This is a genomic window from Agrobacterium sp. SOY23, from assembly GCF_027212525.1.
Lineage (GTDB): Bacteria > Pseudomonadota > Alphaproteobacteria > Rhizobiales > Rhizobiaceae > Agrobacterium > Agrobacterium tumefaciens_I.
Genome location: NZ_JAPWDT010000015.1, coordinates 1 through 46,895 on the forward strand (window position 1 = coordinate 1; position 46,895 = coordinate 46,895).

The 46,895-nt window shown below is 59.6% G+C and carries 50 protein-coding genes, 2 pseudogenes and 1 riboswitch; of the genes and pseudogenes, 26 read left to right on the forward strand and 26 right to left on the reverse strand.

Annotated features, from left to right (window positions below):
• The 9 genes from O3S81_RS25660 to O3S81_RS25700 all read left to right on the forward strand — a co-directional run.
• A partial coding sequence (locus tag O3S81_RS25660; protein ID WP_269347645.1) for an IS30 family transposase occupies positions 1 to 469 on the forward strand: 469 nt, incomplete at its 5' end.
• A 317-nt stretch (positions 470 to 786) separates the two neighbouring features.
• Positions 787 to 1,323, forward strand: a complete 537-nt coding sequence (locus O3S81_RS25665; RefSeq protein ID WP_442864996.1) for a YceI family protein — start codon at positions 787 to 789, stop codon at positions 1,321 to 1,323.
• 113 nt (positions 1,324 to 1,436) lie between these two features.
• Complete coding sequence (locus O3S81_RS25670; protein WP_269347647.1) at positions 1,437 to 1,826, forward strand: COG4315 family predicted lipoprotein; 390 nt, start codon at positions 1,437 to 1,439, stop codon at positions 1,824 to 1,826.
• Between the two features lie 5 nt (positions 1,827 to 1,831).
• On the forward strand, positions 1,832 to 2,338 hold the full coding sequence (locus tag O3S81_RS25675) for a sigma-70 family RNA polymerase sigma factor (protein WP_269347648.1): 507 nt from the start codon (positions 1,832 to 1,834) through the stop codon (positions 2,336 to 2,338).
• The gene (locus tag O3S81_RS25680; RefSeq protein ID WP_269347649.1) at positions 2,335 to 3,111 is read left to right on the forward strand and encodes an anti-sigma factor family protein; all 777 of its coding nucleotides are present in this window, start codon (positions 2,335 to 2,337) and stop codon (positions 3,109 to 3,111) included. Before O3S81_RS25675 ends, O3S81_RS25680 begins: the two co-directional genes overlap by 4 nt.
• Before the next feature lie 3 nt (positions 3,112 to 3,114).
• A complete protein-coding gene (locus tag O3S81_RS25685; protein WP_269347650.1) occupies positions 3,115 to 3,759 on the forward strand; it encodes a cytochrome b in 645 nt (214 codons plus the stop codon).
• 370 nt (positions 3,760 to 4,129) lie between these two features.
• A complete protein-coding gene (locus tag O3S81_RS25690; protein WP_269347651.1) occupies positions 4,130 to 4,750 on the forward strand; it encodes a DUF1062 domain-containing protein in 621 nt (206 codons plus the stop codon).
• 112 nt (positions 4,751 to 4,862) lie between these two features.
• Entirely contained in the window at positions 4,863 to 5,399 is a 537-nt protein-coding gene (locus tag O3S81_RS25695) for a hypothetical protein (RefSeq protein ID WP_442864993.1), read from the forward strand.
• Between the two features lie 141 nt (positions 5,400 to 5,540).
• A complete protein-coding gene (locus O3S81_RS25700) occupies positions 5,541 to 6,197 on the forward strand; it encodes a peroxiredoxin (protein WP_269347652.1) in 657 nt (218 codons plus the stop codon).
• Positions 6,198 to 6,251: 54 nt separating this feature from the next.
• On the opposite strand, the gene O3S81_RS25705 is transcribed toward O3S81_RS25700, so the two are convergent.
• A complete protein-coding gene (locus tag O3S81_RS25705; protein WP_269347654.1) occupies positions 6,252 to 6,704 on the reverse strand; it encodes a DUF5680 domain-containing protein in 453 nt (150 codons plus the stop codon).
• Between the two features lie 165 nt (positions 6,705 to 6,869).
• Between O3S81_RS25705 and O3S81_RS25710 the strand changes: the two genes are divergently transcribed.
• From O3S81_RS25710 to fghA, 3 genes are read left to right on the forward strand one after another with little or no spacing between them, the layout of a single operon-like run.
• Positions 6,870 to 7,325: a YaiI/YqxD family protein gene (locus tag O3S81_RS25710; RefSeq protein ID WP_003502698.1), complete on the forward strand. Its 456-nt coding sequence runs from the start codon at positions 6,870 to 6,872 to the stop codon at positions 7,323 to 7,325.
• 25 nt (positions 7,326 to 7,350) lie between these two features.
• Entirely contained in the window at positions 7,351 to 8,046 is a 696-nt protein-coding gene (locus O3S81_RS25715) for a DUF1345 domain-containing protein (protein ID WP_269347656.1), read from the forward strand.
• A gap of 29 nt (positions 8,047 to 8,075) precedes the next feature.
• Complete coding sequence (gene fghA, locus O3S81_RS25720; protein WP_269347657.1) at positions 8,076 to 8,909, forward strand: S-formylglutathione hydrolase; 834 nt, start codon at positions 8,076 to 8,078, stop codon at positions 8,907 to 8,909.
• A gap of 60 nt (positions 8,910 to 8,969) precedes the next feature.
• Here the strand turns inward: fghA and O3S81_RS25725 are convergent, their stop codons facing one another.
• The 6 genes from O3S81_RS25725 to crcB all read right to left on the reverse strand — a co-directional run bounded on the left by O3S81_RS25725 (position 8,970) and on the right by crcB (position 13,073).
• Positions 8,970 to 9,359 carry a RidA family protein gene (locus O3S81_RS25725; protein WP_006315324.1) on the reverse strand — a complete coding sequence of 130 codons (390 nt, stop codon included), beginning with the start codon at positions 9,357 to 9,359 and terminating at the stop codon, positions 8,970 to 8,972.
• Between the two features lie 230 nt (positions 9,360 to 9,589).
• On the reverse strand, positions 9,590 to 10,078 hold the full coding sequence (locus O3S81_RS25730; RefSeq protein WP_269347658.1) for a hypothetical protein: 489 nt from the start codon (positions 10,076 to 10,078) through the stop codon (positions 9,590 to 9,592).
• Positions 10,079 to 10,138: 60 nt separating this feature from the next.
• On the reverse strand, positions 10,139 to 10,933 hold the full coding sequence (locus tag O3S81_RS25735) for an ATP12 family chaperone protein (protein ID WP_269347659.1): 795 nt from the start codon (positions 10,931 to 10,933) through the stop codon (positions 10,139 to 10,141).
• A 30-nt stretch (positions 10,934 to 10,963) separates the two neighbouring features.
• Positions 10,964 to 11,632, reverse strand: coding sequence for an HAD family hydrolase (locus tag O3S81_RS25740; protein ID WP_269347660.1), 669 nt, complete (start codon positions 11,630 to 11,632; stop codon positions 10,964 to 10,966).
• A gap of 6 nt (positions 11,633 to 11,638) precedes the next feature.
• Positions 11,639 to 12,628 (reverse strand): RluA family pseudouridine synthase, encoded by a 990-nt coding sequence (locus tag O3S81_RS25745; protein WP_269347661.1) that lies wholly within the window; start codon positions 12,626 to 12,628, stop codon positions 11,639 to 11,641.
• A gap of 67 nt (positions 12,629 to 12,695) precedes the next feature.
• The gene (crcB, locus tag O3S81_RS25750; RefSeq protein ID WP_269347662.1) at positions 12,696 to 13,073 is read right to left on the reverse strand and encodes a fluoride efflux transporter CrcB; all 378 of its coding nucleotides are present in this window, start codon (positions 13,071 to 13,073) and stop codon (positions 12,696 to 12,698) included.
• A 200-nt stretch (positions 13,074 to 13,273) separates the two neighbouring features.
• Here crcB and O3S81_RS25755 point away from each other — a divergent pair, with 200 nt between their 5' ends.
• Positions 13,274 to 13,594: a hypothetical protein gene (locus O3S81_RS25755; RefSeq protein ID WP_269347663.1), complete on the forward strand. Its 321-nt coding sequence runs from the start codon at positions 13,274 to 13,276 to the stop codon at positions 13,592 to 13,594.
• Positions 13,595 to 13,817: 223 nt separating this feature from the next.
• Here the strand turns inward: O3S81_RS25755 and O3S81_RS25760 are convergent, their stop codons facing one another.
• Together O3S81_RS25760 and O3S81_RS25765 are read right to left on the reverse strand one after the other, a co-directional pair.
• Entirely contained in the window at positions 13,818 to 14,792 is a 975-nt protein-coding gene (locus tag O3S81_RS25760) for a copper chaperone PCu(A)C (RefSeq protein ID WP_269347664.1), read from the reverse strand.
• Between the two features lie 84 nt (positions 14,793 to 14,876).
• The gene (locus O3S81_RS25765; protein ID WP_269347665.1) at positions 14,877 to 15,299 is read right to left on the reverse strand and encodes a hypothetical protein; all 423 of its coding nucleotides are present in this window, start codon (positions 15,297 to 15,299) and stop codon (positions 14,877 to 14,879) included.
• 132 nt (positions 15,300 to 15,431) lie between these two features.
• Between O3S81_RS25765 and O3S81_RS25770 the strand changes: the two genes are divergently transcribed.
• The 5 genes from O3S81_RS25770 (at position 15,432) to O3S81_RS25790 (ending at position 21,370) form a co-directional block, all read left to right on the forward strand.
• The gene (locus O3S81_RS25770) at positions 15,432 to 15,617 is read left to right on the forward strand and encodes a DUF3008 family protein (protein ID WP_269347666.1); all 186 of its coding nucleotides are present in this window, start codon (positions 15,432 to 15,434) and stop codon (positions 15,615 to 15,617) included.
• 160 nt (positions 15,618 to 15,777) lie between these two features.
• A riboswitch (glycine riboswitch) is annotated at positions 15,778 to 15,865 on the forward strand.
• 150 nt (positions 15,866 to 16,015) lie between these two features.
• On the forward strand, positions 16,016 to 17,155 hold the full coding sequence (gene gcvT / locus O3S81_RS25775; protein ID WP_269347667.1) for a glycine cleavage system aminomethyltransferase GcvT: 1,140 nt from the start codon (positions 16,016 to 16,018) through the stop codon (positions 17,153 to 17,155).
• Positions 17,156 to 17,183: 28 nt separating this feature from the next.
• Positions 17,184 to 17,546: a glycine cleavage system protein GcvH gene (gene gcvH / locus O3S81_RS25780; protein WP_269347668.1), complete on the forward strand. Its 363-nt coding sequence runs from the start codon at positions 17,184 to 17,186 to the stop codon at positions 17,544 to 17,546.
• Positions 17,546 to 20,410 carry an aminomethyl-transferring glycine dehydrogenase gene (gcvP, locus tag O3S81_RS25785; RefSeq protein ID WP_269347669.1) on the forward strand — a complete coding sequence of 955 codons (2,865 nt, stop codon included), beginning with the start codon at positions 17,546 to 17,548 and terminating at the stop codon, positions 20,408 to 20,410. Before gcvH ends, gcvP begins: the two co-directional genes overlap by 1 nt.
• A 156-nt stretch (positions 20,411 to 20,566) precedes the next feature.
• A complete protein-coding gene (locus O3S81_RS25790) occupies positions 20,567 to 21,370 on the forward strand; it encodes an endonuclease/exonuclease/phosphatase family protein (RefSeq protein WP_269347670.1) in 804 nt (267 codons plus the stop codon).
• 34 nt (positions 21,371 to 21,404) lie between these two features.
• Here the strand turns inward: O3S81_RS25790 and O3S81_RS25795 are convergent, their stop codons facing one another.
• Entirely contained in the window at positions 21,405 to 21,908 is a 504-nt protein-coding gene (locus O3S81_RS25795) for a hypothetical protein (RefSeq protein ID WP_269347671.1), read from the reverse strand.
• 209 nt (positions 21,909 to 22,117) lie between these two features.
• Here O3S81_RS25795 and O3S81_RS25800 point away from each other — a divergent pair, with 209 nt between their 5' ends.
• The gene (locus O3S81_RS25800) at positions 22,118 to 23,404 is read left to right on the forward strand and encodes an MFS transporter (RefSeq protein WP_269347672.1); all 1,287 of its coding nucleotides are present in this window, start codon (positions 22,118 to 22,120) and stop codon (positions 23,402 to 23,404) included.
• Between the two features lie 48 nt (positions 23,405 to 23,452).
• On the opposite strand, the gene O3S81_RS25805 is transcribed toward O3S81_RS25800, so the two are convergent.
• From O3S81_RS25805 to cysG, 5 genes are all read right to left on the reverse strand, one after another.
• Positions 23,453 to 24,265 (reverse strand): ferredoxin--NADP reductase, encoded by an 813-nt coding sequence (locus tag O3S81_RS25805; RefSeq protein ID WP_269347673.1) that lies wholly within the window; start codon positions 24,263 to 24,265, stop codon positions 23,453 to 23,455.
• A gap of 147 nt (positions 24,266 to 24,412) precedes the next feature.
• The gene (locus O3S81_RS25810; protein ID WP_269347674.1) at positions 24,413 to 24,919 is read right to left on the reverse strand and encodes a DUF934 domain-containing protein; all 507 of its coding nucleotides are present in this window, start codon (positions 24,917 to 24,919) and stop codon (positions 24,413 to 24,415) included.
• 10 nt (positions 24,920 to 24,929) lie between these two features.
• The gene (locus tag O3S81_RS25815; protein ID WP_269347676.1) at positions 24,930 to 26,600 is read right to left on the reverse strand and encodes a nitrite/sulfite reductase; all 1,671 of its coding nucleotides are present in this window, start codon (positions 26,598 to 26,600) and stop codon (positions 24,930 to 24,932) included.
• Between the two features lie 8 nt (positions 26,601 to 26,608).
• Positions 26,609 to 26,923: a DUF2849 domain-containing protein gene (locus O3S81_RS25820; protein ID WP_269347677.1), complete on the reverse strand. Its 315-nt coding sequence runs from the start codon at positions 26,921 to 26,923 to the stop codon at positions 26,609 to 26,611.
• Positions 26,916 to 28,379: a siroheme synthase CysG gene (gene cysG, locus O3S81_RS25825; RefSeq protein WP_269347678.1), complete on the reverse strand. Its 1,464-nt coding sequence runs from the start codon at positions 28,377 to 28,379 to the stop codon at positions 26,916 to 26,918. The genes O3S81_RS25820 and cysG overlap by 8 nt, the downstream gene beginning before the upstream one ends.
• A gap of 218 nt (positions 28,380 to 28,597) precedes the next feature.
• Here cysG and O3S81_RS25830 point away from each other — a divergent pair, with 218 nt between their 5' ends.
• Both O3S81_RS25830 and mazG read left to right on the forward strand, forming a co-directional pair.
• Positions 28,598 to 29,230: a deaminase gene (locus tag O3S81_RS25830; protein WP_442864995.1), complete on the forward strand. Its 633-nt coding sequence runs from the start codon at positions 28,598 to 28,600 to the stop codon at positions 29,228 to 29,230.
• 74 nt (positions 29,231 to 29,304) lie between these two features.
• On the forward strand, positions 29,305 to 30,150 hold the full coding sequence (gene mazG, locus O3S81_RS25835; RefSeq protein WP_269347680.1) for a nucleoside triphosphate pyrophosphohydrolase: 846 nt from the start codon (positions 29,305 to 29,307) through the stop codon (positions 30,148 to 30,150).
• A 200-nt stretch (positions 30,151 to 30,350) separates the two neighbouring features.
• Here mazG and hflX read toward each other — a convergent pair whose 3' ends face one another.
• The 8 genes and pseudogenes from hflX to dusB form a co-directional block, all read right to left on the reverse strand.
• On the reverse strand, positions 30,351 to 31,685 hold the full coding sequence (gene hflX, locus O3S81_RS25840) for a GTPase HflX (protein WP_269347681.1): 1,335 nt from the start codon (positions 31,683 to 31,685) through the stop codon (positions 30,351 to 30,353).
• Between the two features lie 196 nt (positions 31,686 to 31,881).
• Positions 31,882 to 32,124: an RNA chaperone Hfq gene (gene hfq / locus O3S81_RS25845; RefSeq protein WP_003496145.1), complete on the reverse strand. Its 243-nt coding sequence runs from the start codon at positions 32,122 to 32,124 to the stop codon at positions 31,882 to 31,884.
• Between the two features lie 184 nt (positions 32,125 to 32,308).
• A pseudogene (gene trkA, locus O3S81_RS25850) lies at positions 32,309 to 33,694 on the reverse strand (Trk system potassium transporter TrkA); the annotation flags it as partial.
• 40 nt (positions 33,695 to 33,734) lie between these two features.
• Positions 33,735 to 35,099 (reverse strand): nitrogen assimilation response regulator NtrX, encoded by a 1,365-nt coding sequence (gene ntrX / locus O3S81_RS25855; protein ID WP_003521348.1) that lies wholly within the window; start codon positions 35,097 to 35,099, stop codon positions 33,735 to 33,737.
• A complete protein-coding gene (locus O3S81_RS25860) occupies positions 35,089 to 37,350 on the reverse strand; it encodes a sensor histidine kinase NtrY-like (protein ID WP_269347685.1) in 2,262 nt (753 codons plus the stop codon). The genes ntrX and O3S81_RS25860 overlap by 11 nt, the downstream gene beginning before the upstream one ends.
• A 147-nt stretch (positions 37,351 to 37,497) precedes the next feature.
• Positions 37,498 to 38,949 carry a nitrogen regulation protein NR(I) gene (gene ntrC / locus O3S81_RS25865; protein WP_035217434.1) on the reverse strand — a complete coding sequence of 484 codons (1,452 nt, stop codon included), beginning with the start codon at positions 38,947 to 38,949 and terminating at the stop codon, positions 37,498 to 37,500.
• A complete protein-coding gene (locus O3S81_RS25870; protein ID WP_269347687.1) occupies positions 38,946 to 40,094 on the reverse strand; it encodes a two-component system sensor histidine kinase NtrB in 1,149 nt (382 codons plus the stop codon). Before O3S81_RS25870 ends, ntrC begins: the two co-directional genes overlap by 4 nt.
• Positions 40,091 to 41,107: a tRNA dihydrouridine synthase DusB gene (gene dusB, locus O3S81_RS25875; RefSeq protein WP_269347688.1), complete on the reverse strand. Its 1,017-nt coding sequence runs from the start codon at positions 41,105 to 41,107 to the stop codon at positions 40,091 to 40,093. Before dusB ends, O3S81_RS25870 begins: the two co-directional genes overlap by 4 nt.
• A 276-nt stretch (positions 41,108 to 41,383) precedes the next feature.
• On the opposite strand from dusB, the gene O3S81_RS25880 reads away from it, so the two are divergent.
• Both O3S81_RS25880 and O3S81_RS25885 read left to right on the forward strand, forming a co-directional pair.
• On the forward strand, positions 41,384 to 42,571 hold the full coding sequence (locus tag O3S81_RS25880) for a bifunctional 2-C-methyl-D-erythritol 4-phosphate cytidylyltransferase/2-C-methyl-D-erythritol 2,4-cyclodiphosphate synthase (RefSeq protein WP_269347690.1): 1,188 nt from the start codon (positions 41,384 to 41,386) through the stop codon (positions 42,569 to 42,571).
• Positions 42,568 to 43,077, forward strand: coding sequence for a CinA family protein (locus tag O3S81_RS25885; protein ID WP_269347691.1), 510 nt, complete (start codon positions 42,568 to 42,570; stop codon positions 43,075 to 43,077). Before O3S81_RS25880 ends, O3S81_RS25885 begins: the two co-directional genes overlap by 4 nt.
• Here O3S81_RS25885 and O3S81_RS25890 read toward each other — a convergent pair.
• Together O3S81_RS25890 and O3S81_RS25895 are read right to left on the reverse strand one after the other, a co-directional pair.
• Positions 43,059 to 43,514, reverse strand: a complete 456-nt coding sequence (locus tag O3S81_RS25890; protein ID WP_269347693.1) for a type II toxin-antitoxin system RatA family toxin — start codon at positions 43,512 to 43,514, stop codon at positions 43,059 to 43,061. The two genes, O3S81_RS25885 and O3S81_RS25890, sit on opposite strands and share 19 nt — an antisense overlap.
• Before the next feature lie 9 nt (positions 43,515 to 43,523).
• Positions 43,524 to 44,093, reverse strand: a complete 570-nt coding sequence (locus O3S81_RS25895; protein WP_269347695.1) for an AAA family ATPase — start codon at positions 44,091 to 44,093, stop codon at positions 43,524 to 43,526.
• A 248-nt stretch (positions 44,094 to 44,341) separates the two neighbouring features.
• Here O3S81_RS25895 and O3S81_RS25900 point away from each other — a divergent pair, with 248 nt between their 5' ends.
• The 3 genes from O3S81_RS25900 to O3S81_RS25910 all read left to right on the forward strand — a co-directional run bounded on the left by O3S81_RS25900 (position 44,342) and on the right by O3S81_RS25910 (position 46,401).
• On the forward strand, positions 44,342 to 44,518 hold the full coding sequence (locus O3S81_RS25900) for a hypothetical protein (RefSeq protein ID WP_003496171.1): 177 nt from the start codon (positions 44,342 to 44,344) through the stop codon (positions 44,516 to 44,518).
• Positions 44,519 to 44,645: 127 nt separating this feature from the next.
• Positions 44,646 to 45,380 carry a helix-turn-helix transcriptional regulator gene (locus tag O3S81_RS25905; protein ID WP_269347696.1) on the forward strand — a complete coding sequence of 245 codons (735 nt, stop codon included), beginning with the start codon at positions 44,646 to 44,648 and terminating at the stop codon, positions 45,378 to 45,380.
• A gap of 91 nt (positions 45,381 to 45,471) precedes the next feature.
• On the forward strand, positions 45,472 to 46,401 hold the full coding sequence (locus O3S81_RS25910; protein ID WP_269347698.1) for a DMT family transporter: 930 nt from the start codon (positions 45,472 to 45,474) through the stop codon (positions 46,399 to 46,401).
• Between the two features lie 205 nt (positions 46,402 to 46,606).
• Here O3S81_RS25910 and O3S81_RS25915 read toward each other — a convergent pair.
• A pseudogene (locus O3S81_RS25915) lies at positions 46,607 to 46,895 on the reverse strand (lipoyl synthase); the annotation flags it as partial.

Consider the following 46,895-nt stretch of genomic DNA (forward strand, 5'->3'; position numbering starts at 1 on the left):
CGGGCATTGGGAGGGCGACCTCATCATATTCGAGCGCCCGTTTGGCCATGCCAACGTCACATCACTCGTTGAGCGCAAAAGCCGCTACACCGTTCTGATCAAAAATCCGAACCGACATTCGCGTCCGATCATGGACAAGATCGTTCTTGCGTTCTCCTCCCTGCCCGCCTTCGCGCGCCAGAGTTTTACCTTTGATCGCGGTACGGAGTTTGCTGCTTTCCGGGCTTTGGAAGATGGAATTGGTGCGCGCAGCTGGTTCTGCGATCCGAGTGCACCCTGGCAAAAAGGGGCGGTCGAGAACGCGAACAAGCGCATTCGCCGCTTCTTGCCGTCGAACACGGACCTCAGCCAGATGTCACAAGCGATGCTGAACCAGCTCACACACATTCTCAACAACCAGCCGAGAAAGTGCCTGAACTATAGAACCCCGGCCGAAGCATTCATGGCACATTTGCAGGAGGAGGCCTGATCCCCTACCCTGCAAAACAGGCATGATGCACTTGGGGAAGATTCTCCACGAAAGGCGGCTTTCGGTTCGCCCCTTTTGGCGGGCCGGTATCACAGCCGTAATTGGAGTTCCCGTGCGCCATCTTCATTTAAGGACCGCACGCGACAGCGACGCTGGCAAGCGTACCGGCATGTGCGTGGCTGATCGGGTCTCGGCGATTTAACGTTCGGTCGCCAGTCACATGGATTAAATAGCTCCACGCGGTGTTCTCTTGGTTACGACCAAGTACTCACAAGGGAGCCTGCACCGTGAAATATTCCTGTTCCATTCCTTTCCTGATGGCGGCATTGGCCTGCACTCCGGTGTCCGCCAGTCCATTCTCGTCTGCCGCCGGGCGCTATCGCATCGATCCCGCATCCCATATCGGATTTTCAATTGCCCAGGTTGCCGGTCCGGGAATAAAGGGTGCCATTCTCGATATATCCGGCCGCTTCGACATCGATCCGGACCAGCCGTCCAAGTCTTACGTGGAAATCAGCTTGAAGCCGTCCAGCGTCAAGACCGGGCAAGAGCGGGTGGAAAACTTCCTGAAATCCAGCGCGGTTTTTAATATTGCCGCTTATCCGCAGATCGTGTTTCGCTCCAGCCGGGTCACTCAGGATGGACCACGCAGCGCGGTGGTCGAAGGCATATTGACGGCCAAAGGCATATCTCGACCCGAGACCTTTCACGCGACATTCGTTGAACAGCAAAAGGGATCGGTCACCTTCCATGTCACCGGCAATGTTCCCCGCCTGCCCTATGGCATGGGCGTCGGGGTGCCGCTCTATTCGAATACGGTGGCGTTCGACATCGATCTGAAGGGTGTCAGATAATAAAAAGCCGCAGGCGCATCAAAAAATCAGCGAGGCGGGAATAAATTCCGCTGACCGGTGTTCTATCCAATATCGGGCGCGTTGTCCGATCGGTTATTTCAAAGGACTATAACATGCGTGCACATCATTTCGTTCTGGTCGGCGCCCTGGCGTTCGCCTCCACTGCCGCCCTTGCCGACCCCTATGCCGGTGGCGCGGTGGTTGAAAAGGCGACGGCCAAGGGCACTATCCTGACCGACGCCAAGGGCATGACGCTTTATACATTCGACAATAACGGCGATTCCTCGTCGGCCTGTTACGATGGCTGCGCGAAAAAGTGGCCGCCCCTCGCCGCCTTGAAAACCGATAAGCCGGACGGTGACTACAAACCGATTGCCCGCAAAGACGGCACGATGCAGTGGTCGCATGACGGAAAGCCGCTTTATCGCTGGCAGATGGACAAGAAACCCGGCGACATCACAGGCGATGGCGTCGGCGGCGTTTGGCACGTTGCCAAGGAGTAACTCCAATGCCGGACTTTCTGGACGAGATGACAAGTTGCATACCGGCGCTCCGACGTTATGCGAATGCGCTGACGCATGATCGCGACACGGCTGACGATCTTGTCCAGGACTGTCTGGAAAGAGCGATCCGCAAAAAGGCACTATGGCGACCGCAGGGGCCGTTGCGGCCCTGGTTGTATCGGGTGCTTGTCAATGTCTACCGCAACAATCTGCGCGGCAGCAAACGCCGACCCCAGCAAATTCCGATTGACGACGCTGCGGAACAACTGGTGGTTCCGGCGGCGCAGACGGGTCGGGTCGCCCTTGCGGAAATGGCCCGCGCCATTGAAAAACTGTCCGGCGAACACCGGGAGGCGCTGCTTCTCGTCGTTGTCGAAGGCTTCAGTTATGCGGAAGCCGCAAATATTCTTGAAATTCCCCTTGGCACACTGATGTCCCGTCTGGGGCGAGCCCGAACGGCGCTTGCCCGCATGACCCAGGAAGACCAGCCAAATCTCAAGGTGATAAAATGACCGGTAGCGAGCCACAGATAACCGAAACCGATCTGCTCTCTTATGTCGATGGCCAGCTTGAAGACCAGAGGCTTGATGCCGTTCGCGCCCACCTCGCCTCCAATCCGGCCGACGCACGCAAGGTCAAGATGTGGCAGCAGCAGAATGCGACGCTGACGGCGCTTTATGGTCCTCTCGACGCCAATGTTTTGCCCGATCGTCTCGATGTATATCGCATTGAGCGACGCGTGCGATCACAGCGCGCAGATTGGCGCAACATGGCAGCGGCGGCCGTCCTTGTTCTTGCCGTCGGCCTGACAGGCGGCTGGTTCGGACGTGGATTTGTATCCGGCGTTATCGAACCTGCTTCCATCGTGGCGGATGCAGCGCAGGCACATAAGCTGTTTGCGAGCGATGTTCTGCATCCGGTGGAGGTCCGCGCCGATAGCGAAGATGCTCAGAACCTGCCGAAATGGCTCTCGAAGCGGCTGGACCGTAAGATCAACATCCCGGATCTCACCCGTCACGGCCTGTCCCTCGTTGGGGGGCGTATGCTCCCCGGTTCCGAAGGCCCCGCCGCCCAGCTTATGTATGAGGACAAAGGCGGGCAGCGTGTCACCCTTTACATCGTTGCTGCGGCCGACTCGAACGACAGTGCCATGCGGCGCTCCAGTGTCGGTTCGCTGGAGACAGTGTCCTGGGACGACGAAATGATCCGTTGCGCCCTGGTCGGCAACCTGCCGTCCGATCGAATGGACGCCATCGCCAAAGACACCTATCAACAGCTGAGTTGAACGATGCAATATTCTGGCGACAATTCCGATGGGGTCCCTGCGGGTGGACGCGGCTGGCGCAACACGCCCTCCTCTTTTGGACTGGTGGCGATCGCCTTCCATTGGACGATTGCTGTCCTTTTCGTGGCGCAGCTCGCGCTGGGATATCTGATGAGCCGTGACAGCATCGATCCGGTTCTTCAGTTCAATCTTTTTCAGTACCACAAGTCGATTGGATTTCTGGTGCTGGCTCTTGCTGTGCCACGTTGCATCTGGTCGGTTTTCAGCAGGAGGCCGCGGGCTATCGAGGGTGAAGGTCCGGTTTCGAGGTTCGCCGCGCGGGCCGCTCATGCGGCGTTGCTGTTCCTGACCCTGGCCGTTCCCCTCGCCGGGTGGGCGGTGGCGTCGACCTCTCCCTTGCAGATCCCCAGTTACGTCTTTGATCTAGTCGTCATTCCGGGATTGCCCATGGCGATCTCCGATCAGGCCGAGGCCTTCTGGAGTGACGTTCATGCCACCCTCGCCTATCTCGCCGCCCTTATCGTATTCCTGCATGTGATGGCGGCGCTATGGCACCATTTCATCCGCAGAGATCCGACCCTTCGTCGCATGTTTCCTCTTCAGGAAGCTAAGGATAACAGCCGCCGGGAAACCTCCTCCGGACAATAGGGAGACGGTCGAAGAGTTGCGTAAAAGCTGCAGGCGCAACCTGTTTCAGCCACAGCCTACGGGATGACTCCCTTTTGGGAGCATCATTTGTTATCGTCGCCCGCGAAGAGCATTGGCGCATCGAGGTAGACTTTGCCTAAGTAATCACCGGTCTCAATCCAGTTTCACCCGTATTGCCCGATAGCCACAGGCTGTCGGCGTATGATCATGTTCATCGGGTGGTGGCAAGAGACCGGTTTGGCATCGTCAAATGTGCCCTGTGCAGCGCCGCTGTCTCAGCTCTTCACCACCCAGAACATCGCCATGCCGTTCCCGCAAGGGTTTCTCCTGCACCATCTTGGTGGACTTCCAGACGGAAGACCAAGACGCTATGTGCAATTTACTTCGGGTCCAATGGACCATCACGCCACGAGTGGCGCCCCAACCCTGGCTTGCCTGTAACGGATGCGGTGAGCTGAGGGCATTTCAGGCCAGCGGCAAGATCCGGCTCAATGCCAATGGCCGCAAACTCGATGCCTGGCTCATCTACAGATGCCTGACCTGTGACAAAAGCTGGAACCGGCCAATCTTCGAGCGGCAGAATGTTCGCGACATAAGCCCTGCCGTTCTGGAGGCGCTGCAGTCCAACGATCCGCAATGGATAAGAGCCGAGACCTTCAACCTCGAGGCGTTGAGACGCAAGTCGCAGCGTATCGATGAGTTTCCGGAGTTCGATATCGAGAAAAAGATACGGGTCGAACCTCCCGACTGGGCCGCGGCCGAGATCGATCTGACGGTTCCGTTTTCGGCCGGCATACGCCTCGATCGCTTGCTGGCTTCCGAACTGGGGCTTTCACGCTCGCTGCTGCAGAAGCTTCATGATGGCGGCCAGATACGGGCGCAATCCGACCTTTTGCGGCGGCGTCTCAGGAACGGCACACGGATCGTGATCGAGTGCCGCGACGGGCTTGATCGGGAGCGGTTCTGGAAACCCGCGACGACCGGCCTCTAAGGGTAGCGCGGGGGTCTGCATGTTCAGGCCCTCGCCTTGCCGCATCGATGCGGTTCAGCCAGTCAATGGAATAGACCTTTTTCCATTCATCAGGCTTGCGGAACGAAGAGGAATGGTAAAAAAATCGCGCCGTCTAACGAGGGTATTCAGCGGAATGAAAAGCGCTTCTTACATCGCATGGGTGGTCATCGCGGCGATGTCCGCCTCAACGGAAGCAGCTAGCGCCGGGTCGAAGGATCACCATTGGTTGAAGGATCCGGCGAGCCAATGTGCATTCGTCCTGCCGGCCTCGATGACCGAGGGACCGGCCTTCTGGACAGGTGCCTGTATCGACGGAAAGGCGTCCGGCATCGGCATGCTCCGTCGCCGGGATGGCGGTCGCGCCGGGGCAGCTTTCCTCGGTAAAATGAAAAACGGCCTTCCTGATATCGGTGTCGTCGATCTTGGTGACGGATATCGGGCGGGTAGGTTCAGCAACGGCGATATTGGTGGCGAGGCTGAGCTTGAGCCCCAGGTGCGGATCGATGCGTTTCGTATCGCAGCTGACGCTGCAAGGCAGGTCAGCGCCAAATACGCTGCGGAGAAGAATGAAGCCTCCGCTCAGCTCTATGGTACCATGGCGGAAACCCTTGAAACTCAGATCGAATAGACAGCCCCTGCCCGGCGACGTCATCGACAGGTGGTGAAAAGCTCTGGCCATTTCAGGCAAAAACTTTAAGCTCATCCGCCGGACACAGATTGCCGAGAACCATCAGATTTTCAGTTCAAATCATCAGGGAGAAAGCACACTATGAGCCTGCGTATCAACGATATTGCCCCCGACTTCACCGCAGAGACCACCCATGGCCCGGTGCATTTTCACGACTGGATCGGCGACGGCTGGGCGGTGCTGTTTTCGCATCCGAAAAATTTCACGCCGGTCTGCACGACGGAACTGGGTGCCATGGGCGGCCTGCAGCCGGAATTCGAAAAGCGTGGCGTCAAGATCATCGGCATTTCGGTCGATCCGGTCGAAAGCCATGAAAAATGGAAGAACGATATCCGCACCGCGACCGGCTTCAATGTCGACTACCCGCTGATCGGCGACAAGGACCTGAAAGTTGCCAAGCTCTATGACATGCTGCCGGCGGGTGCGGGCGAGAGTTCCGAAGGCCGCACGCCTGCCGATAACGCCACCGTGCGCTCGGTCTTCGTCATCGGTCCGGACAAGAAAATCAAGCTGGTCCTCACCTACCCGATGACCACCGGCCGCAATTTCGAGGAAATTCTTCGCGCCATCGATTCCATCCAGCTCACCTCCAAACATCAGGTGGCGACGCCCGCCAACTGGAAACAGGGCGAGGATGTCATCATCACCGCCGCCGTCTCCAACGAAGACGCGATTGCCCGTTTTGGTTCCTACGACACGGTTCTTCCCTATCTGCGCAAGACGAAGCAGCCCGGCTGATCCGAAACCTGTGATGGGGCGGTGAAAACATCATCGCCCCAGTCACCGCACGTCTCATGGCTTTATGATCCCGCCATGATAGTCAAGTCGGTACGTTTCGACATGTCCCCGGTAGATGCGCTCGACACCGGTGAAGGACTCGAATTCACCAGCATTCGTATCGACATAGATCAGATTCTCCACCGGGTGGGTAAAGCCGCCGAGAAAGCGGCCTTCCCGATAAAGCGTGGAAAGCGACCGCTGAATGACCATGCCGGCCGTCGTGCCGTCGATCATATCAGGCCTGAGAATACGGCCGTAATAACTCATCGCCCACACCGCGGTTCCCTGGTGCCAGACGACCTCCTGGCCGATGAAATCGGTTCCCCCGAAATAGCTGTCGATATAATGCCAGTCTCCGTCGCGATAACCGAGATCGTGCGATCCCTGACGCGTGGGGGTCGCAGATTTATCGCCGCCGCCGACATATGTTGCAGACTTGGCTTGCACGATAAACTCCTCCAACATTGACCCTCTCCACGATCAAGAACATAAAGTGAACATAGACGGTTTTCGCGATCGTCGCAAGCATCCTCCTGCGCGACGTCGAGCCGCTATTTCAGCGCTGACGGGCTTGGTAATTGCGGCGTTTGCGCTTAGAAGCTTGGCAGGAATTATCCCAAAAGAGTGCTCATGCCGCAAAACCCACAAATCTATGTCGATGCCGATGCCTGCCCCGTGAAGCCGGAAATTCTCAAGGTGGCGGAGCGGCATGGGCTGGAAGTGACCTTCGTTGCCAATTCTGGTCTGCGCCCGTCGCGCGATCCTATGGTGAAAAACGTCATAGTATCCGCCGGTTTCGATGCGGCGGATGACTGGATTGCCGATCATGCCGGTGAGAACGATATCGTCATCACCGCCGATGTGCCGCTCGCCGGCCGCTGTGTCGCCAAGGGTGCGCTGGTCACGGGACCGACGGGTCGCGTCTTTGATCAGTCGAATATCGGGATGGCGACGGCGATGCGTGATCTTGGCGCCCATCTGCGCGAAACCGGTGAAAGCAAGGGATATAACGCTGCATTTTCACCGCGCGACCGCTCTGCCTTTCTGGAGACGCTTGACCGTTTTTGTCGCCGTGTCAAAAAGTGATACCGCAAGCAGAAAGGCGCAGCCCATGACCCCGGCCAATCCGAAAAGCCCAACCAGTCCCAGGAAGCCGGCCAGCCGCAGGGGCAATGCCTATCGCCGCCATCGGCCTTTCGTCCTCGCATTTCTCGCCGGTGCCCTTGGTCTTGCGCTGGCGCTTGCCTTTGCGCCCTCCCTGGCAATCGAGATCGCGGCCGTTTTGTTTTTCCTGACGTATCTGACGCTGGTTGCGTTTCGCCTGCCACAGCTGACGGCACAGCATCTGAAGGCCTATGCCGATAGCGACGATCTGCCGGCAATCGCCATCATCGCCGTAACGTTGCTTGCGGTCGGTGTTGCCGTGGTGTCGCTGTTTCAGGCGCTCAACCACACGGGCGAGACGATCTGGACGCTGCTCATCGCCTTCGCCTCGGTGATCTTCGGCTGGCTGACGATCCACACCATGACTGCCCTGCATTATGCCCATCTTTACTGGCGGCCGGCCATGGTGGACGGCAAGCCCTTGCATCGCGGCGGCATGGAGTTTCCCGCGACGAAGGAGCCCTGCGGTTACGACTTCCTCTATTTCGCTGTGGTGATCGGCATGACGGCGCAGACATCGGATGTGGGGATAACCACCACCGCCATGCGCAAGGTCACATTGCTTCACTCCATCGTTTCTTTTTTCTTCAACACGGTTCTGGTGGCAGCGGCGGTCAATGCCGCAGTCTCGCTCGCCGGCTGAACCGGAATTTTTCTTAAGGGAATGGCTTCATGAACATCATTTCGCAGAATACGGCCTTTGGCGGCATGCAGGGCGTATTTTCGCACCAATCCGAAACGCTCAAAAGCGAGATGACCTTTGCGGTCTATGTGCCGCCGAAGGCGATCCATGAGCCCTGCCCGGTTGTCTGGTATCTCTCTGGCCTCACCTGCACCCATGCCAATGTCATGGAAAAGGGCGAATATCGCCGCATGGCATCAGAATTGGGCTTGATCGTCGTCTGCCCGGACACCAGCCCGCGCGGCAACGACGTGCCGGATGAGCTGACCAACTGGCAGATGGGCAAGGGCGCCGGTTTTTATCTCGACGCTACCGAGGAGCCGTGGTCGGAGCACTACCGGATGTACAGCTATGTGACGGAAGAGCTGCCTGCCCTCGTCGGCCAGCATTTCCGCGCGGATATGAGCCGTCAGGCCATTTTCGGCCATTCGATGGGTGGCCATGGTGCGATGACGATCGCGCTGAAGAACCCCGAGCGCTTCAAGAGCTGCTCCGCCTTCGCGCCGATCGTCGCCCCCTCTTCCGCTGACTGGTCGGAACCGGCGCTGGAGAAATATCTTGGTGCGGATCGGGCCGCATGGCGCCAATACGACGCCTGCTCGCTGGTCGAGGATGGCGCACGGTTCCCCGAATTCCTGATCGATCAGGGCAAGGCCGATAGTTTCCTTGAAAAAGGCCTGCGCCCATGGCTGTTCGAAGAGGCGATCAAGGGCACGGATATCGGCCTGACGCTGCGCATGCACGATCGCTACGACCACTCCTATTATTTCATCTCCACCTTCATGGATGACCATCTGAAGTGGCACGCCGAGCGGCTTGGCTGAGGATGGAGAAACAGGCCGGCGGCGCCTTGTCAGCGCCGCCGTTTCCGTCTTGATCCAGCATCACGGGATGCGGGCGATGACCTTGATCTCGAAATCGAAACCGGCGAGCCAGTTGACGCCGATGGCGGTCCAGTTCGGATAAGGCGATTTGCTGAAAATCTCCTGCTTGACGGTCATGATCGTTCCGAACTGGTTTTCCGGGTCCGTATGGAACGTCGTTACATCAACGATGTCGTCGAAGGTGCACCCTGCGGCTGCAAGTGTCGCCTTGAGATTTTCAAAGGCCAGCCGGACCTGCTGTTCAAAATCGGGTTCCGGCGTTCCATCGGCACGGCTGCCGACCTGGCCGGAGACGAAAAGAAGGTCACCGGATCGAATGGCGGCCGAATAGCCGTGTTCTTCGTAAAGCGCGTGCCTGTTGGCCGGGAAAATTGCTTCGCGTTCAGTCATTTCGCATCTCTCTTTATGGCTGAGTGGCAGTGGACGGGCGAAGCATGCTTGCTAGCTTCGGACGTCATTTGACATACGTTACGTATGCGAGATAGTGACGTACGTAGCGTATGTCAATTCAGATACGCAATGTATGTGAATTCCACTGCATCGAGATGCAATTTTCAGAGCGTGCGATTTACAAGATAAATAGGGATGGATGGATGTCGCGCTCCCGCATTCCCTGTTGCTTACGGAAACAATGCCGTCGCAAGCGTGGTCGGGCCGGGCCGGCTGAGCCTGAACTCGCGGATCACCCGTTCGGCGACGCCATAGGCGAGTTCCTGTTCGATCGATTGATTGTCGAAGCTGACGACGGTCGCGGTGAATTTGGCTTCGGCGATCACCTCGCCTGTCGCCACGGCGGCGGCACGAACGATGACCTTTGCGGATGCCCTCTCCCCGAACAGGAAGGGACCACGTGTGACAGATGCGAGACGGATGGTCAGCACCACGCGCGGTCTGGTCTCGCCACGCGCGGTCGTCTTGATCGCATTCTGCACCTGCGCATGGATGGACTGCATCAGTGCCGGCGCGACATCCGGGCGTGCGGCGACAAATGCGCCGCGCACATCGTAAAGCAGCCGGTCGGCGTTCGTCGCTTCCGGTTCCAGCCTGAAAGACATGAGCGTGAAACACGCCAGCACAAGAATGCCAAGGCGTTTCAGCATGGTGGTCATGATCAGCGGCTCCCCTAACGTGAGGTAGCCGCATATTCGACGATCAGGGTTAGAAAAGCGTTAAGAGGCGCTCTTCAGTGACTCCAGAACATGGAGTGCTGCACGCATGTCGATGAGCCTGACAGCGCGGCGTTCCAGCGCTTCTTCGTCCTCACCCCATTGCTCGGCGGTCCAGTCCTCGTCCAGGTGGGCGAGCGCCCAGGCCTCTTCCAGCGTCAGCTCGCCTTCCGCCAATGCCAGCGCCAGAATGGCGGAGCCGGTCAGAGACGTCATGGTGTGAAGCGCGGCGAGCGCAATCGGCGTATCGTATTTCTTCAGCGTAACCGCGAAGGCGGCAATCGCCTCACGCGGCTGGTCGCGATGCATGACACCTTCGACGAGGATGAAGCGGGCGCCGAGCACATTGGCGGTCCAGTCCAGCACCGGATCCCAATGGTCCGTCTGCCGCGCAACCAGCGCCTCCGGATCGCCAGCGCGGTAGCACAGGAGATCGGAGGAGGAAAAACGGAGAATATCCTCGAAAACCGCCTGCGTGTCATTGGCAACGCCGTCGATGGCGGTGTTCACGTGCCGAGATACGGGCATGACCACCGGGTTCACCACTTCCTTCTGTGCATCCCACTCATCGCGAAGCAGGTTGGCAAGCGCCTGTGTCGGCACGACCAGCGGCTTCTTGGCGGGGGTGCGCAGCGGCTTGCCGTCGAGCAGGATGGTAAAACCGCCCTCCTCCGCCTCGGCGACGGTCACATCCTTGTAGAACCGTTTCGGCAAGGGCTTCTGCATCTGGATTTGCGCGCGCAGGATCGGATCGGGATGGCTGAGGCCTTCCGAAAGGTCGTTCAGGAGATCACGCATGGCACATCCTCATCAGTCGGATAGAAAGGGTCATTCGGAAGTATCGGCCGGAACATAGGCCGGGATTTCCCGCGGATGGCTGACAACCGCGTCGGCGCCTGCCTTCCAGAGTTCATCGACCGAGGCGTAACCCCAGGCGACGCCGATGGCTTTTGCGCCGGCAGCCTTGGCCATCTGCATGTCATAGATCGCGTCACCGATGACGATAGTATCGGCCGGAACCATGCCGGTTTCATGGCAGCATTCCATCACCATGGCCGGGTGCGGCTTGGAGGGGCAATCATCCGCCGTGCGCGAAACGATGAAGTGCTCGGCAAAGCCGTGGCTTTCGAGAATTTGGGTAAGCCCGCGCCGACCCTTGCCGGTGACAGCGCCGATAAGCACGTCATCCCGTTTCGACAGCGTATCGATCAGCGCGGCGATGCCGTCGAAGAGCGGCGTCGTCATCTCGGGACGCTCGCGTATGGGGTGGTAAACCTCCCGGTAACGCTGCGTCATCGCCTGCGCCTCGTCATCCACATGTGTCTTGCCGAGCATGCGGGCGATGGCGATATCGAGCGTCAGTCCGATGATCGCCTTGGTCTGCGCAATATCAGGTCGTGGCTTTCCGAAATAGGCGAAGGTATCGGACATGACGGCATGGATCAGGCCGGCGCTATCGACCAGAGTGCCGTCGCAATCGAAAAGGACGAGTTTCATCGGTTGTCAGTCTTCCCTATCGCCATCGGCCACGTCGAGACCGAGCAGGTTCCAAGTCTGCACCATGTGCGGCGGCAAGGGCGCGCTGACACGAAGCCGTCCGCCGTTGGGATGCGGTATGTCGATATGGCGCGCATGCAGGTGCAGGCGCTTCTGGATACCACCCGGGAAATCCCAGTTCGGGTCGTCGATATAATATTTCGGATCGCCGATGATCGGATGGCCCATATGCAGCGCATGCACGCGAAGCTGGTGGGTGCGGCCGGTATAGGGTTCCATTTCCAGCCAGGCGAGGTTCTGCGCGGCGGTATCGATCACGCGATAATAGGAAACGGCGTGATCGGCCCCCTCCTCGCCGTGCTTGGCGATGCGCATGCGGTCGCCATCCATCGTCTGTTCCTTGACCAGCCAGGTGGAAATCTTGTCCTGATGTTTGCGTGGCACGCCCTTGACCAGAGCCCAATAGGTCTTCTTGGTATCGCGTTCGCGGAAGGCCGCCGTCAATTTCTGCGCGGCACCCCGGGTGCGGGCAACCACCAGCACGCCCGACGTATCCCGGTCGAGGCGATGCACCAGACGCGGCTTTTCGCCCTTCTGGTTGGTCCAGGCCTCCAGCAGCCCGTCAATGTGACGGTTGACGCCGGAACCGCCCTGCACGGCAATGCCGGCCGGCTTGTTGAACACGAAGACCTTGTCGTCCTCATGCAGCAGCATGCGCGCCAGAAGCTCGCCGTCTTCGGAATGTTTGAGATCCTTCGAGCCGATCGGACCGGTTTTGGTCTTCATATCGGAATCGACCGGCGGTACGCGCACCATCTGTCCCGGCTGCACCCGTGCATCCGTCTTCACCCGGCCGCCATCCACACGCACCTGGCCGGAGCGCAGCAGCTTCTGCAACTGCCCGAAACCAAGTCCCGGATAGTGAATCTTGAACCAGCGATCGAGGCGCATACCGGCCTCGTCGGCCTCGACCTTGATATGCTCGATACCTGCCATGAAATTTCCAGTCTCTCTGTATTTGATCGCGCGCTCTGTTCTTCGGCGCGCCGTTTGGATCAAGCCTTTAGAACAAGTTGCGGCCCAAGGCCAGCCCGACAAAAACCGCGGCGATGGAAACCACAAGACTTGCAAGAACGTAAAAGGCCGAAAGGCCAAGCGCACCGCGCTCGAAAAGCGCCACTGCATCGAGCGAGAAGGATGAAAAGGTGGTGAAACCACCGAGCACGCCGGTGACGAGAAACAGGCGCATCTCCATTGACGCGTTCAACCGCCTTGCGACAAGCTCGACCAGCAGGCCGATCAGGAAAGACCCCACCACATTCACCGCGAGCGTTCCCCAGGGAAAATTCGGCCCAGCCAATCGCATGCTCCAGACGCCGACCAGATAGCGGAACACGGAACCGATTGCGCCGCCTGTGGCGACAAGAGCGATATTGATCATGGGGATGTGTCTCCGGGGAAATTGCCGGACCGGGCAGTCCGAGGCATTTCTAGACCATGGGAACCGCTGGCGAAACCCCTTTGGCCGGCCGTTTTGGTCGTTAAAATATGATTAAATTGCATGCCCGCGATTTAGCCTTCCAACAAGGCCTGAATGCTAATCTGTCGTTTTAAGGGTCGGCGAAGATTGCCGGGGGTTGAATGACACAGGTTCTTTCCGTTTCTGCGAATACGGCAGCCTATGCGCTGGAAGCCGTGAAGCCGTCGCAGCGCGTTCCGCGCAAGAGCGAGGTCGAAGATGCCATTCACGAATTGGCGCGCAACGCCGAACGTGGGGATGACTTCCAGCTTCGCGGCATGATGACCGTGATCAAGCCACCGGCCCTGACGCTCTATTTCCTCACCGTTGCCAGCCAGCGCAACGAACCGCAGGCGACACTGGAGCAGGCCGTGGAGGCCTACGAGGAAAACAACTCGACATCGAAATCTAAAAATAATCTTACAGATCAAATTGATATGTAGATATTTTAATTTCGTTTCTCGTTTCTTCACCCTGTCGTTCGGGCGTTCGCGTTCAGCTTGGTGTCAGCTTGGTTTTCTAGATATTTTTGACCGAGTTCCGGAAAATCACGATGGTGGCGCCATCGTCCCCTTTTCCATCACGGCGCTGAAAAACAAATACAATATATCGAAAATCTTGCGGCTACCGGATTTGTGATGCGTTCCGGTAGCCGCTTTTCGTCGATCAATTATGCTGATGGTCGCTGCCGCCCTTGGCTGCGCCCGCAGAGAGCACGATCTCGACCTTGCCGGCCTTTTCGAAGATCAGCGTCACCGGCACCTTGTCGCCCTCGGCAAAGGGCTTCTTTACTTCGAAGAACATCATGTGCAGGCCGCCGGGCTTCAGCTCCACCGTCTGGCCGGCGGGAATGACGATACCCTCATCCAGTTTGCGCATCTTCATGACGTCGTTGACCATGGCCATCTCATGGATTTCGGCACGGCCAGCGGCGGAGGATTCGACGCCAATCAGCTTGTCGTCGCTGGAACCGGTATTCTTGATCGTCACATAACCGCCGCCCACGGGCTGGCCCGGCAGCATGGCCTTGGTCGCGCCGCCCGAAACTTCGAGGCTGCCGGCCTTCACGACATCCATATCCATGCTCATGCTTGAATGATCATGCCCGCCCGCATGTGCCTTGGCAGCGACCTTGATCGTTGGCGCCGGGCTTTTCAGCGAATGCGGATCAACGCCGGCGGCGGCGACCTCATCCCAGGATACCTTGCCCTTGTCGCCGCACAGCTGTGTAACCTTGAAAGGCAGCTCCTGCCCTGCTTCGATGCCGGAAATTTTGCCCTGCACGGCGAAGGTGTCGTAAAATTCGTCCGGCAGGTTGCCGCCCTTCCAGCGGATTTCGACCGGCCCGCTTTTGACGTCTTTGCCGTGGTTCTTATACGCCTTCTGGTAGTCGCCCTTGATGACTTCCAGCTCCCAGCCGGCCTTGGGCTGCGGCTTGGCGGAAATGAAGCCTTCCGGCAGCTTGATCTGCACTTCCGTGGTGGCGAGCCCGCCATCGCAGCCATGCGGCACCTGAAGTGCGGCGACCACCGTGCTGTCCTGTTCGGCCGTGCCGTCAACGAAGGTGGCATGGGCGAAGACCTGTGCGGTCGAAACCGAGGCGACGAAGAGAGTGCAGGTGATGATCTTGGTGGTTTTCATTTGCTTGTCCCCGCGACTGCGGCCCCTGGGCCCGTGCAGCCGCTCCGTGCCGCCCGCAGGCGGCGTTGATACCGTAAACGAAAGTCAGACGGACAGGGATGGCGGGCCGCGCGCGGCGGGTTTCTGGATCGTCAGGACCGAGCGGAAGCTCCATTCAGCGGGCAGGCGATTGTCGAGCCAGGCGAATTCGGTCTTCAGCCAGCTTTTCGTATCGGGCATCGGCAGAAGAATGGACGAGGCCAGCAGGCACGCCTCGCAAAAGAGGATGGCATCGCTCGAATGGGCCGGGCCGTCCTTGGTGTGGGCGGTACCCTCCCCATTGGCGTGGCCGAGGCAGATCTCGGCAAAAGTGCCATCCGGCAGCCGGTAGCTCTCATCAAGGGCAACGTCCGGGGTGGTGGCGAGCGCCGGCTTGTGGGCAAAACCGAGCGACAACATCAGGGTCGCGCAGAAAATGCGAAGCATCTTCTCCAGTCCCGTCACCCGTCTGTTTCGATTTGCGTCCATGGCCTCATGCGATATCCCGCTTTCCTGCCGATTTCAAAGGGGAATTTTGCCGCAGGCTTGATAGTTGCAAGGGAACAATCGGCGCAAGGCGGCATTGTCCCGCTGGAACCACCGTTTCAAGGGAGATTCGACATGCCAGCCAAATCGAAAGCCCAGCAGAAAGCCGCCGGTGCTGCACTGGCGGCCAAACGTGGTGAGATCAAGAAATCCAGTTTAAAAGGTGCTTCAAAAAACATGGAGAAGTCCATGACAGAAAAGGAACTTGATGATTTCGCTTCGACGAAACACAAGGGTCTTCCAGAGAAAAAATCCGACTGACGATACCTCTCGATCCTCATTTCCCCGGAACAAGCCCGAGGGTGTATGGAAGCAACCTCGCTAGCGCTCGGGATTCACCATGGCGCAGATGGAGCAAAAATCTGCTCATATGCGTCATTTGGTCCTTGCCAACAGCAGGTCTTCGCAGATAATGAGCGTCGCATCATCGTTGGGAGAAGCCGCTTCACTGCGGTGCCGAAGGAGCAACCGCCCCGGAAACTCTCAGGCAAAAGGACCAGCGATGACGACGGAACTCTGGAGAGAAGCCACCTTTTCAAAGGACGGCTCGCCGAAGGGATAACAATCTCAGGCGACGAGGACAGAGGGGGCTCTTGAACCGGCGCTTTTGCGCCATGACCTGAGCCCGCGCGATCTTTCGCGCAACCCTGGAGGCGTCCTTGGACGATACCGCCGAGCTTCAAATCACGCCGCTGCATTCCCTGCATCTTTCGCTTGGCGCCCGCATGGTGCCGTTTGCCGGTTACGACATGCCGGTGCAATATCCGGCCGGTGTGCTGAAGGAACATCTTCAGACACGCAACTCCGCCGGTCTGTTCGACGTGTCCCATATGGGTCAGGTGATCGTGAAGGCGAAGTCCGGCAAGAATGAAGATGCCGCACTTGCGCTTGAGAAGCTGGTTCCGGTTGACATTCTTGGCCTCAAGGAAGGCCGTCAGCGCTACGGTTTCTTCACCGACAAAAATGGCGGCATCCTTGACGACCTGATGATCACCAATCGTGGCGACCATCTTTTCGTCGTCGTCAACGCCGCCTGCAAGGACGCCGATGTCGCCCATATGAAGGCGCATCTTTCAGACGCTTGCGAGATCACCCTTCTCAATGACCGCGCCCTGATCGCGCTGCAGGGACCGCGTGCCGAAGAGGTGCTGGCCGAGCTGTGGACCGGCGTTTCCGAAATGAAGTTCATGGACGTGCAGGAAGTGCCGCTGCATGATGTGCCCTGTATTGTCTCCCGCTCCGGTTATTCCGGCGAAGACGGTTTTGAAATCTCCGTGCCGGCCGACAAGGCGGAAGAGATCGCCAGGGCCCTGCTCGAACATCCCGATTGCGAAGCCATCGGGCTTGGCGCACGCGACAGCCTTCGCCTCGAAGCCGGTCTTTGTCTTTATGGCAACGATATCGACACCACGACCTCCCCCATCGAAGCCTCGCTCGAATGGGCGATCCAGAAGGCGCGCCGCGCCGGTGGCGATCGCGAGGGCGGCTTTCCGGGGGCAGAAGGCATTCTGCGCGAACTCAAGGATGGCACATCGCGCCGCCGTGTCGGCCTGAAGCCAGAAGGCAAAGCCCCAGTGCGCGGCCATTCGAAGCTTTTCGCGGATGCCGAAGGCAAGACGGAAATCGGTGAAGTGACCTCCGGCGGTTTCGGCCCCTCGGTCGAAGGTCCGGTCGCCATGGGTTATGTGCCTGTTTCCCACGCTGCTCCCGGTACGGCGATCTTCGCGGAAGTGCGCGGCAAATACCTGCCCGTCACCGTCGCCGCCCTGCCCTTCATCAAGCCCACCTACAAACGATAATCCTCATTCCATCTCCGGAGAGAATACGATGCTGAAATTTACCGCAGAACACGAATGGCTGAAGTTCGAAGGCGATGTCGCCACCGTTGGCATCACCAGCCACGCCGCCGAACAGCTTGGCGATCTCGTTTTTGTCGAATTGCCGGAAGTGGGCGCCACCTTCTCCAAGGATGGCGAGGCTGCAACCGTTGAATCCGTCAAGGCGGCTTCCGATGTCTATTGTCCGCTGGATGGCGAAGTGGTCGAGATCAACCAGGCCATCGTCGATGATCCCTCGCTGGTCAATTCCGACCCGCAGGGTGCCGGCTGGTTCTTCAAGCTCAAGCTTTCCAATGCGGCGGATGCCGATACGCTGCTCGATGAAGCAGCCTACAAGGAGCTGATCGCGTAATGACGACGCCCACCGAATTCCATTTCACCGACTACCAGCCCTATGATTTCGCCAACCGGCGTCACATCGGGCCGTCGCCGTCGGAAATGGCGGAGATGCTGAAGGTCGTCGGCTATAAGAGCCTCGACGCCCTGATCGACGCCACCGTTCCCTCCTCCATCCGCCAGAAGGTGCCGCTCACCTGGGGTGCGGCGCTGACCGAACGCGAGGCGCTGGATCGTCTTCGCGAGACGGCCAACAAGAACCAGGTCCTGACCTCGCTGATCGGCCAGGGCTATTACGGCACGATCACGCCGCCGGTCATCCAGCGCAACATTCTGGAAAACCCGGCGTGGTACACGGCCTATACGCCCTACCAGCCGGAAATCAGCCAGGGCCGTCTCGAGGCGCTGCTGAACTACCAGACCATGGTCTGCGATCTGACCGGTCTCGATGTCGCCAATGCATCGCTGCTCGATGAAGCAACGGCCGCCGCCGAAGCGATGGCCATGTGCCAGCGCGTCGCCAAGTCAAAGGCGACAACCTTCTTTGTCGATGCCAACTGCCACCCGCAGACCATTGCGTTGATCGAAACCCGCGCGGCCCCGCTCGGCTGGAAAGTGATCGTCGGCAATCCCTTCACCGATCTCGATCCGGTCGACGTGTTCGGCGCGATCTTCCAGTATCCCGGTACCCACGGCCATGTCAGCGATTTCTCCGGCCTGATCTCCCGCCTGCACCAGACGGGCGCGATTGCCGCCGTCGCCGCCGATCTTCTGGCGCTGACGCTCTTGAAGTCTCCCGGCGAAATGGGCGCGGATATCGCCATCGGCACCTCGCAGCGTTTCGGTGTTCCGGTCGGTTACGGCGGTCCGCATGCGGCTTACATGGCCGTGAAGGATGCGCATAAGCGCTCCATGCCCGGCCGTCTCGTTGGCGTTTCCGTCGATGCGCGCGGCAACCGCGCCTATCGCCTGTCGCTGCAGACCCGTGAACAGCATATCCGCCGCGAGAAGGCGACGTCTAACATCTGCACCGCGCAGGTGCTGCTTGCCGTCATGGCTTCGATGTATGGCGTTTTCCACGGCCCGCAGGGCATCAAGGCGATTGCCCAGCAGACCCACCAGAAGGCCGTATTGATGGCCAAGGGTCTGGAGAAGCTCGGCTACACCATCGAGCCGGAGACCTTCTTCGACACCATCACCGTCGAAGTCGGCCATATGCAGGGTGTCATCCTGCGTTCGGCCGTGGCGGAAGGCGTGAACCTGCGCAAGGTCGGCGCGACCAAGATCGGCATGAGCCTTGACGAGCGCACCCGCCCGGCAACGCTTGAGGCTGTCTGGCGCGCCTTCGGCGGCAATTTCTCGATCTCGGATTTCGAACCGGAATATCGTCTGCCGAAGGAACTGCTGCGTACCAGCCAGTACATGACGCATCCTATCTTCCACATGAACCGTGCCGAAAGCGAGATGACCCGTTACATCCGCCGCCTTTCGGATCGCGATCTGGCGCTCGACCGTTCGATGATCCCGCTCGGTTCGTGCACCATGAAACTGAACGCGACTGCGGAAATGCTGCCGATCACCTGGCCGGAATTCTCCGATATCCATCCCTTCGTGCCGGCCAACCAGGCGCTCGGTTACAAAGAGATGATCGATGATCTTTCCGAAAAGCTGTGCTCGGTCACCGGTTATGATGCCTTCTCCATGCAGCCGAATTCCGGCGCGCAGGGGGAATATGCGGGCCTTCTGACCATTCGCAACTACCACCTTGCCAATGGCGATACGCATCGCGATATCTGCCTCATTCCGACTTCCGCGCATGGCACCAACCCGGCCTCGGCGCAGATGGCAGGCATGAAGGTAGTACCAGTGAAGGCACGCGATAACGGCGACGTCGATATCGATGATTTCCGTGCAAAAGCAGAGCAGTATGCGGAAAACCTCTCGTGTTGCATGATCACCTATCCGTCCACCCACGGCGTGTTCGAGGAGACGGTTCGCGAGATATGCGAGATCACCCACAAGTATGGCGGTCAGGTCTATCTCGATGGCGCCAACATGAACGCCATGGTCGGCCTTGCCCGTCCCGGCGATATCGGTTCCGACGTTTCGCACCTCAACCTGCACAAGACCTTCTGCATTCCGCATGGCGGCGGTGGACCGGGCATGGGCCCGATCGGCGTCAAGGCGCATCTGGCACCTCACCTTCCCGGCCATCCGGCGACGGACAGTCGTGAGGGCGCGGTTTCGGCAGCACCTTTCGGCTCGCCGTCGATCCTGCCGATCTCCTGGAGCTATTGCCTGATGATGGGCGGCGAAGGGCTGACGCAGGCGACCAAGGTGGCGATCCTCAACGCCAACTACATCGCCGAACGGCTGAAGGGCGCTTACGACGTGCTCTACAAGTCCGAGACCGGTCGTGTGGCGCATGAATGCATCATCGACACCCGACCGCTCGCGGATAGCTGCGGCGTGACGGTGGACGATGTGGCAAAGCGCCTCGTCGATTGCGGCTTTCACGCGCCGACAATGAGCTGGCCGGTGGCAGGCACGCTGATGATCGAGCCGACGGAATCCGAAACCAAGGCGGAAATCGACCGTTTCTGCGATGCCATGCTGGCGATCCGCGAGGAAGCCCGCGACATCGAGGAAGGTCGTGCGGACAAGATCAACAATCCGCTGAAAAACGCGCCCCACACGGTGGAAGACCTGGTCGGCGAATGGGATCGTCCCTATAGCCGCGAAAAGGGCTGCTTCCCGCCCGGCGCCTTCCGCATCGACAAGTACTGGTCTCCGGTCAACCGCATCGACAATGTCTATGGCGACCGCAACCTCATCTGCACCTGCCCGCCGATGGAAGCTTACGCCGAAGCGGCCGAATAAGGCATTCGACTGACGAAACAGACAGAAGAGGCCCGGAGCGATCCGGGCCTTTGTTATTCAAGCGCGATGGGTCCGATATCAAAAACAACGGAACAGGATTGATCGCCATCCGCTCCATGCTAAACCGTGTCATGAAGTCCGTGACAAGGAGTGTAGATGCGTCTGATCTGCCTGAATGGCTGGGGTGGGAATCTCCATGACGAGCTTGTTCCCTATCTCTCCTCATCCGACCCCGATATTCTGTGTCTGCAGGAAGTGGTGCATACGCCAATCGCCAATGAGGATTGGCTGATCTACCGCGACCACGGCATAGACCTGCCGCAAAGAGCGAATTTCCTTCGGGATGTCGCAGATGCCCTGCCCGATCATGTGGCGATCTTCTGTCCGGCGGCGCAGGGCGACCTCTGGCACGGCGAAATGCGGTATCCCTCACAATGGGGACTGGCGACCTTCGTGCGCAAATCCATTGCCGTGATTGCGCAGGCACAGGGTTTCGTTCACGGCGCCTTTTCAGCGGATGGATACGGCGATCATCCGAGATCGCGCACTGCCCATGCCATTCGTGTTTTCGATTTCAGTACCGGCCGCCCAACCGTTATCGCCCATATGCATGGCCTGCGGGACATTGAGGGCAAACACGATACCCCCGCGCGGCAGGCGCAGGCAAAACGCCTCGTCCAATTGGTCAGGACCGTCGCGGAAGAAGGTGACCGTGTCATCGTCTGCGGTGATTTCAACGTTCTGCCGGAGAGCGAGACTTTCGCCGTGCTAAAAGAACTCGACCTTGTCGAGCTGGTTACGACGCGCGGCTTTACCGACACACGAACCTCCCATTATGCCAAGCAGAACCGCTATGCGGATTATATGCTGGTCAATCCGTCCGTGCAGATCCACCACTTCGATGTGGTTAGACAGCCGGAAGTCTCGGATCATCGCCCGCTTTTGCTCGAGTTCAGTTGAGACGCCGGTTTCCCTTCAGGTCCGCCGAAGGCCATCAGCGCACCAGGCGGATATCGCTCGTCACCACCGTTTTTCCGGTCCTGCCGTCCCTGTCGGTGGTGCGTAGCCGCAAACCATTGTCACCGACCTTCTCGATGGTCATGGCGGCAACGCGGTCACCGTTGACATCTCGGTGCCAGCGGACAGTGAGATTGATCGCATTACCCCGGCGATTGCCGGCGAGCGCCGAAGGGCGGCCGGAAGGGCCCGTATAGGTGCCGCTGTAACGCTCGCCGCTGGCAGCCAGATCGGCGGCGATGGCGCGTTTTACCACGACAAGCCCCCGGCAGGTGCCCGACATACGCAAGGCTGCCGCCTCTGCGTCGGTACTGAGTGTGCAATTGACCTTGATTGGCGGCATGCCGATGCGGGTGATCACCGTTCCCCTGCCCGTCCAGTTGCCTTCCAGCGACGAAAGGAACCCGCTCTCGTCGGCAAGTACGGGATTTACGGCAAGCAGGCTTGCGAAAGATAAGATAATGGCGGCCTTCGATTTCATGGCGATCTTCCGGTGCGATTTGGTGGAAGGTAACTCGCAGATTGCGGAAAATGTTCCTGATGCGGTTTTCCGGTCGGTGACACCATTGCCGGGCAATCATTTTGTCTTTGTCGTGCAACCAAATGCCCATAGACATGGTTTGGACGCTTGGCGGCGATTTCATGCCGGTACCAGACATATTGTGAGACATATTTTTCGGAGCTTATTTCATGACGACCATCGGCGTTTCGGCACCACAGGCCAACCTTCCCTCCGGTGGCCTGCCACGCAGCGGTTTTTCCGACCGCACGCTTTTTGCACTGGCGGCGCTGAACTTCTTTCTGGCCGATGCGCGGGACGGGCTTGGGCCGTTTCTCGATGCGTTTTTGGCCACCAATGGCTGGTCGGCGCTTTCCCTTGGCCTGATCGCGACGGTCGGCGGTCTGGTCGGTCTTCTGGCGACGCCGCTTTGCGGCGCGCTTGTCGATGGCACGGTGTGGAAGCGGACGCTGATCGCGGTGCCTGTCGTTCTGGTGACGATCGGCGCGCTGATAACGCTTATCTTTCCCGATGTATGGATCGTCTGGACCGGTCAGATCATGACCGCCGTCGTCGGTGCGGTGGTCGGCCCGGCGCTTGCCGGGCTCACGCTCGGTCTCGTTGGCGAACGGCTGTTTTCCCGGCAGATTTCGCGAAACGAGTTCTGGAACCACGGCGGCAACTTCGCGTCGCTCTTCGCGACATATGTCGCCGTTTCCTTCTTCGGCCTCAATGGCGTCATCGGCCTGATGCTGCTTACGGCGGCGGGTGCGCTTGTCGCCACGGCCGCGATCGACCCTGACAGGATCGACCACAAGGTTGCGCGCGGCCTTGCCGAAGACAGGGGCGAACCCGGCCCGTCCGGCATCAATGTGCTGTTTCACGAACGCGGACTGATCCTGCTCGCCGTCATCCTGCTCATCTTCCATTTCGGCAATGCGCCGATGGGCAGGCTTCTGGCGCAGGATTTTGCCATTGAATTGCAGACGCCATTCCGCACGACTGCCATCATCACCGGCGTCGCACAGTTCGCCATGATCTTTGTCGCCGCCATGGCGCCATGGCTCATCCGCCGCTTCGGCCTTGCCACGGTTTTCCTCGTCGCGCTCGCGGCCTTGCCGATCCGTGGTTTTCTCGCATCCGCCGTTACCGATTTCTGGGTGATTTTTCCGGTGCAGTTTCTCGATGGCATCGGCGCCGGTCTGTTGGGGATCGTGACGCCGGTGGCGGCCGAGCGGATCCTGAAAGGCACCGGGCGGTTCAATGTCGGTCTCGCCAGCGTGATGATGGTACAGGGTATCGGGGCTTCGTTCAGCAACGTCGTTGCGGGCTGGCTGGTGACGAAAGGCGGTTATGCCCTGTCGCATCTGGTGGGCGGCGGCATTGCAGCGATCGCGATTGCCCTTTTCCTTGTTTACCGGCACGAGATCGCGCCGAAGCAGAATGACGAAATGGAGGCCTGGACAGCGGGCAAATAAAAAGGAGGCCTTTCGGCCTCCTTCAAAAACATCCGTGCGGCCTCTTATTCAGCCGACGAAAGCACGTTCGATCACGAATTCGGCGGGCTTGTTGTTGGCGCCCTCGGTCAGGCCGGCTTTTTCAAGCAGTTCTTTGGTGTCCTTCAGCATGGCCGAGGAACCGCAGATCATGCCGCGATCGATGGCGGGATCGAGTGCCGGCACGCCGAGATCGGCAAACAGCTTGCCGTTTTCGATCAGCGTGGTGATGCGGCCCTGGAAGGGGTAATCCTCGCGGGTGACGGTCGCATAATGCTTGAGCTTGTCGCCGACGATCTCGTTCAGGAATTCGTGGTTGCGGATTTCCTCGACCAGATCGAAGCCATATTTCAGCTCGGCGACATCGCGGCAGGTATGGGTGAGGATGACCTCTTCGAACTTTTCATAGGTCTCGGGATCGCGGATCAGGCTCGCGAAGGGCGCGATGCCGGTGCCGGTCGAGAACATGTAAAGCCTTCTGCCGGGCGTCAGTGCATCCAGAACCAGCGTGCCTGTCGGCTTCTTGCGCATCAGGACGGTATCGCCGGGCTTGATCGCCTGGAGATGCGAGGTCAGCGGGCCATTCGGAACCTTGATCGAGAAGAACTCCAGTTCCTCGTCCCAGGCGGGGCTGGCGATGGAATAGGCGCGATAGATCGGCTTTTCGCCGACCATCAGGCCGATCATGGCGAATTCGCCGGAACGGAAACGGAAGCCGGCCGGACGCGTCATGCGGAAACGGAACAGGTGGTCCGTATAGTGCTCCACCGACAAAACCGTCTCGGCGTAAACACCGTCCGGTATCTTGATCGCGAAATCTTCCGTCTTGGCTGGCGCGTTCATTTCAGGTTCCGTCCATTCTCATCGGTAAGCGACATTCTCCAACCGGGCAATTATACCATTTTTGCCGAAGTTTGAAGGCATGAGAATGTCAATACTGCCATGTGCGTAGGAAATATGTATTTAAAACTCATATTTCCGCGCAACGTGTCATTGCGACGCACGACGACGCCAGCTATAGGCCTCGCTACCCGCCGCCGGTCGGGCCGTCGGCTGGTAATAGACCGGGATTTCCGGCAGGCGATTTTCGGACAGGCGGCGGATCGCCGTGCCGTTCGTCACCGCAAAGCTGGTAAAGCCGGTGCGCAGCATCAGCGGCACCTGGTCGATCAGCACGTCGCCGACCGCCCTCACCTCGCCCGCAAAGCCGAGACGGCTGCGCAGCAGCGAAGCGTGGCTGAAACCACGGCCGTCATTGAATGCCGGAAAGCTCACGGCCACAAGGTCGATACGGTCGAGATAAGGCCCGAGCCGGGTGACATCGTCAGCCGGCGAAATCAGCACGCCAAGGCCGATATCGTTGCTTTCGGCGGCACGGACCAGGAAATCGGCGAGCGGCAACACCGGCTTCTGATCCGCCCCGGCCTTCACTTCTTCCGTTTCGATGACCCAGGGATCGTTTTCCACGAAGCCGTCGCGGTTCCAGATTTTCGTCATATCCATCTCCTCAGGCGGCTTCAGCGGCGGAACCGTAGAGCGCATCCTTGAAGGGCTGCGGTCCGACGCGGCGATAGGCTTCGAGGAAGTTTTCTTCCTTCGAAAGGCGCAAGCCCAGATAGGTGTCGACGATGGTCTCGATGGCGTCGGTGACTTTTTCTGGCTCGAAACCGCGACCGATGATCTCACCGATCGAGGTATTTTCGTCACCCGATCCGCCAAGCGTGATCTGGTAGAGTTCCGCGCCCTTCTTTTCCACGCCCAAGAGGCCGATATGGCCGACATGGTGGTGGCCGCAGGCATTGATGCAGCCGGAAATCTTGATCTTCAGCTCACCGATTTCCGCCTGACGCTCCGGCGCGCCAAAGCGGGTGGAGATTTCCTGCGCCACCGGAATGGAGCGCGCATTGGCAAGCGCGCAATAGTCCAGCCCGGGACAGGCGATGATATCGGTGATCAGCCCGGCATTGGCGGTGGCAAGACCGGCGCCCACCAGCGCACGATAGACCGGTTCGAGATCGGCCAGCGCTACATGCGGCAGGATGATGTTCTGCTCATGGCTGATGCGGATTTCGTCAAAGGCATATTCCGCGGCGATGTCGGCGACGAGTTCCATCTGCTCGTCGGTCGCGTCACCCGGAATGCCGCCGATCGGCTTCAGCGAAATCGTCACCATGCCGTAGTCGGGGTGCTTGTGCGGCTTGACATTCTGCTCGACAAAACGGGCGAAGCCTTCGTCGGCCCGCTTCCAGCGCGCCAGGCTTTCCCAACCTTCCGGCCGGTCCGTCAGCGCCGGCGGGGCGAAATAGGTGGTAATGGCGGCAATATCCGCATCTGGCAGCTTCAATTCGGTGTTCTTCAGCTCGGCGAATTCCACCTCGACCTGACGGGCCAGCTCTTCCGCGCCGGTCTCATGCACGAGGATCTTGATGCGCGCCTTGTATTTGTTATCGCGGCGGCCGTGCAAGTTATAAACGCGCATGACTGCCGTGGTGTAGGACAAAAGGTCCTCTTCCGGCAGGAAGTCGCGGATCTTCTTGGCGATCATTGGCGTGCGCCCCTGCCCGCCGCCGACATAAACGGCAAAACCGATCTCGCCCTTGTCGTTCTTTTTCAGATGCAGGCCGATATCGTGGACCTGAATGGCGGCGCGGTCGCGCTCTGCACCCGTCACCGCGATCTTGAACTTGCGCGGCAGGAAGGAGAACTCGGGATGCACGGAAGACCACTGACGCAGGATTTCCGCATAGGGACGCGGATCGGCGACTTCGTCTGCCGCAGCACCGGCGAAGTGATCGGCGGTCACGTTGCGAATGCAGTTGCCAGACGTCTGCAGCGCATGCATTTCCACGCTTGCCAGTTCGGAAAGGATATCCGGCGTGTCCGAGAGGCGCGGCCAGTTGTACTGGATGTTCTGGCGGGTGGTGAAGTGGCCGTAACCCCGGTCATATTTACGGGCGATATGGGCGAGCATCCGCATCTGCTTCGAATTCAGCGTACCGTAGGGAATGGCGACGCGCAGCATATAGGCGTGCAGCTGAAGGTAGACACCATTCATCAGGCGCAGCGGCTTGAATGCGTCCTCGGCCAGCTCGCCGGACAACCGGCGCTCGACCTGATCGCGAAACTGCGCCACGCGGCCTTCAACAAATGCGTGATCGAACTCGTCGTAACGGTACATATTCTTCCTCAGACTGCGATAAATGCTGCATCGGCCGGCTTGTAGCCGGTGGCATAGTGCATGGTCGGGCCGGCGGCGCGGATGCGCTCGCGAAGACGCGTCGGCCAGAGCTTGCCATTCTCCTCCACGACGTCGACGAGAGCGACGTCAACGACCTTGTTGGCGGAAAAATCGCGCTTGCCGATTTCCTCGAACGAGGCCACGGCCTCCGCATGGCGGGCGACGATCGCGTCCTGCAGCTTCTCGGTCCATTCGCCATTGGCGTCGAGCCACACGGCAATGCCGTCGCTCAGGCGATTGGCGGTCAAAACCTTGTCAACCATTCACATACTCCCGTTTGAGGTTCGCTGGCTTGGCTGCAAGCGCAAGCGCCTCGGATCTGTCGAAATTGGCGCCCGCAACGGCATCGCCGATGATGACCATGACCGGGCCGGTCAGCTCATCGCGATGTTCGAGGTCGGGCAGATCGTTCAATGTGCCATGCAGCAGGCGGCGATCCGCGCGGCTGGCATTTTCGATGACGGCGACGGTGGTTTCCACGCCAAGCCCCGCATCGATCAGCCGCTTGGCCACCGAGGCGGCCACGCTGCGGCCCATATAGACGGCAATGGTGGCGCCGGAGACGGCAAGACGCGCCCAGTCGGGCAGGACATCGCCGGTCAGATCGTGGCCGGTGGTGAAAATCAGCGAAGAAGCGACACCGCGCAGCGTCAGCGGCAATTCGAAATCCGCAGCCGCGGCGAAAGCGGAAGTGATGCCCGGCACGATTTCATAAGCGATGCCGGCCTCGCGCAGCGCTGCCATCTCCTCGCCAGCGCGGCCATAAACCAGCGGATCACCGGATTTGAGGCGCACGACACGTTTGCCTTCCTGGCCGAGACCCACCAGCAGGCGATTGATTTCATTCTGCGATTTGCTGTGGCAACCCTTGCGCTTGCCGACGGAGAGCCTTTCGGCATCGCGGCGACCCATATCGACAATAGCCTGCGGCACCAGGGCGTCATAAACGATCACATCGGCTTCCATCAGCACGCGTTGGGCGCGCAACGTCAGCAGGTCTTCTGCACCGGGGCCAGCGCCAACCAGCCAGACGCGGCCTTCGCTGCGTTCAGGAGATTGCAGCAGACGGTCAACCGCCTGACGGGCGGACGGCGTATCGCCAACCGCGACGGCATCCGCAACAGCGCCAGAGAAGAAGCGACGCCAGAAATTACGCCGCAGGGCGCCCTTCGGCACATTTTCCTCGGCCGCATCGCGATATTGCACGGCAAGACGTGCGAGTTTGCCAAGCGACGGCGACAACATCTGGTCGATGCGGGCGCGGATCATCTGAGCAAGAACCGGCCCTGCCCCTTCCGTGCCGATGGCGACGGCGACGGGTGCGCGGGCGACAAGCGCCGGCGTGAAGAAATCGCAGAATTCCGGCTGATCCACCGCATTGGCGGGGATTTTTTTTGAACGCGCAACGGTGACGATCTCACGGTCCAGCGCCTCGTCGCCGGTGGCGGCGAAGACCAGGGTGGATTCCTCAAACAAATGACCTGCGAAACCCAAAGTGCGATGATCGATGCGGTTTTCCTGAAGATAGCGCGAAAAATCCGCTTCCGGCTGGTCGGCATAGGCAACGATATGGGCGTTGGTATTGGCGAGCAGCCTCACCTTCGCGAAAGCCTCGTCACCATTCCCGAAGACAGCCACCTGCCGTCCTTCGACCCGGAAGAAAGCGGGGAAGGTTGAAAGGCGGTCGCCAGCAGCGGAAAAATCATGTTCGTTGTGCATTGGACATATATCCCGCATTGCGGTTCAAGATTGAAGAAACAGAAATTCAAGCCTTTCCGGGACCTGGATTTTTATTTCTCGAAGACCCCGGTTTTGGAGGAAAACAAACCGGCAATGATTTTCAGAGCCTTGGCAGGGCTTTAGAATCCCCTCGGAATCCCTTGACAAAGCGGGTGCCCGCGCCGAACAAGGAACGACAATCATCTGTCGATTTCTCCATGCGAAGACCGCTTTTGACTGAAGCGGCACGAAGGATCAGACCCTTGACCAGCCAGACGCTCGCCGCCCGCCTCCTCGATGTCATCGAACACGATATTCTGCCGCTGACGGTGCGCGGCGTCAGCCTGGGCAACAAGGTTTTCGGGGCGGCTATCCTGCGTAAATCCGACCTGTCGCTCGTTGTTGCCGAGACCAATAACGAGCTGGAAAATCCGCTCTGGCATGGCGAAGTGCATACGCTGAAGCGGTTCTACGAACTGGGCGAAAAGCCGAACACCAAGGAGCTGATTTTTCTCTCCACCCACGAACCCTGCACCATGTGCATGTCCGCCATCACCTGGGCCGGTTTCGACAATTTCTACTCCTTCTTCAGCCATGAAGATTCCCGTGACGCTTTCGCCATTCCGCATGACCTGAAGATTCTGAAGGAAGTCTTCGGGCTGGAACCGGGCGGTTATCGCCGCAATAATGCCTTCTGGAATTCCTTCTTCATCGCCGATCTGGTGGAAAGCGAAAACGATCCGCTGAAAAGCACATTGAAGGCGCAGACGGCACGCATCAAGGCCGTCTATGACGATCTTTCCACCAGCTACCAGTCATCCAAGAGCGACAACGATATTCCGCTGAATTAGGACATTTCCGGGAAAAGTGCGTAGCGGTTTTCCATCCGGACAATGCGTAAACTAAAAACGAAGGTTTAGACACGATGGAAGCCTCGAAGGATATTTCCCGCCTGATCGAGATCATGGAAGCGCTGCGCCAGCCGGAAACCGGCTGCCCCTGGGATGTCGTGCAGACCTTCGAGACGATCAAGCCCTACACGATCGAAGAGGCTTATGAGGTTGCCGACGCCATCGAGCGCAAGGATATGGACGATCTTTGCGAAGAACTGGGCGATCTTCTCCTGCAGGTGGTTTTCCACGCCCGCATCGCCGAGGAACGGGGCGAGTTCGCCTTTGGGGACGTGGTGCATGCCGTCACCTCGAAGATGATCCGCCGCCATCCGCATGTCTTCGACGTCTCCGATGCCGATACGCCTGACAGCGTCAAGCTGCAATGGGACCAGATCAAGGCTGAGGAAAAACGCGAAAGGGCGGAGCGCCGCGCGCGCCGGGGCATCACCGAAGATTTCAAGGCCGGGTTTCTGGGCGGCGTGCAGCGCAGCCAGCCGGCGCTGACGGAAGCTTTAAAGCTGCAGGAACAGGCCGCCCGCGTCGGTTTCGACTGGTCTGACCCGGCCCCCATCCTCGACAAGATCGAGGAGGAAATCGCTGAACTGCGGGAGGCGCTGGCGGAAGGAAAGCCGGAGAAAGTCTCTGACGAACTCGGCGATCTGATCTTTGCGCTGGTCAATATCGGCCGCCACGTCAAAGCCGATCCGGAAAATGCCCTGCGTGGCACCAATACGAAATTCCGCAGGCGTTTCAATCACATAGAGACGTCGCTCAGCGACAATGGCGAAACGTTGAAAGAGGCGAGTCTCGAGAGGATGGAAGATTTGTGGCAGGCAGCGAAACGGATCGAGCGTTCGCTTGATGCGGTTTCGTCCTGACCACTCGGGATATGCATTAAGACAAGGAGTGCTCAGCGCTTCGAGGATTGTTTATAGAGGTTGAGAACTTCTCCTCCGTCATGCTCGGGCTTGTCCCGAGCATCTGCTGCCTATCGATTTTGAATACCGTGGCAGATCCTCGGGATAAGCCCGAGGATGACGTCGAATGTGACGAAAGCTTGCCATCGTCCGCAGAACGCTCAGCGCTCCCAGTCTTCCCGCTCGCGGATGGTCGTCTTTCCAAGCTTCCGTTCCAGCTCGGCAGCCTGCGCTTCCGAGAGGCGCACATCGAGTGCAACCGATCCGTCCTCGTGATCTTCACGGCCGTCGACGATGGAATTGCTGTAGACCCAGGAGATCAGCGGCAATTGCTCGACGGAAAGCACCACGGTGGTTTCCGTCAGCACACCGGACAGACGCTTTGAAATCTCGTCCATCAGGGCGTCAACGCCCTCGCCCGTGATGGCGGAAACGGCGCGGATATCCGAGCGACCTTCGGCGCGCTGCATGATGGCATCGTGCGCTTCCGGTTCCAGACGGTCGACCTTGTTCCAGACCTCGATGATGCGCTTTTCAGCTTCCTTCTCATCGATACCGAGATCGTTAAGAATGCGCAGCACATCCGCAGACTGGGCGGCATTATCCGGGTCGGACATGTCGCGCACATGCAGGACGAGATCGGCTTCGAGTACTTCTTCCAGCGTCGCGCGGAAGGCGGCGACCAGATGCGTCGGCAGGTCGGAGATGAAACCGACCGTATCCGACAAAATGACGGTTCGGCCATGCGGCAGTTTCATGCGGCGCAGGGTCGGGTCGAGCGTTGCGAACAGCATGTCTTCGGCCAGAACACCCGCACCGGTGATGCGATTGAACAGCGTCGATTTGCCGGCATTGGTATAACCAACCAGCGCGACGATCGGATGCGGCACCTTGCGGCGCTTGGCGCGATGCAGCTGGCGGGTACGCACCACCTGCTCCAGTTCCTTCTCAAGCTTTACGATGCGATCCTGCAGCAATCGTCTGTCAGCTTCGATCTGCGTTTCACCCGGACCGCCCATGAAACCCGCGCCACCGCGCTGGCGTTCAAGGTGGGTCCAGCTTCGAACGAGACGACCCTTCTGATAGTTCAGATGCGCGAGATCGACCTGAAGAGTGCCCTCCTTTGTGGAGGCGCGGCGGCCGAAGATTTCAAGGATGAGACCCGTGCGGTCGATGACCTTGGCGTTCCACTGTTTTTCGAGATTACGCTGCTGCACCGGGGTGAGCGGGTGGTCAACAATCACCAGGCCGGAATCGGTCTCATCGAGAAGATGGCCGATTTCCTCTATCTTGCCGGTTCCGAACAGGGTCGCGGGCCGCGGCTGGTTGACGGCGACGATGAGCCCCTGGGTCACCTCGAGATCGATGGCAAGCGCCAGCCCTTTTGCTTCCTCGAGCTTGGCTTCCGTGGAACGGCTGGGAGCAGCCGGGGCTGCCGTGGCGTCACGATTTTCGCGCTGCTGCTTGAGGACAGGCACGAGCACGACCGCGCGCATGTCGTCGCGGCGCTTTTCCTGCTCCGGAATGATCGATTCGTTCGAGGTGTCGCGTGTTGAAATGGGCTCGGCCTTATCCAGAAAGAATGTTACGGCCGACCGCCTCCCGACGGAGAGCCATGGAGATTAACCTGACGGGATCGGAAATGTTCCCGATCCGGATCAGTCTATTTTGAATATCCGTCAGGGAGCCTGATCAGGCCGCGCCTTCTTCGCTCTCGAACATCTGCATCGGCTGGCCGGGCATGATGGTGGAGATAGCATGCTTGTAGACCAGCTGCGAATGACCATCGCGGCGCAGAAGCACGCAGAAATTGTCGAAGGAGGTGACAACGCCCGTCAGCTTGACGCCGTTGATCAGGAAAATCGTGAGCGAAATCTTTTGCTTACGAACGGTATTGAGGAAGAGATCCTGAAGGTTTTGAGAACGTTCCGCCATGGCGCCGCTTCTTTCTTTTTTGCCGGCAGGGATACCGGAAAATAATCAATCAATAATAAGCCGGCCGAGTCTTGTCCCCCGCTTGGCCGACCTCAAACTCTGGTATCAAATCATGTTCCGTTCCGCAACGGCGAAAACAGTGTGACGACTACGAGTATTGACCCACATTTTCAATTCGGGACAGTCAAAAATATTGTATCGAAACACGGAAAAGTTGTTCCACGTCGCGCACCGCATCGGCGGATGCAAACAGCACGACACGGTCCTTCGCCTTGATTTTCGTGCTGCCATCCGGGCGGATCACCACACCATCGCGGTAGATCGCGCCAATGCGCACGCCATCCGGCATATCGATATCGCGGAAGGACTGGCCGACCAGCGGCGAAGTCTCCAGCGCTTCCGCCTCAATCACCTCTGCAGAGCCGCGCTGCACGGCATAGACCGAACGGATGCGGCCTTTGCGCACATGCTGGAGAACGCGGGAGATCGTCACAGCCCGGGGGTTGATATAGGCATCGAGCCCGAGCGAGCGGGCAACATCATGGAATGACGTGCTGTTCAAAAGCGCCAGATTCGATTTGCAACCGAGCTGCTTGGCGATCACGGCGGCCAGAATATTGGTCTGGTCGTTATTGGTAAGCGTGACGATCAGATCGGCATCCTGGATATCCGCCTGCATCAGAATTTTCTGATCGAGGGCCGAGCCATGCATGACGATGGTGTGGCTGAGCTGTTCGGAAGCGGCGACCGCCCGGTCGCGATCCGCCTCGATGATCTTCACCCGCGTTTTCGGCTGCATTTCCTCGATCTTGCGTGCGACGAAATGCCCGATATTGCCGGCGCCCGCAATGACGATGCGCTGCGCCTCCTGCTCCTCGTGGCCAAAGAGGCTCAATGTGCGGCGGGCGTGCTGGCGCTGGCAGATGACATAGGCAAGGTCACCCACGCGCAACTGCTCTGAGGAATGCGCCACCTTGAGAATGCCATCGCGATAGATACCGACCACGGTGGCGATGAGGTCCGGAAACAGGCTGGAGAGCTGCTGCAGCGGCGTGTTGATGACAGGACAATCTTCCATGCACTCGATGGCCAGCATGTAGATCGTATCTTCAGCAAAGCGTACCACGTCGGTAGCGCCCGGAAAGGCGATACGCCGCAGTACCATCTTGCCGACTTCGACTTCCGGGGAAATCGTCACATCGATGGACATGTTCTCGCGGCTGAAGAGATCGGCATATTCCGGTTTCAGATAGCTCTGGTCACGGATGCGGGCAATCTTGGTCGGCACGCTGAAGAGCGCATGCGCCACTTCGCAGGCGACGATATTGATCTCGTCATGCAAGGTTACGGCGATGATCATGTCGGCCTGATCCGCACCGGCCTTGGCCAGCATGTCGGGATGGGCGCCGTGGCCGACATAACCGCGTACATCCAGCGTCTCGGTAATGGCGGTGATCAGCGCCGCGGCCGTATCGATCACCGATACCTCATTATCCTCCCGCGACAATTGTTCGGCGATGCCGTAACCCACCTGCCCTGCGCCGCAAATGATGACTTTCATGCTGTCTCTCTGAAGGAATAATCGGTTACGACGACTGGGCCTTCCTCCCTTATACTCCGAGAGATTTCAGTTTGCGATGCAGTGCCGACCGTTCCATGCCGACAAATTCCGCCGTGCGCGAAATATTGCCGCCGAAGCGGTTGATCTGGGCCATCAGATAATCGCGCTCGAACATTTCACGGGCTTCGCGCAGCGGCAGTGTCATGATGTGCTGGTCGCCCTGCGCTGAAATCTTCGGCAGCATGTCGCCGATATCCGAAGGCAGCATGTCGGCCGAGATCGGCGCTTCGCCGCCTTCGGGACGGGCGAGAATCATCAGCCGCTCGATATTATTGCGCAGCTGGCGGATATTGCCCGGCCAGTCATGCGTCTGGAGAACGGCCATGGCGTCATCGCCGATCTTGCGCGGACGAATGCCGGCCTGTTCTGAAATCTGGCGCATGAACATGTCGACAAGGAACGGAATATCCTCGCGCCGTTCCGAGAGCGCCGGCACCTTGACCGGCACGACGGCGAGACGGTGGTAGAGGTCCTCGCGGAACTGCCCTTCGGCGATCAGGCTTTCGAGGTGATGGGCGGTCGATGAAATGATGCGCACATCCACCTTCACCCGCTTGCCGCCACCGACACGCTCGAACTGCTGGTCGACCAGCACGCGCAGGATCTTGTTCTGCGTTTCGCGCGGCATCTCGCCCACTTCATCGAGGTAGAGAACGCCACGATGGGCTTCTTCCAGAGCGCCCACCTTGCGGGGCTGCCCGGGCAAGCCTTCCGTGCCGAACAGCGCGATTTCCATGCGATCCGGCGTGATTGTCGCGGCGTTCAGCGCCACGAAGGGACCGCTGGCGCGCGAGGACTTCTTGTGCACCATGCGCGCCACCAGCTCCTTACCGGAACCGGAGGGGCCGAGGATCATGATGCGGCTGTTGGTGGGGGCAACCCTGTCGATGGTCTGGCGCAGCTGCGAAACCGCAAGCGAGGCGCCGACGAGTTCAACCGCGTCACCGGTGCGCTTCTTGAGTTCCTGAACCTCGCGCTTCAGCTTGGAGTTTTCCAGCGCCCGCTCGGCAATCAGTATCAGCCGGTCGGCCTTGAACGGCTTTTCGATGAAATCGAACGCGCCACGCTTGATGGCATTGACGGCGGTTTCGATATTGCCGTGACCGGAAATCATGACGACAGGAATTTCGGGATGGCGGCTCTTGATCTCATCCAGCAACGCCAGACCGTCGAGCTTCGAGCCCTGCATCCAGATGTCCAGAAAGATCAGGCGCGGCACGCGTTCCGAGATGGCGGCCAGAGCGCTGTCGCTGTCGAAGGCCATGCGGGTCTCGTGGCCCTCATCGGAAAGAATACCCGCTACGATTTCGCGAATGTCCGCCTCGTCATCCACGACCAGAATATCAGACGCCATATGCTGCTTCCTTGTTATTTTCGCCGCCGACCGCCTCGATATAGGGCAGCAGCACTCGGATCATGGCGCCATGGCCATGGTCGAATTCGGCAGGGGCATCGTGGAGTTCCAGATACCCGCCATGTTCCTCAATGATCTTCTTGACGATGGCCAGACCAAGGCCCGTGCCCTTGTCCCGCATCGTCATATAGGGTTCGAGAATGCGGTGACGGTTCTCGACGGGAAGGCCGCGGCCATTGTCGATGATGTCAGCCACGAAACGCGAATTGGCCTCATCGAAGGATGCGCGCACCAGGATTTTACCCGGCCGCTTTTCGCCTTCCACCGCCTCAATCGCTTCCGTCGCATTCTTGATGAGATTGCCGAAGGCCTGACCCAGCATGCGGGCATCGAACATACCCTCCAGCGGGATATCGCCCAGTTCCGTCGCGAACTTCGTGTCGGCGGCACTGATTTCCCGGAGGAAGGCCGCATCCTTCAGGATCGACCGCAGGTCCGACTTTTCCTTCGTCGGCTTCGGCATGCGCGCAAAGGCGGAGAATTCGTCCACCATCCGGCCGATATCGCCGACCTGACGGACGATGGTGTCCGTACACTGGTCGAAGACGGCGCGGTCGCTCTCATCGATCTGCTTGCCGAAACGGCGCTTGATGCGCTCGGCGGAAAGCTGGATCGGTGTCAGCGGGTTCTTGATTTCATGCGCGATGCGGCGCGCGACATCCGACCATGCGGTGGAGCGTTGGGCGATGACGAGATCGGTAATGTCGTCGAGGGTGATGACATAAGAATCGCGGCTATCGCGGGCATCCTCACGGGTCACCTGCACATTCAGCGTCCGCTCTTTGCCGCGCCGCATAATGTTGATCTGCTTGCGGAAATTGCCGCGGGACCAGGTGTTGGCCTCGGTCACCACCTGGTCGATCTCAGGCGCGATCTCGGAAAGCTCCGCGCCGATCAGCTGCTCGGAACTCAGCGCCAGGAATTCCTCGCCCGACGGATTGACGATGGTGATCTTGCGGTTCTCGTCAACGCCGATGACGGCGGCGGTGACACCTGACAGCACGGCTTCGATGAAGCGGCGACGGTCGTCAATGTCATCCTTGGCCTCGATGATCTGCTCCTGCTGACTGCGCAGCTCCGAGACCATCTTGTTGAAGGTGCGTGACAGGCGCCCGACGTCGCCATCCACGGCGCGAACGGGAACCAGCACATGCATGTTACCGGTGGCGACGCTGTCTGCGGCACCGATGAGAAGACGGATCGGCCGCACGATCCGGTCGGCGACCGCGATTGCCGTCCAGATGGCGACCAAAAGCACGATCAGCGCAAAACCGAGATAAAGGATCGCAAAGGCGATCTGCAGCGGCGCGCGGCCCGCCTCCATATTCTTGTATTCCGCGCGGTTCTCCTCCATCAGCCGCATCGCGCCCATCACCTTCGGGTCGACGGCGCGCACGGTGTAAAGGAAGGTGCCGCTGATGCCTTCGAGCTTGATGATGGCGCCGACAAGGTTGGTGATACCGGGCGGGATCAAGGTCGGCTGGCCGGCCGCGGCCTTTTCCAGCGCGTCATGCGGGATGGCGGGCAGCGGTTTTTCCGTCTTGAGGTCGGCCTGGGCGACGGCGTCGCCGTCCTCCTGCACCAGAAACGCGCCAAGCAGGCCACGGCCTTTGGCCTGACGGGTCATCAGCTCGACGAAGCCGGTACGGTCGAGATAAAAAAGCGCGCGGTTGCGGTCGAGGTCGGTGGCCATCGACAGGGTCTGGCCCTGCAGATAGCCGGCATTTTCCATCATATAGGCTTGGGCGATATTGCCCGATGATTCGACAATCGATTGGGTGCGGATCGAAAACCAGCGGTCGAGACCGACATTCAGCGTCAGGCTGGCGAAGATCGCCACGAGAACCGCCGGCGTGATCGCCACGATGGAGAAAAGCACGACGATGCGAACATGCAGACGCGCCGCCGCCCTGCCCTTTTTTCGCGCTTTCAGCAGCCGGTTGATTTCGCGGCCAATGAGAACGATCAGGCCAATCACGAAGATCGAATTGATCACCACCGAGGCGATAACGACATTGGTTGTCGGCGCAATCGGCGTCACGCCCATAAGCACGAAGAGGGTGACGATAGCACAGACAAGGGCAACGCCGGCGAGCACCAGCCCCGGCAGGGCGAAAGACATCCTGCGATCGGCAACCACCATTCCCGCTGCCTCGTCGGCAACGTCGTGTTCGGCGGCGGATTTCCGCATGCGCTACTCCCAATCGCTGGCCAGCCAGCACCACAATCTTGAAGTCAGGCAAGACTCGCCCCAATCGGCGAATCTCTCCTTCCTAGTGTTTTCCAAGCAACACAATGTGGCGAAAATGCAACGACAAATGCGACCTTGTCAACATTCTCAGCTGGGGCGGGAACTGCGATAGACGGAAACGCCAAGCTCGCGGATTTTCTTGCGCAGGGTATTGCGGTTGAGACCGAGCAGATCGGCGGCCTTGATCTGGTTACCACGCGTCGCAGTCAGAGCGGCGAGAATCAGCGGATACTCGAGTTCGCGCAGCACGCGGTCATAAAGGCCGGGCGGCGGCAGGCCATCACCGAAGCTGGCGAAATAATCCCGCATGTTTTCTTCGACCGCCTGCGAAATGGTGAGCGAACCGGTGCGAACCGCCATCTTGTCCAGCGGGCTGTCGGGGACATCCGACTGCAGTTCCTGCTCGATGATCTCGCGGGTGATGACTTCCTGCGGATAAAGCGCCATCAGGCGGCGGATGAGGTTTTCCAGCTCGCGCACGTTGCCCGGCCAGGCATAGGCCTTCATGACTTCCAGCGCCTCGCTCTCGAAACGCTTGCCCTCCAGACCTTCCTTTTCGCCCTGCTGGATGAAATGGCGCACGAGATCGGGAATATCCTCGGCACGGTCACGCAGCGGCGGCAGGCGCAGCGGTACGACGTTGAGGCGGTAATAGAGGTCCTCGCGGAAGAGACCCTGATTGATCGACTGTTTCAGGTCCTTGTTGGTGGCGGCGACGATGCGGACATCGGTGCGGATCGGCGTGCGCCCACCCACCGTCGTATATTCGCCCTGCTGCAACACGCGCAGCAGGCGCGTCTGGGCATCCATCGGCATGTCGCCGATTTCATCGAGGAACAGCGTGCCGCCTTCAGCCTGTTCGAACCTGCCAGTGGAGCGGTTCTGCGCACCGGTAAAGGCGCCCTTCTCATGGCCGAACAGTTCCGATTCGATGAGATCGCGCGGGATGGCTGCCATGTTGATGGCGACGAAGGGGCCGTTGCGGCGCTTGCCGTAATCATGCAGCGCCCGCGCCACCAGCTCCTTGCCCGTACCGGATTCACCCGTGATCATCAGCGTGAGATCGGTCTGCATCAGGCGGGCGAGAACGCGGTAGATTTCCTGCATAGCCGCCGAACGGCCGACGAGCGGCATACCGTCCTGCATGTCGTCATCGAGCTTGGCCGGCTTGCGCTTTGGCTCGGAGAGCGCGCGGCCGATGATGGCGATCAGTTCCGTCAGGTCGAAGGGCTTGGGCAGGTAGTCGTAGGCGCCCTTTTCCGAGGCCTTGATGGCCGTCATGAAAGTGTTCTGGGCGCTCATGACGAGAACCGGCAGGTCCGGACGGGCCTTCTTGATGCGCGGCAGAAGGTCGAAGGCATTTTCGTCCGGCATCACGACATCGGTCACGACGAGATCGCCCTCACCTGCCGACACCCAGCGCCAGAGCGTTGCGGCATTGGAGGTAATGCGCACGTCATAACCGGCGCGGCTGAGCGCCTGGTTCAGAACGGTGCGGATTGCGGCATCATCATCGGCGACGAGGATCGTAGCTGTCATCTGTCATTTCCTGTCGTGTTCGGCAAAGAGCTGTCGTCGAGCGCCACTTCCGGCGAGACGGGCATCAATACGCGGAAAGTCGTGCGGTGGTTCTGGCTGTCGCATTCGACAATGCCGCCATGGGCACCGATCAGCTTGGCGACAAGCGCCAGGCCAAGGCCCGAACCATTCGTCTTGGTGGTGATGAAGGGATCGAAAAGATGCGGTAGCAGATCGGAGGGAACCCCCGGTCCATTATCATGCACGCAGAATTCGAGCGGCAGCGAGATGCGCTCGCGGCTGCCGGCAACCGAAAGCCGCATGCCAGGACGGTAGGCCGTGGTGAGGATGATCTCGCCATCCGGCTGGTTGCCCACGGCCTCGGCCGCATTCTTCACGAGATTGAGGAAGACCTGCACCAGCTGGTCGCGATTGGCATAGACCGGCGGCAGCGACGGGTCGTAATTCTCGGAAATCTTGATGTTGCGGGCAAAACCGGCCTTGGCGATGGCCTTCACATGATCGAGCACCGAATGGATGTTGACCGGCACGCGGTCCACCGGCCGCTCGTCGGAAAACACTTCCATGCGGTCAACCAGCGAAACGATGCGGTCGGTCTCGTCACAGATCAGCCGCGTCAGCGCCCGGTCTTCGTCGGCAACGGAGGTCTCCAGAAGCTGGGCAGCGCCGCGAATACCGGAGAGCGGGTTCTTGATCTCATGCGCGAGCATCGAGGCAAGGCCCGTGACGGAACGGGCGGCGGCGCGATGGGTCAATTGCCGGTCGATCTTGTCGGCCATCGACCGTTCCTGGAAGACGACGACCACCGATCCCGGTTCGCTGACGACGGGCGCCACATAGAGATCGACCAGCTTGTCCTGGCCGAGGCGCGGGGAACTGAGATCGACGCGATATTCGTTGACCGGCGCGCGACGCTCCCGCACCTGATCGATCAGCGCCAAAAGCGGGCTGCCGAAGGGAATGAAGGTGGACACGCGATAGCGGGCAAGATGGGAGGCGCTCGCCCCGAAAAAGGCTTCGGCTTCCCAATTAGCGAATGCGATGAAACCTTCGCCATCCACCAGAATGACCGGGTTCTGCACCGCGTTCAGAACCGCCATGGCGAGCGGGTTCGCATCTGCCGGGCTGTGTTTGTCAGCGCTCATGCGGCCTTCCTTGCGGCGTCTTCGCCCGCATTGTCGCTAAGGGCGGAGCGCAGCAGATCCGCCACCTCCCCCGTGTCACGCGATGTCATGATTTTTGCCTTTTCGGGCGTGGCAATGTCGGACGCGGAACGGTCGAGATACCAGCCCAGATGTTTGCGGGCATGCCGGAGACCGGCTTCCCTTCCGTAAAATTCCAGCATCATCTCGTAATGTTCGATGGCGATGGCGGGAATATCCTCGCGCTGCGGCGCTGCATGTCCGGCGAGCACCGCCGGCAGCCAGGGCTGCCCCTGTGCGCCGCGGCCGACCATGACGGCATCCGCACCGGAACGGCGCAGGATTTCGCGCGCATCATCGGCCGTTTCCACATCGCCGTTGGCGATCAGCGGCACGGAAATCGCTTCGCGCACAGTGCGGATGGCATCCCAGTCTGCCCGCCCCTCATAAAACTGCATGCGGGTGCGGCCGTGAATGGTGATGAGCTTGACGCCTGCCGCTTCGGCGCGGCGAGCAATCTCCGGTGCATTGATGGTGTTTTCGTCCCAGCCGAGCCGCATCTTCAGCGTTACCGGTACATCGACAGCGCCGACCGTCGCCTCAATCAGCGACAGGGCATGATCTGGATCGCGCATCAAAGCCGAGCCGGAATAACCGCCGGTCACCTTCTTGGCCGGGCAACCCATGTTGATATCGATGATGCCAGCGCCGTTATCGGCAGCAATCTTCGCGGCCTCCGCCATGAAATGCGCCTCGCGCCCGGCAAGCTGCACCATGTGCGGCACCATGCCAGCATTTTTCAGCCGGGCCCAGGATTCTCCCCTGTTAGCGACGAGTTCGCGGCTTGCCACCATTTCCGTCACGACCAGACCCGCGCCATAACGCCAGGCCAGCTGCCGGAACGGCAGATCCGTCACGCCCGACATGGGCGCCAGCACCGCACGATTACGGATCGTGACTGAGCCGATGCTGAACGGTTCTGACAACTCCGGAAGATGCAATTGATGATCTTTCATGCAGAAGGGTTATTTGCATTATTTTTAGACAGTGTTTGCGCGGTTGCCAAGCACTTTTAGAGGGTTGCACCTTTTATTTGCTGGGCGACTGCCTGCCTGTTTTGCTGTCGGCGGCAATTTGTGCAGGTTCAAAGGCGCAAGTACGGTCGATCCTGCGACCTGCAGGGGCGAATGCGCGTCTTATCGGGCTGGCCATCCGGGTTTTGAAACGCTAGAGCAGGACTGTCAACCGCTAAGGGTTGCGCACAAAGCATATGACCAATGCAGGAAAGTACTATGAAATTCGGCATCGTCATCGTCGCCGCCGGACGCGGTGAAAGGGCAGGCTCACCCGAGGAAGGGCCCAAGCAATATCGTCCGATCGGCGGCAGGGCCGTGATCGAGCATACATTGGCGACGTTCCTCGGCTGGAACGACACCTGCCCGATCGTGGTGGTCAGCCATGCCGACGATGCGGCGCTGCTGTCGCCAATTCTCCAGCGGCTCGATGCCGGAGAGCGGATCACCACGGTAACGGGCGGCGCGACACGCCAGCAATCGGTTCTGGCCGGGCTGGAGGCGCTCTCCTCGCACGGCCTCACCCACGTGATGATCCACGATGCCGTGCGGCCTTTCGTCGCCACGGACATGCTGGAGCGTATTGTGGCGCTGCATCGGGCGGGTGCGGGGGGAGTTCTGCCTGCCCTGCCCGTCACCGATACGCTGAAGCGCGGTACGGGCGATCGCGTCGTGGAAACGGTTTCCCGACAGGGGCTTTATGCGGCGCAGACACCGCAGAGCTTTAATTACAGCGATATTCTCGTCGCGCATCGCGCCGCAGCCAGCTCTGGCAAGACGGATTTCACCGATGATGCATCGATTGCCGAATGGGCGGGACTGACGGTGACGCTGACCGAAGGTTCGGTCGACAATGTGAAACTCACTCTCAAGCGGGATATCGCCATGGCCGATGAAAAGCTCTCCCACGCATTGCCCGATGTGCGCACCGGCAATGGTTACGACGTGCACCAGCTGGAGGCCGGCGACGGCGTGACGCTCTGCGGCATCTTCATCGAACACGACCAGAGACTGAAAGGCCATTCGGATGCGGATGTGGCGCTGCATGCGCTGACGGATGCACTTCTCGCCACCTGTGGCGCCGGCGATATCGGCGATCATTTCCCGCCTTCCGATCCGCAATGGAAGGGGGCCGCCTCGCGCATCTTCCTTGAACATGCGGCAAAGGTCGTGCGCGACAATGGCGGCACGATCATGAATGCCGATGTCTCGCTGATTGCCGAAGCGCCGCGCATCGGCCCGCACCGTCAGGCCATGCGGGAAGCACTCTCCGACATGCTCGGCATTGCGCTGGAGCGCTGCTCGGTGAAGGCGACGACCAATGAAACGATCGGCTTCGTCGGCCGCCGGGAAGGCATAGCCGCAATCGCTACCGCTACCGTTGTCTATCGAGGCAGACCGCTATGAGCCTTTTCCCTGAAGACATCGAAGAACTGGCACAGCAGATCATCACTGATTTCACCGCCCGTGGTTTGATGGTCTCAACGGCGGAAAGCTGCACGGGAGGATTGATCGCCGGCACGCTGACGGAAATTGCCGGCTCCTCCGCCGTCGTCGACCGTGGTTTCGTCACCTATACCAATGACGCCAAGCGGGACATGCTGGGGGTTGGCGCCGAGACGCTGGCGACATTCGGCGCGGTCTCCCGACAGACCGCGTTGCAGATGGCGCATGGCGCCCTCTTCCGGTCGCGGGCGGATTTCGCCGTGGCGGTGACCGGCATCGCCGGCCCGGGCGGCGGTTCAGCCGAAAAGCCGGTAGGGCTGGTGCATCTGGCCGCCAAGGCGCGTTCTGGCGGGTGGCTGCATAAGGAGATGCGTTACGGCGAGATTGGCCGCACCGAAATCCGGCTTGCGACGGTGAAAACCGCGCTTGAGATGCTGATTGCCCTCAATCAGGCCGGGTCGGTGTAGATTTTGTCGGCGCGGGTCTCGAAGGCTTCTGCGAACATGCGGAAAGCCCGATCGAACATCGAGCCCATCACAGCACCCAGCAGCCGGCTCTTGAATTCATAATCAATGAAGAAATGAATGGCCGTGCCGCCATCTTCGGCCTCTTCGAAACGCCAGCGATTATCGAGATATCTGAACGGCCCATCGATATATTTCACGTCGATGGCGCGCTCGGCCGGATTCAACAGAACCTGTGTGGTGAAGGTTTCGCGAATGGCCTTGTAGCCCACCGTCATATCCGCCACCAGCAGCACCTTGCCATCCCGTTCCTTGCGCGAGCGGACGACGAGCGCTTCGCAAAGGGGCAGAAACTGCGGATAGGTCTCCACATCGGCGACAAGGTCGTACATGCGGTCTGGCGAGTGTTTGACAAAGCGATGCGTTTCGAACTGGGGCATAAGCGGCAGTTAATCCGCGATGCGCAGAAGATCAAGAAGGCGGCGAAACTGTTTTCGGCTTTTCAGCTGGAATACCGGCACGCCCTGGCCGTAAAGGGCAAAATTCTGCTCGAAGATCGGGGCATGGCGACGTTCGAAATTCCAGATATAGCGCAGGAAATCGACGTCTATCCTTTCCGGGCACCCTTCGGCCATTTCCGGCCGCGCCTTGCCATATCCCCTGATCGCCCGGCTGACGGCGCCCCACAGGCAGAGCCAGCGCGGCATGCGCACCCACACAACGATATGGGACCTCGGCAGGCGCATGTCAAAAGACGATGGATTGCTGCCATCCATCAGCCAGCGCTCCTCGGTGATGATGGCGGCGATCCTCTGCCGTTGCTCCTCACGCGGGCGCGCCTGCCAGCCGGGCAGCCAGAAGACTTCACGGTCCATGGAGATGTAACGAAGTCCGAAATTGCGCGCGAGCTTCTGCGAAAGCGTCGATTTGCCGCCGCCAGAGCAGCCGACGACCAGGATGCGTTGCGCCCCGGCGATGATCGTCGCGGCATCTTCCACCCTATGAAGATAGTTCGGCATTTCATAAACCTCATCTGACCGCTGGATATATTTCCGCCACGCAATAGCCACCGGGCACGGTATTGTCGTTGCGCATGGCAGTTACGGAAAATTGACTATTGCAACCCCGTCTCAGGGATTGCTATTTATTTGCGTCTAATATTACACCCACTGGATGCAAACGCGCCGGGCCCTCCCGATTTCCCCGCGCCTCTTCATCTTTGGGTTCAGACCCGATACATAACCGCTTTGAGCCACTGAGTGAGCCGATGGACGATTTTTCCAACATCATCAACCTTCTCGAATCCGCCAAGCAACTCGCATCGATGAACGGCATGCCGGTGCTTGCCTATCTCATCGACGTCGCGAAATGCGAAGCGAGAGAGAACAAGCCGGTTCTGCGCAAGCGCAAACGCGGCGAATCGACCGCCAAGGAAGACTGTTAATTGCCAGCGGTACAGCCGAGCGATAAAGCCGGCTGGCCCAATCTTCAAGACGATGTCATAATCATGCAACGGAACCGGCCGCTTTTTCGAGGCGGCCATTTCTTTGCACAATGGAAACGACAACGTCATGACATCCGCATCCGCCGATATCAGAACCTACAGGCAGGAAAGACCGAAGGAACGGCATGGCTTCGTGCAGATCGTTCTTCCCGTCTCCGGTAGCCTGCGGATCGATGTGGCCGGGCGGCAGGATGAGCTCTCCACCGGACGCGGCGTCTTCATCCATCGCGATGCGCCGCACACGCAGGAAGCGACGGCGATCAACCATTCGCTGGTGGTCGATCTCGATGAAAGTGCCGTTTCCGAACGCACGCTCGAAAAATTCTCCCGTAGTCCCTTTCTTGATATTGCCCCGGAAACACGGCAATTGATTGCCTATATGCGCGGCCTCATCGGAACGGATGGGCGGCGCGACGATGTCGCCGGCCTATGGGCGCCGCTTCTCGTCGACAGCCTCGCAAATGAAAGAACCGATATCCGCGAGCGCCTGCGCTGGCTTGGCGCCGTCGTCCGGGCGGAGCCTTTCTTCCCCTGGACCATCGACATGCTGGCAGCCTGCGCCTCGATCAGCGACAGCCGTCTGCATGCGCTGTTCCTCGAAGAATTCGGTCTCTCGCCTCACCGCTGGCTGGCCGGGCTTCGCATGGACAAGATCTGCGCCCTGCTCAACGATTCCAGCCTGCAGATTGCCGAAATCGCACTCAGGGCCGGTTTTTCCGACCAGACGGCGCTGACGCGCGCCATGCGCAATATTGTGGGCGAAACACCTGCCGCCTATCGCCGCAACCGCGGTATCCACTAGAACCGCCGTTCATTCGTCAGGAGTTTTTGTCAAGACAGCCGCAAGGGCCTGTGGCACATCGCAGGCAAATGTGAATGCGGATATGACAGACATGAACAGGACAGGTCTCGGTGTATTTTACGGCATGCTGGCGGGTGCGCTCTGGGGCGGGATATTCCTCGCGCCCAAACTCGTGCCGGATTTTTCCGCGCTGCAACTCTCGACGGCACGTTACCTCACCTACGGGCTGATTTCCCTCATCATCATCGGGCCGCGCCTGAGGCGGGTATCTGCCCATTTCGGCGCGCGGGAATGGTTCGCGCTCGGCTGGCTGAGCATGATCGGCAACATCGCCTATTATGTCTTCATATCGACGGCGGTGAAGCTGAGCGGTGTCGCCTTCACCTCCATCATCATCGGTTTCCTGCCGGTTGCCGTCACCATCATCGGCAGCCGCGACCATGGCGCGGTGTCGCTCCGGCGGCTTTGGCCATCGCTCGTTTTCGGGGCAATCGGCATCATCGGCATTTCCTGGCAATCGCTGATGGAAAGCGACGGTGGGCTGGATATGTCCCGCGTCATCGGCCTTGCCTGTGCGCTGGGGGCGCTTGCATCATGGACCGCCTTTGCAGTCGGCAATGCCCGCTGGCTGTCCCGCCTTCATGATGTCAGCGCCGATGACTGGAACATGATGACGGGCGTGGTGACCGGCGCCCTTGCGCTGGCGCTCGCCATCCCGGCCTTTGCCTTTGGCGGAGAAGGCCACAGTTCGGGAGACTGGCTGCACTTCGTGACCGTTGCAGCAGTCCTCGGCTTCACCGCCTCCATTCTCGGCAACGCACTCTGGAACAGGATGAGCCGGCTGCTGCCGCTTACCATGGTCGGGCAGATGATTTTGTTCGAAACGCTGTTTGCGCTGCTTTACGGCTTTCTCTGGGAAGGGCGTGGGCCGACACTCATCGAGGTCGTAGCAATCTGCTCGGTGGTGCTGAGCGTGGTGCTATGCATGCGGGCGCACCGGCCGGAGAAGGTCGTGGCGTGATCGGGTTACACCGCAATCAAGCGGCTGAACCATTTCACAGGCACCGTCACGAACACGGCGCATCCTCGGGCCTGCCCCGAGGATCCAATCACCTATCATAAAATTCATGGGTTGCAGATGCTCGGGACAGGCCCGAGCATGACGGCGGAGAGAGCGATCAAATCGCCCAACCGTAACGCCATGTGTTGCCGGGCTTTTCCGTCCCTTACTCCGCAGCCGCCAGCAGCTTCTTCTCGCGGGCAGCGCGCAGACGCTCGAAATCGTCGCCAGCATGGTGCGAAGAGCGAGTAAGCGGGCTGGAGGAGACCATCAGGAAGCCCTTGGTATAGGCGACTGTCTCGTAGGACTTGAATTCCTCCGGCGTCACGAAGGCCTCGACCTTGTGGTGCTTGCGGGTCGGCTGCAGATATTGGCCGATGGTCAGGAAATCCACATCGGCGCTGCGCAGATCGTCCATCAGCTGCAGCACTTCATTGCGCTCTTCACCGAGGCCA

Bases quoted from the DNA above. Each gene is read 5' to 3' on its own strand.
- O3S81_RS25890 (WP_269347693.1), bottom strand. From the start codon at position 43,514: ATGCCCCAGTTCGAAACGCATCGCTTTGTCAAACACTCGCCAGACCGC.
- O3S81_RS25910 (WP_269347698.1), top strand. From the start codon at position 45,472: ATGAACAGGACAGGTCTCGGTGTATTTTACGGCATGCTGGCGGGTGCG.
- O3S81_RS25690 (WP_269347651.1), top strand. From the start codon at position 4,130: ATGTGCAATTTACTTCGGGTCCAATGGACCATCACGCCACGAGTGGCG.
- O3S81_RS25810 (WP_269347674.1), bottom strand. From the start codon at position 24,919: ATGACGAAAATCTGGAACCGCGACGGCTTCGTGGAAAACGATCCCTGG.
- mazG (WP_269347680.1), top strand. From the start codon at position 29,305: ATGGAAGCCTCGAAGGATATTTCCCGCCTGATCGAGATCATGGAAGCG.
- crcB (WP_269347662.1), bottom strand. From the start codon at position 13,073: ATGATCAATATCGCTCTTGTCGCCACAGGCGGCGCAATCGGTTCCGTG.
- O3S81_RS25680 (WP_269347649.1), top strand. From the start codon at position 2,335: ATGACCGGTAGCGAGCCACAGATAACCGAAACCGATCTGCTCTCTTAT.
- O3S81_RS25790 (WP_269347670.1), top strand. From the start codon at position 20,567: ATGCGTCTGATCTGCCTGAATGGCTGGGGTGGGAATCTCCATGACGAG.
- cysG (WP_269347678.1), bottom strand. From the start codon at position 28,379: ATGCACAACGAACATGATTTTTCCGCTGCTGGCGACCGCCTTTCAACC.
- O3S81_RS25760 (WP_269347664.1), bottom strand. From the start codon at position 14,792: ATGAAAACCACCAAGATCATCACCTGCACTCTCTTCGTCGCCTCGGTT.
- O3S81_RS25665 (WP_442864996.1), top strand. From the start codon at position 787: ATGGCGGCATTGGCCTGCACTCCGGTGTCCGCCAGTCCATTCTCGTCT.
- dusB (WP_269347688.1), bottom strand. From the start codon at position 41,107: ATGAAAGATCATCAATTGCATCTTCCGGAGTTGTCAGAACCGTTCAGC.
- O3S81_RS25710 (WP_003502698.1), top strand. From the start codon at position 6,870: ATGCCGCAAAACCCACAAATCTATGTCGATGCCGATGCCTGCCCCGTG.
- O3S81_RS25885 (WP_269347691.1), top strand. From the start codon at position 42,568: ATGAGCCTTTTCCCTGAAGACATCGAAGAACTGGCACAGCAGATCATC.
- O3S81_RS25830 (WP_442864995.1), top strand. From the start codon at position 28,598: ATGCGAAGACCGCTTTTGACTGAAGCGGCACGAAGGATCAGACCCTTG.
- hfq (WP_003496145.1), bottom strand. From the start codon at position 32,124: ATGGCGGAACGTTCTCAAAACCTTCAGGATCTCTTCCTCAATACCGTT.
- O3S81_RS25795 (WP_269347671.1), bottom strand. From the start codon at position 21,908: ATGAAATCGAAGGCCGCCATTATCTTATCTTTCGCAAGCCTGCTTGCC.
- O3S81_RS25670 (WP_269347647.1), top strand. From the start codon at position 1,437: ATGCGTGCACATCATTTCGTTCTGGTCGGCGCCCTGGCGTTCGCCTCC.
- gcvP (WP_269347669.1), top strand. From the start codon at position 17,546: ATGACGACGCCCACCGAATTCCATTTCACCGACTACCAGCCCTATGAT.
- O3S81_RS25900 (WP_003496171.1), top strand. From the start codon at position 44,342: ATGGACGATTTTTCCAACATCATCAACCTTCTCGAATCCGCCAAGCAA.
- O3S81_RS25870 (WP_269347687.1), bottom strand. From the start codon at position 40,094: ATGAGCGCTGACAAACACAGCCCGGCAGATGCGAACCCGCTCGCCATG.
- O3S81_RS25715 (WP_269347656.1), top strand. From the start codon at position 7,351: ATGACCCCGGCCAATCCGAAAAGCCCAACCAGTCCCAGGAAGCCGGCC.
- ntrC (WP_035217434.1), bottom strand. From the start codon at position 38,949: ATGACAGCTACGATCCTCGTCGCCGATGATGATGCCGCAATCCGCACC.
- O3S81_RS25815 (WP_269347676.1), bottom strand. From the start codon at position 26,600: ATGTACCGTTACGACGAGTTCGATCACGCATTTGTTGAAGGCCGCGTG.
- O3S81_RS25820 (WP_269347677.1), bottom strand. From the start codon at position 26,923: ATGGTTGACAAGGTTTTGACCGCCAATCGCCTGAGCGACGGCATTGCC.
- O3S81_RS25765 (WP_269347665.1), bottom strand. From the start codon at position 15,299: ATGGACGCAAATCGAAACAGACGGGTGACGGGACTGGAGAAGATGCTT.
- ntrX (WP_003521348.1), bottom strand. From the start codon at position 35,099: ATGGCGTCTGATATTCTGGTCGTGGATGACGAGGCGGACATTCGCGAA.
- O3S81_RS25745 (WP_269347661.1), bottom strand. From the start codon at position 12,628: ATGGCAGGTATCGAGCATATCAAGGTCGAGGCCGACGAGGCCGGTATG.
- O3S81_RS25880 (WP_269347690.1), top strand. From the start codon at position 41,384: ATGAAATTCGGCATCGTCATCGTCGCCGCCGGACGCGGTGAAAGGGCA.
- O3S81_RS25735 (WP_269347659.1), bottom strand. From the start codon at position 10,933: ATGCGTGATCTCCTGAACGACCTTTCGGAAGGCCTCAGCCATCCCGAT.
- O3S81_RS25730 (WP_269347658.1), bottom strand. From the start codon at position 10,078: ATGACCACCATGCTGAAACGCCTTGGCATTCTTGTGCTGGCGTGTTTC.
- O3S81_RS25705 (WP_269347654.1), bottom strand. From the start codon at position 6,704: ATGTTGGAGGAGTTTATCGTGCAAGCCAAGTCTGCAACATATGTCGGC.
- hflX (WP_269347681.1), bottom strand. From the start codon at position 31,685: ATGCGCGCGGTCGTGCTCGTGCCTGTCCTCAAGCAGCAGCGCGAAAAT.
- O3S81_RS25770 (WP_269347666.1), top strand. From the start codon at position 15,432: ATGCCAGCCAAATCGAAAGCCCAGCAGAAAGCCGCCGGTGCTGCACTG.
- O3S81_RS25895 (WP_269347695.1), bottom strand. From the start codon at position 44,093: ATGCCGAACTATCTTCATAGGGTGGAAGATGCCGCGACGATCATCGCC.
- gcvH (WP_269347668.1), top strand. From the start codon at position 17,184: ATGCTGAAATTTACCGCAGAACACGAATGGCTGAAGTTCGAAGGCGAT.
- O3S81_RS25860 (WP_269347685.1), bottom strand. From the start codon at position 37,350: ATGCGGAAATCCGCCGCCGAACACGACGTTGCCGACGAGGCAGCGGGA.
- O3S81_RS25755 (WP_269347663.1), top strand. From the start codon at position 13,274: ATGACACAGGTTCTTTCCGTTTCTGCGAATACGGCAGCCTATGCGCTG.
- O3S81_RS25800 (WP_269347672.1), top strand. From the start codon at position 22,118: ATGACGACCATCGGCGTTTCGGCACCACAGGCCAACCTTCCCTCCGGT.
- O3S81_RS25700 (WP_269347652.1), top strand. From the start codon at position 5,541: ATGAGCCTGCGTATCAACGATATTGCCCCCGACTTCACCGCAGAGACC.
- O3S81_RS25805 (WP_269347673.1), bottom strand. From the start codon at position 24,265: ATGAACGCGCCAGCCAAGACGGAAGATTTCGCGATCAAGATACCGGAC.
- fghA (WP_269347657.1), top strand. From the start codon at position 8,076: ATGAACATCATTTCGCAGAATACGGCCTTTGGCGGCATGCAGGGCGTA.
- O3S81_RS25905 (WP_269347696.1), top strand. From the start codon at position 44,646: ATGACATCCGCATCCGCCGATATCAGAACCTACAGGCAGGAAAGACCG.
- O3S81_RS25695 (WP_442864993.1), top strand. From the start codon at position 4,863: ATGGTAAAAAAATCGCGCCGTCTAACGAGGGTATTCAGCGGAATGAAA.
- O3S81_RS25675 (WP_269347648.1), top strand. From the start codon at position 1,832: ATGCCGGACTTTCTGGACGAGATGACAAGTTGCATACCGGCGCTCCGA.
- O3S81_RS25685 (WP_269347650.1), top strand. From the start codon at position 3,115: ATGCAATATTCTGGCGACAATTCCGATGGGGTCCCTGCGGGTGGACGC.
- O3S81_RS25740 (WP_269347660.1), bottom strand. From the start codon at position 11,632: ATGAAACTCGTCCTTTTCGATTGCGACGGCACTCTGGTCGATAGCGCC.
- O3S81_RS25725 (WP_006315324.1), bottom strand. From the start codon at position 9,359: ATGACTGAACGCGAAGCAATTTTCCCGGCCAACAGGCACGCGCTTTAC.